This window comes from Paraburkholderia sp. MM5384-R2, from assembly GCF_014201025.1.
GTDB classification, from domain to species: Bacteria; Pseudomonadota; Gammaproteobacteria; order Burkholderiales; family Burkholderiaceae; genus Paraburkholderia; species Paraburkholderia tuberum.
Genome location: NZ_JACHDI010000004.1, coordinates 413,788 through 460,875, shown reverse-complemented (window position 1 = coordinate 460,875; position 47,088 = coordinate 413,788). Strand labels below are relative to the sequence as shown.

At 62.7% G+C, this 47,088-nt stretch carries 46 protein-coding genes and 2 pseudogenes; 19 read left to right on the top strand and 29 right to left on the bottom strand.

All coding sequences use genetic code 11. From position 1 onward, the window contains the following. Positions 1–38 precede the first annotated feature (38 nt). The 4 genes from HDG37_RS40300 to HDG37_RS10495 all read right to left on the bottom strand — a co-directional run bounded on the left by HDG37_RS40300 (position 39) and on the right by HDG37_RS10495 (position 2,477). A complete protein-coding gene (locus HDG37_RS40300; protein ID WP_184046712.1) occupies positions 39–530 on the bottom strand; it encodes a DUF6024 family protein in 492 nt (163 codons plus the stop codon). A 55-nt stretch (positions 531–585) separates the two neighbouring features. After that, positions 586–990 (bottom strand): NUDIX domain-containing protein, encoded by a 405-nt coding sequence (locus tag HDG37_RS10505; RefSeq protein ID WP_184046710.1) that lies wholly within the window; start codon positions 988–990, stop codon positions 586–588. Positions 991–1,071: 81 nt separating this feature from the next. Beyond that, complete coding sequence (locus HDG37_RS10500) at positions 1,072–1,773, bottom strand: hypothetical protein (RefSeq protein WP_184046708.1); 702 nt, start codon at positions 1,771–1,773, stop codon at positions 1,072–1,074. 47 nt (positions 1,774–1,820) lie between these two features. Then, the gene (locus HDG37_RS10495; RefSeq protein WP_184046706.1) at positions 1,821–2,477 is read right to left on the bottom strand and encodes a TIGR00730 family Rossman fold protein; all 657 of its coding nucleotides are present in this window, start codon (positions 2,475–2,477) and stop codon (positions 1,821–1,823) included. Positions 2,478–2,579: 102 nt separating this feature from the next. Between HDG37_RS10495 and HDG37_RS10490 the strand changes: the two genes are divergently transcribed. Beyond that, on the top strand, positions 2,580–3,491 hold the full coding sequence (locus tag HDG37_RS10490) for a LysR substrate-binding domain-containing protein (RefSeq protein WP_184046704.1): 912 nt from the start codon (positions 2,580–2,582) through the stop codon (positions 3,489–3,491). 138 nt (positions 3,492–3,629) lie between these two features. On the opposite strand, the gene HDG37_RS10485 is transcribed toward HDG37_RS10490, so the two are convergent. The 8 genes from HDG37_RS10485 to HDG37_RS10450 form a co-directional block, all read right to left on the bottom strand. Then, complete coding sequence (locus tag HDG37_RS10485; RefSeq protein WP_184046703.1) at positions 3,630–4,334, bottom strand: hypothetical protein; 705 nt, start codon at positions 4,332–4,334, stop codon at positions 3,630–3,632. Positions 4,335–4,633: 299 nt separating this feature from the next. After that, positions 4,634–5,539, bottom strand: a complete 906-nt coding sequence (locus tag HDG37_RS10480) for a cation diffusion facilitator family transporter (RefSeq protein WP_184046701.1) — start codon at positions 5,537–5,539, stop codon at positions 4,634–4,636. Between the two features lie 172 nt (positions 5,540–5,711). Further along, entirely contained in the window at positions 5,712–10,550 is a 4,839-nt protein-coding gene (locus HDG37_RS10475; RefSeq protein ID WP_184046699.1) for an NAD-glutamate dehydrogenase, read from the bottom strand. Positions 10,551–10,735: 185 nt separating this feature from the next. Next, positions 10,736–11,596 carry an alpha/beta fold hydrolase gene (locus HDG37_RS10470; RefSeq protein WP_184046697.1) on the bottom strand — a complete coding sequence of 287 codons (861 nt, stop codon included), beginning with the start codon at positions 11,594–11,596 and terminating at the stop codon, positions 10,736–10,738. Next, a complete protein-coding gene (locus tag HDG37_RS10465) occupies positions 11,593–12,627 on the bottom strand; it encodes a M14 family zinc carboxypeptidase (RefSeq protein WP_184046695.1) in 1,035 nt (344 codons plus the stop codon). The genes HDG37_RS10470 and HDG37_RS10465 overlap by 4 nt, the downstream gene beginning before the upstream one ends. Positions 12,628–12,985: 358 nt before the next feature. Next, positions 12,986–13,774 (bottom strand): hypothetical protein, encoded by a 789-nt coding sequence (locus HDG37_RS10460; protein WP_184046693.1) that lies wholly within the window; start codon positions 13,772–13,774, stop codon positions 12,986–12,988. A 10-nt stretch (positions 13,775–13,784) separates the two neighbouring features. After that, a complete protein-coding gene (locus HDG37_RS10455) occupies positions 13,785–14,453 on the bottom strand; it encodes a M35 family metallo-endopeptidase (RefSeq protein WP_184046691.1) in 669 nt (222 codons plus the stop codon). Positions 14,454–14,498: 45 nt separating this feature from the next. After that, positions 14,499–14,906: a hypothetical protein gene (locus tag HDG37_RS10450; protein WP_184046689.1), complete on the bottom strand. Its 408-nt coding sequence runs from the start codon at positions 14,904–14,906 to the stop codon at positions 14,499–14,501. A 607-nt stretch (positions 14,907–15,513) separates the two neighbouring features. Here HDG37_RS10450 and phnC point away from each other — a divergent pair. The 4 genes and pseudogenes from phnC to HDG37_RS10430 form a co-directional block, all read left to right on the top strand. Then, positions 15,514–16,398, top strand: coding sequence for a phosphonate ABC transporter ATP-binding protein (gene phnC, locus HDG37_RS10445; RefSeq protein WP_184046687.1), 885 nt, complete (start codon positions 15,514–15,516; stop codon positions 16,396–16,398). Between the two features lie 59 nt (positions 16,399–16,457). Next, the gene (phnD, locus tag HDG37_RS10440; protein WP_184046685.1) at positions 16,458–17,435 is read left to right on the top strand and encodes a phosphonate ABC transporter substrate-binding protein; all 978 of its coding nucleotides are present in this window, start codon (positions 16,458–16,460) and stop codon (positions 17,433–17,435) included. Continuing rightward, a complete protein-coding gene (phnE, locus tag HDG37_RS10435; RefSeq protein WP_184046683.1) occupies positions 17,432–18,271 on the top strand; it encodes a phosphonate ABC transporter, permease protein PhnE in 840 nt (279 codons plus the stop codon). The genes phnD and phnE overlap by 4 nt, the downstream gene beginning before the upstream one ends. Before the next feature lie 92 nt (positions 18,272–18,363). After that, positions 18,364–18,598, top strand: a pseudogene (locus tag HDG37_RS10430) (EamA family transporter); the annotation flags it as partial. Positions 18,599–18,777: 179 nt separating this feature from the next. On the opposite strand, the gene HDG37_RS10425 reads toward HDG37_RS10430, so the two are convergent. Then, complete coding sequence (locus HDG37_RS10425) at positions 18,778–19,122, bottom strand: DUF4148 domain-containing protein (protein WP_184046681.1); 345 nt, start codon at positions 19,120–19,122, stop codon at positions 18,778–18,780. 254 nt (positions 19,123–19,376) lie between these two features. Between HDG37_RS10425 and HDG37_RS10420 the strand changes: the two genes are divergently transcribed. Next, positions 19,377–19,904: a thioesterase family protein gene (locus HDG37_RS10420; RefSeq protein ID WP_184046679.1), complete on the top strand. Its 528-nt coding sequence runs from the start codon at positions 19,377–19,379 to the stop codon at positions 19,902–19,904. A 2-nt stretch (positions 19,905–19,906) separates the two neighbouring features. Continuing rightward, complete coding sequence (locus tag HDG37_RS10415; RefSeq protein ID WP_184046677.1) at positions 19,907–20,872, top strand: alpha/beta hydrolase; 966 nt, start codon at positions 19,907–19,909, stop codon at positions 20,870–20,872. A 41-nt stretch (positions 20,873–20,913) separates the two neighbouring features. Here HDG37_RS10415 and HDG37_RS10410 read toward each other — a convergent pair whose 3' ends face one another. After that, positions 20,914–21,876: a response regulator gene (locus tag HDG37_RS10410; RefSeq protein ID WP_184046675.1), complete on the bottom strand. Its 963-nt coding sequence runs from the start codon at positions 21,874–21,876 to the stop codon at positions 20,914–20,916. A gap of 587 nt (positions 21,877–22,463) precedes the next feature. Between HDG37_RS10410 and HDG37_RS10405 the strand changes: the two genes are divergently transcribed. Next, positions 22,464–23,246 (top strand): hypothetical protein, encoded by a 783-nt coding sequence (locus HDG37_RS10405; RefSeq protein WP_184046673.1) that lies wholly within the window; start codon positions 22,464–22,466, stop codon positions 23,244–23,246. A 12-nt stretch (positions 23,247–23,258) separates the two neighbouring features. Here HDG37_RS10405 and HDG37_RS10400 read toward each other — a convergent pair whose 3' ends face one another. Continuing rightward, positions 23,259–23,933: an HAD family hydrolase gene (locus HDG37_RS10400; RefSeq protein WP_184046671.1), complete on the bottom strand. Its 675-nt coding sequence runs from the start codon at positions 23,931–23,933 to the stop codon at positions 23,259–23,261. A gap of 259 nt (positions 23,934–24,192) precedes the next feature. After that, positions 24,193–25,074, bottom strand: coding sequence for a LysR family transcriptional regulator (locus HDG37_RS10395; RefSeq protein WP_184046669.1), 882 nt, complete (start codon positions 25,072–25,074; stop codon positions 24,193–24,195). A 120-nt stretch (positions 25,075–25,194) separates the two neighbouring features. Here HDG37_RS10395 and HDG37_RS10390 point away from each other — a divergent pair, with 120 nt between their 5' ends. Together HDG37_RS10390 and HDG37_RS10385 are read left to right on the top strand one after the other, a co-directional pair. Then, positions 25,195–25,947: a TerC family protein gene (locus HDG37_RS10390; protein WP_184046667.1), complete on the top strand. Its 753-nt coding sequence runs from the start codon at positions 25,195–25,197 to the stop codon at positions 25,945–25,947. Between the two features lie 7 nt (positions 25,948–25,954). Next, complete coding sequence (locus tag HDG37_RS10385; protein ID WP_184046746.1) at positions 25,955–26,215, top strand: zf-TFIIB domain-containing protein; 261 nt, start codon at positions 25,955–25,957, stop codon at positions 26,213–26,215. Between the two features lie 47 nt (positions 26,216–26,262). On the opposite strand, the gene HDG37_RS10380 is transcribed toward HDG37_RS10385, so the two are convergent. Genes HDG37_RS10380 through HDG37_RS10365 form a run of 4 tightly spaced genes read right to left on the bottom strand, consistent with a single transcriptional unit; the run spans position 26,263 to position 30,808 of the window. Continuing rightward, positions 26,263–26,895 carry a DUF2894 domain-containing protein gene (locus tag HDG37_RS10380; RefSeq protein WP_184046665.1) on the bottom strand — a complete coding sequence of 211 codons (633 nt, stop codon included), beginning with the start codon at positions 26,893–26,895 and terminating at the stop codon, positions 26,263–26,265. Then, positions 26,888–27,541, bottom strand: a complete 654-nt coding sequence (locus tag HDG37_RS10375; RefSeq protein ID WP_184046663.1) for an OmpA family protein — start codon at positions 27,539–27,541, stop codon at positions 26,888–26,890. The genes HDG37_RS10380 and HDG37_RS10375 overlap by 8 nt, the downstream gene beginning before the upstream one ends. After that, positions 27,538–29,895: a DUF802 domain-containing protein gene (locus tag HDG37_RS10370; protein ID WP_184046662.1), complete on the bottom strand. Its 2,358-nt coding sequence runs from the start codon at positions 29,893–29,895 to the stop codon at positions 27,538–27,540. Before HDG37_RS10370 ends, HDG37_RS10375 begins: the two co-directional genes overlap by 4 nt. A gap of 10 nt (positions 29,896–29,905) precedes the next feature. Next, entirely contained in the window at positions 29,906–30,808 is a 903-nt protein-coding gene (locus HDG37_RS10365; protein ID WP_184046660.1) for a DUF3348 domain-containing protein, read from the bottom strand. Between the two features lie 254 nt (positions 30,809–31,062). Between HDG37_RS10365 and HDG37_RS10360 the strand changes: the two genes are divergently transcribed. Then, on the top strand, positions 31,063–32,295 hold the full coding sequence (locus HDG37_RS10360; RefSeq protein WP_184046658.1) for an FAD-binding oxidoreductase: 1,233 nt from the start codon (positions 31,063–31,065) through the stop codon (positions 32,293–32,295). 176 nt (positions 32,296–32,471) lie between these two features. Here HDG37_RS10360 and mctP read toward each other — a convergent pair whose 3' ends face one another. Beyond that, complete coding sequence (mctP, locus tag HDG37_RS10355; protein WP_184007156.1) at positions 32,472–33,953, bottom strand: monocarboxylate uptake permease MctP; 1,482 nt, start codon at positions 33,951–33,953, stop codon at positions 32,472–32,474. Then, positions 33,950–34,147 carry a DUF3311 domain-containing protein gene (locus HDG37_RS10350; RefSeq protein ID WP_184046656.1) on the bottom strand — a complete coding sequence of 66 codons (198 nt, stop codon included), beginning with the start codon at positions 34,145–34,147 and terminating at the stop codon, positions 33,950–33,952. The genes mctP and HDG37_RS10350 overlap by 4 nt, the downstream gene beginning before the upstream one ends. 240 nt (positions 34,148–34,387) lie before the next feature. Between HDG37_RS10350 and HDG37_RS10345 the strand changes: the two genes are divergently transcribed. The 4 genes from HDG37_RS10345 to HDG37_RS10330 all read left to right on the top strand — a co-directional run bounded on the left by HDG37_RS10345 (position 34,388) and on the right by HDG37_RS10330 (position 37,377). Then, complete coding sequence (locus tag HDG37_RS10345) at positions 34,388–35,803, top strand: cache domain-containing protein (RefSeq protein WP_184046654.1); 1,416 nt, start codon at positions 34,388–34,390, stop codon at positions 35,801–35,803. Next, on the top strand, positions 35,800–36,453 hold the full coding sequence (locus tag HDG37_RS10340; RefSeq protein ID WP_184046652.1) for a response regulator transcription factor: 654 nt from the start codon (positions 35,800–35,802) through the stop codon (positions 36,451–36,453). Before HDG37_RS10345 ends, HDG37_RS10340 begins: the two co-directional genes overlap by 4 nt. Before the next feature lie 50 nt (positions 36,454–36,503). Further along, positions 36,504–37,046, top strand: a complete 543-nt coding sequence (locus HDG37_RS10335; RefSeq protein WP_184046650.1) for a hypothetical protein — start codon at positions 36,504–36,506, stop codon at positions 37,044–37,046. Between the two features lie 124 nt (positions 37,047–37,170). Beyond that, positions 37,171–37,377: a hypothetical protein gene (locus tag HDG37_RS10330; RefSeq protein ID WP_260334047.1), complete on the top strand. Its 207-nt coding sequence runs from the start codon at positions 37,171–37,173 to the stop codon at positions 37,375–37,377. Between the two features lie 33 nt (positions 37,378–37,410). Here the strand turns inward: HDG37_RS10330 and cls are convergent, their stop codons facing one another. The 4 genes from cls to HDG37_RS10310 form a co-directional block, all read right to left on the bottom strand. Continuing rightward, a complete protein-coding gene (gene cls / locus HDG37_RS10325) occupies positions 37,411–38,685 on the bottom strand; it encodes a cardiolipin synthase (protein WP_184046648.1) in 1,275 nt (424 codons plus the stop codon). A 151-nt stretch (positions 38,686–38,836) separates the two neighbouring features. After that, a complete protein-coding gene (locus tag HDG37_RS10320; protein ID WP_184046646.1) occupies positions 38,837–39,343 on the bottom strand; it encodes a hypothetical protein in 507 nt (168 codons plus the stop codon). Positions 39,344–39,365: 22 nt separating this feature from the next. Further along, positions 39,366–40,199 carry an H-NS family nucleoid-associated regulatory protein gene (locus HDG37_RS10315; RefSeq protein WP_184046644.1) on the bottom strand — a complete coding sequence of 278 codons (834 nt, stop codon included), beginning with the start codon at positions 40,197–40,199 and terminating at the stop codon, positions 39,366–39,368. 211 nt (positions 40,200–40,410) lie between these two features. Beyond that, positions 40,411–40,749 carry a hypothetical protein gene (locus HDG37_RS10310; protein ID WP_090807114.1) on the bottom strand — a complete coding sequence of 113 codons (339 nt, stop codon included), beginning with the start codon at positions 40,747–40,749 and terminating at the stop codon, positions 40,411–40,413. A gap of 413 nt (positions 40,750–41,162) precedes the next feature. Between HDG37_RS10310 and HDG37_RS10305 the strand changes: the two genes are divergently transcribed. After that, the gene (locus HDG37_RS10305) at positions 41,163–41,414 is read left to right on the top strand and encodes a hypothetical protein (RefSeq protein ID WP_184046642.1); all 252 of its coding nucleotides are present in this window, start codon (positions 41,163–41,165) and stop codon (positions 41,412–41,414) included. A gap of 53 nt (positions 41,415–41,467) precedes the next feature. Here HDG37_RS10305 and HDG37_RS10300 read toward each other — a convergent pair whose 3' ends face one another. The 3 genes from HDG37_RS10300 to HDG37_RS10290 form a co-directional block, all read right to left on the bottom strand. Then, positions 41,468–42,541 (bottom strand): DUF6765 family protein, encoded by a 1,074-nt coding sequence (locus tag HDG37_RS10300; protein ID WP_184046640.1) that lies wholly within the window; start codon positions 42,539–42,541, stop codon positions 41,468–41,470. A 275-nt stretch (positions 42,542–42,816) separates the two neighbouring features. After that, on the bottom strand, positions 42,817–43,278 hold the full coding sequence (locus HDG37_RS10295) for a DUF488 family protein (protein ID WP_184025218.1): 462 nt from the start codon (positions 43,276–43,278) through the stop codon (positions 42,817–42,819). A gap of 121 nt (positions 43,279–43,399) precedes the next feature. Then, positions 43,400–43,750 (bottom strand): FKBP-type peptidyl-prolyl cis-trans isomerase, encoded by a 351-nt coding sequence (locus HDG37_RS10290; RefSeq protein WP_184046744.1) that lies wholly within the window; start codon positions 43,748–43,750, stop codon positions 43,400–43,402. Between the two features lie 356 nt (positions 43,751–44,106). On the opposite strand from HDG37_RS10290, the pseudogene HDG37_RS10285 reads away from it, so the two are divergent. The 3 genes and pseudogenes from HDG37_RS10285 to HDG37_RS10275 all read left to right on the top strand — a co-directional run. Next, a pseudogene (locus HDG37_RS10285) lies at positions 44,107–46,007 on the top strand (helicase-related protein); the annotation flags it as partial. Beyond that, complete coding sequence (pdeM, locus tag HDG37_RS10280) at positions 46,004–46,666, top strand: ligase-associated DNA damage response endonuclease PdeM (protein ID WP_184046638.1); 663 nt, start codon at positions 46,004–46,006, stop codon at positions 46,664–46,666. The pseudogene HDG37_RS10285 and the gene pdeM, both read left to right, overlap by 4 nt. Before the next feature lie 219 nt (positions 46,667–46,885). Further along, a partial coding sequence (locus tag HDG37_RS10275; protein WP_184046636.1) for a hypothetical protein occupies positions 46,886–47,088 on the top strand: 203 nt, incomplete at its 3' end.

Below are 47,088 nucleotides of genomic sequence, written 5' to 3'. Positions count from 1 at the left end.
TATCTCACGATGTTCAAGGAGACGTTCTAACACTCATCCTATTTGATACTGAGACAAACAGCTCCCCTGAAATCCGAATACAGCGGGACGTAACAGGCGACGAACACATTGGCGGTTTCAAGCAAAACTGCGTGAAGGTTGGTCGCAAAGCTATGCGAGGCATCTACGATCTCCAGCAGCGATCCTGACGGATACAATCGGGACACTGTGCCAACATACGGTGCCACGTGCGTTGCAATCCAGGCATCGCACGCGTGATGCTTCCAGGATATCGGCTCGCGGAACAACTGTGCTATTGGCGCGTAGTGCGAGCCAGCTCGCAGACCGACTCGTCTCCCAGTCAACTCGAGCCATTGCTTGAGTGCCAGTAGGCCGTAGCGGACGGAAGGCACAAGGTGTATGGAGAACGCCTGCAAGTGATAGATTTCCGCTAGGCGGACGCGCAATTCGTCACGAAGCTGCTTGGTGTGGCGGAACAAATTTGCGGTCGCGTCAGGATGAAGAGTTGGTGCGATTGAGGCGCTGTCCATATCGGAGTCCAGAAAGCGGGCGCGATGCTTGTGGCAGTGCGTCTTTGATAGAGAGTCAGACGATCAGCCTTTTACTTGTCAGTAGAGGAATGATCGCATCGCGGAAGATAGAGCCAATCTTTAAATCCTGCCTTGCATTGTCGCTGCGATACCACATCAACTCATCGATTTCCATTCCGGCTCGCGGTTCCCCTTCGATCTCAACCAGATATACGTTCATTTCGATCGGCATGTCTTCAAATGTCGAGGTGCCGCTGAATTCGCCGAGATAGCTTTGCTTGCTGACTTCGATATTGAGCTCTTCGCGAATTTCACGACAAAGGCAGTCCAAACAAGATTCGCCGGACAGTGGTTTTCCGCCAGGAGAGATGAAGGTATCAGTTCCCTGCTTTCGAGTCAGGAGCAGCGACTTCTCGTGAATGATAGCCGCGGCGCATTTGACGATTTTGGCGCTATTCATATTGGGGCTTTCGAACGATAGGATAGCTTTGCCGGCAATTGGGTATGCTGCCTTGATGCAGTCATTGCCGGCAGCACCATGTTATGCCACTTGCTCAAGAAGTTCCGGCTGGAAAGACCGCAGTTCACCGCCTGACAAAAAGTCAACGATGTTCAAAGCCAGCGGCATTTTCTCTTGAAGATAGGCAAGAATGACTTCGTCCGACGGCGTAGTGAAGCTATCGCCGAAGATGCTGATACCCTCAAGTGATTTGGTTGATATTCCCACCTGCAGTAGCTTGTACTTTACGTCGTCCGCTGACTGGGCGAACTTATAAATCGGTGATCGGTATACGATGCCAAACTTTTTCATCATGTCGACGAAAAATTCCTTCGCAACGAGGCGCTGTTCAGGAAATTCGTTTTGATAGTTGGTGATCCCGTCATTGATGATCTCAATGCCGTTTCGGCGGCAAAAATCCGCAATATGGGCGTGAATAGCCAGCTTTTCACCGAGCAGAACAAGATTCTTTTGGTATTTGATAATGTCTGACTCGATGTTCTCGATGGCAATGGCGCGAAACGCTCCGCTGATGTCTTCCACAGTGTGATCAACCACCAGATCCCCAAAGCGACGCCGCAGTTCATCGACGCGGTGGGCAAGTACGCCGCGATGCAGTGAGCAGCCACTATTCGCCGAGTAGAGTCGCACGGGGATACCCTGCAACATCAGGTGACAAGCTGCGAGAGTGCTATCCCGTCCACCTGTAAACATAACCAGTTGTGTTGAAAACGTATTACGCATCGCGTTCCTTCCTTTTAAAGTGCGGTGAGACGTTGATACGATTACCCTCAGACTGTCGCGTGACCGGTCCGGACGAGACTGAGTGGTGTGATTGACGCATCCGGAATCGGGACACGTAGTTTCAAGTAATTGACGACGCTGTCCACATCGTCAAAAATCCTGATTTCATCGAGTTCCCCTGCGCTGATCAGGCCAGCCGATTCCAGATTTGTTCTCATCCAATCGATAAGTCCTCCCCAGAATTGCGAACCGACCAATACGACTGGCACGGGGTTAAGTTTCCTCGTTTGCTTTAGTGTCAAAATTTCAAATAGCTCATCGAGTGTGCCCATCCCACCCGGCATCGCAATAAATGCGCGAGAATATTTGCAGAAGGCAATTTTTCGAGTGAAGAAATTTTCGAATACAAGTGAGATATCTTGAAATTGAAAATCGGCCGACTCGAAAGGAAGCACGACATTGAATCCGATGGTACATGTTTTTCCAGTACGCGCACCTTCGTTGGCAGCCCGCATAATGCCGGGGCCTCCACCAGAAATTACGGTATAGCCCTCACTCGACAATCCGGAAGCAATTTGATGAGTGAGTCTAAATATTTCGTGGCCAGGTTTGATGCGCGCGCTGCCGAATATGCTTACCGCGGTGCCGACGCAATCCGAAAGCTGTTCGATACTCTCAAGCTCTCGCAAGATGGTTGCATGCATGGACTTGCTTATTTGTGAGAAGGATAGGACTTCGTAACGATGCAGATCGACAGTCTATCGGCTGGCAGCTGGACGGAGTAGCGAAATAGTTGCACAATCGGTGTGAATTTATTTCTACCCTTAATCATGCGCATCTTGCCTCCTCTCCGGGCCCTTCAAAGCTTCGAAGCCGTAGCCAATTACGAGAGCTTCACTCAAGCGGCAAATGATTTATGTATAACGCATAGTGCGATCAGTCATCAGATCCGTGCGCTCGAAACCTGGTTTGGAAAGGATATTTTCGTTCGCCACAGCGGTGGAGTTCGACTGACCAAAGACGGCGAGCGACTGAAGAGTGCATGCTCGGCCGCGCTTGCGCTGCTCGAAGACGAATGCGTTGGTATTCGTGATCAGAGGCCAGAACGCAAGCTCACGATTGGCTGTTCCGTCAGCTTTCTCGCTCACTGGCTTCTTCCCAGAATTGAGGAATTCTCAAGACGCGTACCGGAGGTGATACTGAATTTTCAGGCGCGAGGCGATGTTGCAGCATTGCTGAGGCGGGAAGTCGATGCCTTGATAGTCACCGATCGATTTCCGTCGTCGGCCATCACGGCGACCTGCCTGACGACAGATATGATAGGGCCGGTCTGCGCGCCCAACTGGCCGAATGTGCCCAGGTCGCCACGCGACATCGGCGGGATGCGCCTGCTGCACGCAAGGTCACGCATGAATGCATGGAGCGAGTGGAGCCGAACTGTCGGAGTGGCTGTCGATTCGTGTTGCGCTCAGGTATTGGACAGCTTGTCACTGACCATCGAAGCGGCAAGAAGCGGGGTGGGACTCGCGATCGCTCCGGAGTTATTGGTCCGGCGCGATCTGGCCGATGGCCGGCTCGTCGCACCCGTGGGGTTTGTGAGTGTGGAGCGGTCTACCTATCTTTACGTGCATGCGTCCCACTCGCAGGAAGACGATATTGCGAGCTTTCGCAGTTGGTTACTCGAAGAATGCCGTAAGGATCTTCCGCCTGGAGTTTAAAGCAGGGACGTAACGGCTAACAAAGTCGAACCCCGGTATGCGCTTCGGCTCGAAGACCCGCTGAGGTGCGTGACCTTCACCCCCGCTCTTCACGCATGTCGTTTCGCCTCATCCCGGCCTGCCTTTCACCCGCCACACTCACGGTCCAAGTTCATGCGCGCGCTGCTGTTCGCCTTGGGTCGGAAATAGCTTGACCCGCAACGCCTGAAGCTGCGCGTTGCGCTGCGCGGCGTCGAGACTCGCATCGTGAGTAATCTTTTGAGCGTCGTTCTGATAGCTCGAATACCGCTCGGCCCAATGCTGTCCTTCGTGGCTCCGTTCGCTGAAACTCGTCACCGCTTTTTGCAATGGCCCAAGCAGGTATTGGATGTGCAGTTCTTCGTCGCGGCTGTTTTGCCAATGTGGAACCGGATAACGCGGTTGCTGCGCGGACGCGGCTACCCCTTCCTGATCGGCCGCGCGTTGCCGCCATTCGTCGATTGCCTGCGTCAATTGCGAATCGTCGTTCTGATACCAGAACTGCTCGACCTGGCCGCCTAGCATCCGTTGCCGCAACTGATCACGCTGCTGACGCCACGTCGAGATACGGTTAATGTCGACGTTCGATGCATTCAGGCTCTGCGCATTCAGGTTCTGTGTGGCGAGCGTTTCGTCGTGCGCTTTCATATAGGCCACATAACGCTCGACTATCTGCACCGCTTCCTCCGAAGCCGGAGAACGGAGCCGGGTTCTCAGATACAGCTTCAGTTGATCCGCGCGGTCGTCGTCTGCCTGTTCGAGAAGAAAGAAGTCGATCAGTTCGCGCAACGTGTCGTTGCTGATCAGATGATGACTGTCCGTCATCGCCAGGCCATTGGCGATGGCTCGAATCGCCGGGCAAGATGCGCAACGAGTTATCGGTGTCGGCCGCGGGTGCGTGCACTGCGGCTGCCGCGGCCGCGTTGCTTTCGCTATCCGCGACGACGCTCGTCGCAGCCTGCGCTGCTGGCGCCGTGTGCCGCAAGTACAGCACGCCGGTCGACAGGCCCAGCGCCGCCGCGCAGATCACGCAAAGAGGTCCCAGCCATTTTTCGGGCCTGTCAAGCAACGAGATGTCGATTCGAGCGACGTGAACGCGTGCCCGTTATGAATGGAAGACATTTTTAATTGCGCGGCACATCCGGTTCGAAGAACACCCAGCGCACCTGAGGAAACGTGGCCTGCAGATCGGCCTCGATGACGTTGATCGCATCGACCATCGCGCGGCCGCTCGCGTAGTCGATCATTTCCGCCTGCACCGCCACCACCACGTGACGCCCCCACTGCAGCGTGATCAAGTTGATGATGCCGCGAATCTCGGGACGCGCGCGCAGATGCGCGTCGATGGCGCTGCGCACTTCCGGGCTCGCCGATTCGCCGACGAGCATCGACTTCACTTCACGCGCGACGAGCCACGCGATCGTCATCAGCAGAAGACCGATCCCCACCGAGCCGAGCGCGTCATACACGGGGCTGCCGGTCACCATCGTCGATAGCACCGCGACGAAGGCGATCGCGAGACCGAACAGCGCGGCGATATCTTCGCCGGCCACGACCAGCAGATCCGATTCGCGCGTCTCGCGAAACCAGTGCCACAGATTTTTATCCGGATGCGTCTTGCGAATCTCCTTGAGCGCGCCCCACAACGATAGCGATTCGAGCACCACCGACACACCGAGCACCGCCAACGCGACGAACGCATATTGCAACGGCTCGCGCGCAATCAGTCGATGCACGCCCTCATACACCGAAAACGCACCGCCGACAAAAAACAGCAGCAACGCAACCAGCAGCGAATAGAAGTTGATTTCGCGGCCGCTGCCCATCGGATGCAAAGGGCTCACCGGCTTGCGCGCTTCGCGCAGTCCGAATAGCAGCAGCAGTTGATTGCCGCAGTCGGCGGTGGAGTGAATCGCTTCGGCGAACATCGATCCGGAGCCGGTGAACGCCGCCGCGGCGAACTTGCAGACGGCGATGCCGAAGTTGGCGGCGAGTGCGTAGAAAATGGCTTTCGGCGATTCTTCTTTCATCTGCTGGCGGGGGTCGGTGAGTGGTCTGGGTATTGTTGGGTATTGCACGAGCGAAGTGATCGGCAAGTACTCGATATTATGGATGACAACGACACACCCGGTCGCAGGAAGCGGACCTGATGTGCCGTCGTGCCGCCAGTTCACCAGGCGTCCTTTGCACCATTCGTGCGGGTCACGCCCTCTCGAGCGCCGCCATCTCCCGTACGACAACCAGCAGCACCGAAAGACTCGCGCCGCCCGTCGCCCGCAGATCGGTCAGCAGACGCGTATAACGCTCGAGCTGTGCCGCGCGTTTGTCGCGCCACGCTTGCACCAGCGAATCGGGCGTCGATGCATCGGTCGCGCCGGCCAATGCGCTCGTGGTCAGCGCGCGCTTGAGCCGTGCGAGTTCGGCGAGCGCCGATGCGCGCGCGAGCATGTCCCAATGCGTCGGCGCCGGCAACGAGGCGGCGCGCTCGCTGATCCAGCTGTAATTCAGCAGCGTGCCGAGCGCGAAGTAGACGCCCGCGACCTGTTCGAGATTGCGCCCGCACGTCGACGCGACTTCGGCGATATCGAGCAGAGCGGCCGACACCTCGCCGCTCGCGATCCGCACCGCGAGATCGCTATCGACACCCGCATCGACGAACACCCGTTGCCGCTCCGACAACGCTTCGAGGTCCGCGCCAGGCAACAGCGCCGGCCATTGTGGCGCGAGACGCTGCGCGGCGTCGCGACAGCGCGCGAGCAGGCCGGTCACGTCGTCGCCGGCCGCGCCTGTTTGCAGATGCCGCAGGAACCACAGCGCCGAACGTTCGACGAGCCGCGCGACCTCCGCGAACATGCGTGCCTGCACGTCGTCGGGAACGCGGTTGTCGAGCGCGTCGATGCTGCGCCAGATCTGATCGAGATCGAACACGTCGCGCGCCATGATGCACGCGCGCACGATGTCGCCGGGCTGTGCATCGGTCTCCTCCATCAGCCGATGCACGAACTCGCAGCCGACGCGATTCACGAGCGCATTGGTCAGATGCGTCGCGAGGATTTCACGGCGCAGCGGATGGCGCTGCATCGGTTCGCGGAAACGCTGCTGCAGAGGTTTCGGAAAGTACTCGATCAACATATCGCTGACGAGCGGGTCTTCCGGCATCGACGATTCGAGCAGCGCGTCATAGAGCCACATCTTGCTGTACGCGAGCAGCACCGCGCGCTCGGGTGTCGTCAGTCCCTGCTTCGCGGCCGCGCGCTCGGCGATGTCCTCGTCGGTGGGCAGAAACTCGATCACGCGATTGAGCCGCCCCGCCTTCTCCAGATAGCGCATCAGGCGCGCTTCGGCATCGAGCAGCTCCACGCCGAAACGGCCTGCGATCGACAAAGCCTGGGTCTGATAGTAGTTGTCCGTCAGCACGAGCAGACCGACTTCATCGGTCATTTCGGCAAGCAACGCATTGCGCTGCTTCTCCGTCATCTCGCCGTCGGCGACGACGAGGCCCAGCAGAATCTTGATGTTGACCTCGTGATCCGAGCAATCGACACCGGCCGAATTATCGATCGCATCGGTATTGATGCGGCCGCCGCGCTGCGCGAACTCGATGCGCCCGAGTTGCGTCAAGCCGAGATTGCCGCCCTCGGCCACGACCTTGCAGCGCAGATCCGCGCCGTTCACGCGGATCGCGTCGTTCGCGCGATCGCCCGCCTGCTGATTGGTCTCGCGGCTCGCCTTCGCATAGGTGCCGATGCCGCCGTTGTAAAGCAGATCGACCGGCGCCTGCAGAATCACGCGCATCAGCTCGGCCGGCGAGAGCACCGCCGCGCTGATCCCGAGCGCCGCCTGCACCGCCGTCGATAGCGGAATCGTCTTCGCGCTGCGCGGGAACACGCCGCCGCCGGCCGAGATCAGCGACGGATCGTAATCGGCCCAGCTCGAACGGTCGAGCATGAAGAGCCGCGCGCGCTCCGCCATGCTCGCCGCGGGATCGGGAGTCGGATCGAGAAAGATATGGCGGTGATCGAACGCGGCGAGCAGCTTGATATGCGGCGACAGCAGCATGCCGTTGCCGAACACGTCGCCCGACATGTCGCCGACACCGACCACCGTGAAGTCCTCGCTCTGCGTGTCGACGCCGATTTCGCGGAAGTGCCGCTTGACCGACTCCCACGCGCCGCGCGCGGTGATGCCCATCTTCTTGTGGTCATAGCCGACCGAGCCGCCCGACGCGAACGCGTCGTCGAGCCAGAAACCGTATTCCTGCGAGATCGCATTCGCGTAGTCGGAAAACGTGGCCGTGCCCTTGTCGGCGGCGACGACCAGGTACGGGTCGTCGGAATCGTGGCGCACCACGTGAGGCGGTGGCACGACGTCGGTGCCCGCCAGATTGTCGGTCACGTCGAGCAAGCCGCGCAGGAAGGTCTGATAGCACGCGACGCCCTCGCGCATCCACGCATCGCGCTCGCTCTGCGGCGGCGGATTCTTGACGACGAAGCCGCCCTTCGAGCCGACCGGCACGATCACCACGTTCTTCACCATCTGCGCCTTCATCAGGCCGAGCACTTCGGTGCGGAAATCCTCGCGCCGATCAGACCAGCGCAGGCCGCCGCGCGCGACGCGCCCGCCTCGCAGATGGACGCCCTCGACGCGCGGCGAATAGACCCAGATCTCGAACATCGGTTTCGGCTCGGGCAAGCCGGGCACCTGGGCGGGATCGAACTTGAACGACAGATACGGCTTCGGTTGGCCCAGAGCGTCATGGCGGTAGTAGTTGGTGCGCTTGGTCGCCTTGATCACGCCGAGGAACTGCCGCAGGATGCGGTCTTCGTCGAGATTAGGCACCTGGTCGAGCGCGCTGTCGATCGTCTCCAGACAAGCGTTGACGCGGGCCTCGCGTACCGCGCCGAGCGCCGGATCGAAGCGCGCGATGAACAGGTCGACCAGCATGCGCGCAATCGCCGGATTGCCGGTCACCGCGCGTTCGATATACGCGTCGCTGAACGTCGAACCGACTTGCCGCAAGTACTTCGCGTAAGCGCGCAGAATCGTCACCTCGCGTGCATTGAGCTGCGCGCGCAGCACGAGGCGGTTGAAGTCGTCGCTTTCGATCGTGCCGGTCCACACCTGCTCGAACGCCTGTTCGAACAGATCCTTGACCCGCTCGATGTCGAACTCGGTATCGTCCGCGAGTTCGAGGCCGAAGTCGTGGATCCACGCGGGCATCGCACCGGGCGCCTCGATCAGATAAGGCCGCTCTTCGTCGACGCGCACGCCCAGATGTTCGAGCATCGGCAAGCTGCGCGACAGTGCGATCGGCAGCCCCGCGCGATACACCTTGAAACGGAACGCGCGCAGTCCCGATTCGATCGGCCTGTACAGGTTCATCGCGAGCCGCTCGCTGCCCTGCACGTGCTCGATCAGTTCGATATCGCGCACGGCCGTGCGCGCCGGATAGTCGTCGCGATAGCCGGCCGGGAACGAATCGGCGTAGTGCTGCAGCAATCGGTTGCCCTGCTCTTCTCCGTACGCGTCGAGCAATGCGTCGGCCAGATCGTCCTGCCAGCGTCGCGCGACCTGCACGAGGCGCGCTTCGAGCTCGCGCGTGTCGACGCTCGGCATGCCGCCCGCCTTGGCATGGACGACGAAATGAATTCGCGCGAGCGTCGACTCCGACAGCAGCGGCGTGAATTCGACGTTCTCACCATTGAATGCGTCGGCGAGCAGGTTCGCGACGCGCTGCCGCAGATCAGTGTTGTACTTGTCGCGCGACACGAACACGAGGCACGATACGAAGCGATCGAAGCGATCGCGCCGCACGAACAGCCGCGTGCGCTGATGCTCCTGCAAACGCAGCACGCCGAGGGCGGTGTCGTACAACTGGTCCTCGTCGGCCTGGAACAATTCGTCGCGCGGATAGGTCTCGAGCACCGTCACCAGCGATTTCGCCAGATGACCTTTCGGCAGGAATGCGGCGCGTCTGACGATATTTGCGCATTTGCGCCTCACGATCGGAATCTCCGCGGCCGACACGAAATAAGCGGTCGACGTATACAGGCCGATGAAGCGCCGCTCGCCCGTCACCTTGCCATCGGCGCCGCTCAGCTTGATGCCGACATAGTCGAGATAGCCGGGCCGGTGCACCGTGGCGCGCGAATTGGCCTTAGTCAGAAAGATCGGCGACGACCCGGAGATGATCTCCGCGGCCGCCGGCGGCAACGGCGTGACTTCCGCCGCGCCGCCCGGCTGCTGCGCATCGCGCAGAATGCCGAGACCGGAGCCCGCGACCGCCCGCAAACCGAAGCCGCCGTCGTGCTGCACCAGTTCGTAATCACGGTGGCCGAGGAACGTGAAATGATCGGCGACCATCCATTCGACGAACGCGCGCGCTTCGACGCCCTCGGGACCGGTTTCGCGCACCTTCATATCTTGAATGGTCTGCTTCGCGCGTTCGATGATCTTCGGCCAATCCTCGACCGCCGCGCGCACGTCGCCGAGCACGCGCGCGATGTCGTCGCGCAACGCGTCGAGTTTTGCGGCATCGCCACAACGATCGACCTCGAAATGGATGCACGAGGTCAGATGCGAGCGCGTATCGCCGGCTTCTTCGGCACCTTGGCTCACGCGCGCGATGCTGCCGTCCGGCGCGCGCCAGACCCGAAATACCGGATGGACGACCGAATGCAGCGCGAGCCGATGCCGGTTGACCGACATCGCGACCGAATCGACGAGAAACGGCATGTCGTCGTTGACGATTTCGATCACCGTGTGATCGGAATGCCAGCCATGCTGTTCGAGGATCGGGTTATACACGCGCAGCCGCTGCTCGCCCGGCACGAAGCGCTGCGCGGTCTGCCAGTGGGCCAGCGCCGCGCCGTACAGATCGGCGATCGAGCGGCTTTGCAGATCGCCCGCGTCGACGAAATCGTAGTAATGCCGCAGGAAGGGTTCGACGATATTGAAGGTCGGCTCCGGCAACCGCCCCCGCGCAAATTCGACAACATCGTTCAGCAGGTGTGTGACGGCTTCTTCGTTCTTTGCTTGCATGATCGACTCCCCTGGCTGGCGGCAATGGTGAGTATCGCGTGATTCGCAGGCAACGTCTGACTTGGAATTATGCGCCTGCCGTACGCGATACGGCCGTTTCGCGCAGTCAGGTAATACCCGCTGACCGGTCGTCGAGGAATCGCCAGGCTCTAGCATCGCTGCGGCGCGGCAACGCCGTGCGCGGCTCAACGCGCGGGCTTTGCGGGCGCCGGTGCGGGCACGGCCGCATCGCTATTCTCGGCGCGCTGGGTGAGCCACGCGCGAATCTGCGCGGCCGTCCACGCGGGATCGTCATGCGGTAGATCGTGGCCGGCCCACGGATGCTTGCGATGCGGCGCGCCCCACGCCGCCGCGAGCTTCGCCGAACAGACCGGGTTGACGAGCCCATCGGCTTCCGACGACAGAATCAGCAGTGCACACTCCGGCGCGGCGGGCGCCGCGCTAAAGCACGCGGCCGCCCACAATTGCCGCAGCGCATTCGCGCGGCTCACCGGCGCGCTGCGGCGAATCGCGGTCCAGGCAGCGAGATCCGCGCCCAAGGTGTGGAGGTTATTGCACGTGAGTCGATGGATGCCGCTCTCGGCATCGGCGGCATCGCTCCAATGCGCCGCGACGCCGAGCAGAGCAGGCCACGCCGACGGCCGCAGCCGCTCGAGCATGCGGCTGAATGGCCGCATGCTCGTATTGATCAGCACGAGCCGTTCGATCTCGCCGGGATGACGCTGTGCCCAGTGGGTCGCGACCATGCCGCCGAGCGACATCGCGAGCACGTTGTAGGGGCCCGGCACACCCGTTTCGAGCGCTGCCTGCCGCACGAATGCGACCATGCCCGCGACGCTCGCGGGCGCGCGCCGCCGCACGTATTCACCGTTGCCAGGCAGATCGAGCAGCAGCAAACGCAAGCCGGTCGTGCTCGTTGCGGCTGGGGTTGCATCGCGCAAGCGATCGCCCGAAATTTGACCCAGGGTTTCGCGCAACGCCGCCGGCAAGCGCCCCCAATGCCGCGTTTCCCGCGTCAGTCCGCGCAGCAGAATCCATGTGCTCATACGCGATCCGGCCCGTACCAGTGATCGAGCGCGCTTTGCAGCAACTGCTCGCGACGGTTGCCTTGCGGCAGCCAGCGCTGCGCCGAAAACGCCGCGCGCGCGAGGAAGTCGAACAGGTTCGCATGGCGCCGCAGCACGCGCGCGGTGCGATGCTCCATGACCGGGTTGAACATCCCCTGCCGCGAAAACAACTGCCGCGGGTTTTTCTTGATCCACAGCCACGAGCCGAGTTCGAGCGTCATCGGCAGAAAGACGTTCGGCGCCGGCGTGCGGTCATACGCGTAGTCCCACAGATCGCCGTGCAGCAGATACTGATGGCTTTGCGGCTCGAACGTGTAGCCGTGATGCGGATGCGCGTGTTCGAACATGCTCTTCAACACGTACATTTCGGGCAGATGCGGCATCTGCCGGCGGGTTCGGGCGTACGGAAACCAGATACTGTCGCTCCAGCCGTAGCCGGAATGGCAATCGAGCGCGATGCTCAACGGCCGCGCGGCGAGTTGCGTCTCGACGACTTGCAGCAGCGCGGCCGCCTCGACCTCCATCGGCTCGCCCGCGCGGCCGCGATACCAAGGCAACCACGCGCCGACGCGCTGGCCGCCCGCCAGCAGCGGCACGCGCGCGTCGGCGTCTTGCGGTGCGTTGCGCATCAGGTCGACGCCGCGCGGATTCGCGCGCGTCGCTGCCCACATGCCGCCGGGATTAACAATAGGGCAGAAATATAGCCTGATGGATTGCAATTGCCGGACCAGCAATTCGTCCCATTCGAGCCGCGCAAGTAGCGCCCGCATATAGTCGAGTACGAGTTGCGAGCCGATTCGCTCGAGTCCGTGAATGCCGCCAATAAAACCAATAGCGGGCGCGAGCGAATCGGATGAACCGATGCTCGCGGTGTAGACGGAAAAGCGCCGGCCGCGCACCTCCGTCTCGCAGATGACACGGATTTCGAAGCTCGCGCTGCCCTGGTCCAGGATCGACTTGAGGTCTTCGTATTCTTCGAAGCTATCAGGTAGGAAGCTTATAGCCGGCATGGAACGTCAATCGGAACGTTGGAGGGACGGAGTGCGGAACCCGGTGCGCCGCACCGCCCCTAATATATCCGTCTGCTGTGACAGTTGCGCAGTCCAACGTGGGCCGATGCACAGAGGCTCGCCATGCCCACGCGCGAGCGCGGGAAAAAACGGTAGTCGGGATGTAGCAAGTGCCGAGCCCATTACCGGTGTCTGACCATAACTCACCGCCAGTCGGAGAAGTGCGGGCGAATGACGAAGATTGCGGCTTTTTTACAAGTCGGGTGCGGCAGACAGAGGGCATTGCGGATTCCCGCCGAAGCGGGCGTCATTTCAGGCTATCACCTCGCGACAAAAGAAAGACTGACATAGTTGTCGATCAGTCATCGTCCCTCACGGGATACCGATCCGCATCGACCTGCATCTCGATCTTCGTGCGTTCGGGACCAAGCAACTGCATACGCTCGGTACGACCCTGATCGTCAGTCACCCCAATGTACTCCTGCACGCTGGTTGTCACGCGGTAACAAGTATCTGCTAGAGGTTTCCGATTGCCGGAGCCGTCGTTCCCGATCAGAGTCAACGATTTTTCTTCAGTTCGCGCGGTCCACACCTCAGTGTCGAGAATACGGACTTTCGTCGGCTCGCGATCGTCTCCACAAGTAAAGCGGTTGCTTCCGGGTGCTGGACCCGGTGTATCAGCCGTTACCGCATAGCTGGCGACTCCCTGTAGCTTTGGGCTATTACATAGGTTCTGACATCCCGAAGACGGACAGTTTGGAACGAACTTGACACCGATCTGCCATTTGTTATCTGGATCGACCTTGCCCCTGCTCAGTTCGATGACCCGTTCATAGACGTGTATTTTTTCCTTGTCCAAACCTAGTTGAACCAGGAACGCCATGACATTCTTTCCTCGCAAGGCAGCAAGCTCTTCTGGATTCCGCTCGGTTTCAAAAGCTGCCGCATCGACCTCTACGCTCGCGCCTTCCGTTGTCCAATCCCTTGCTGTCAGATAGTGGCGAGTCAGAGAAAGACGGTCACTATTGCCTACATCAGCAGTGTTAAGCGGCAATTGCATGTTGTCCTGAAGAAAGACTGAGCAGGCATGCGATTGCAACGATATCGCCACGGTGACTGAACCCAAAGCGCAACGAATAGATTTCATGTTCATATCGTTAGTGGAGTGCCAAAACGTACCAGGCAATACTGTCTGCGTTGGTTATTGCACGATAAGCGTGTTCGCGCGCCAACCACGTACAGGCTGTGTACCCATACCCTCCCGGATGATCCACGGAGCCAAATGTGTCTATGAAATGTGTGCATTCGTGAACAATCGTCAGTTGCATTGAAGACAATCTGGACGCAGATTTCTGAGGTAATGCGCAGAAATCCCGATTGATTGCAATGGTATGTGTAGCCGTATCGGGAGCGCATACGTGCGCAACCTGTCCGTCGAGATTTTTCCTACCAGGCACACAACCCGTAGCCCTGTCTTGCTGTGAATCGACACGTACGAAGTTTCTTGCGGTCAGCCCATTCATAACGGGTACAAGTGCCTTCAGGCCACTCATAAGTTTGGTACGGGTATCTTCGTCTGAACTTCCAAACCATTGTTTTACTCTCGTTTTAGCGGCGGCATGCCAGTTGGATAACTCCTGAACTCTGAGTTCGATCACCCTGACTGCATCGTCGCGCAACGTCAGCACAGCCTTTCTAAATTCGGCATCGCTCATGTTGTAGCAGATTGGCGGCCCGCTGATATCCACGGTAACTGTAACCATTGAATTTGGGTCTGCATTCGTAACTGCTGAATTGTGAACGGTTACGAATTCATAATCTGACATTGTGCTAATTCTCCGAAATTGAAAAATGAGGCTGTCGCTTTATCGCTATACAGCAGCGTCAATGGAAAGCTGTTGCGGGTTATCTGTCGGAGTGCGCTGCGTGCGCCCCTGAGAATCCGTTACGCCACTCGCAATGACCCTCGAACCAGCGCTCACCCGGTAACGCACACCCACCAGTCGCTTGCCCGTAGAGTCTCTGAGCGTGAACTGTTCATTGAACCGTTTAGGGGCACGCTCGCGACAGTTGCAAGCCCATGCGTAACCAAGGGCTTCGGCCATGTCGTAACCGTTTGAATACGACTTCAGCCTATCTAACGAAAACCATTCTCCGGTTTCGGCGTTCAGCGCCATTGCAGACGGCATTGGCGGGAAGTTTGAGTATATTGAATAGGTGACACGACAAAGCAGGCATTCTTCCTTGTCTCCGACACCATCCTCCTTCTGTTGTTCCATTTGACCTCTTCTGGTTTTTCCAGGAAACACTCGGCAAATTAATCATCCAAACGGGTTACGGTCAACACCTTTAATTTGAGATTAAAGAATTTTGACAAATATTTACGATGGTTCCGGGCATCTCATTTTCAGTGGACCTTTCCGGTCCGGCGGTTCAAAAAACGGCATTGAACCGTCTTTGCCGACTGCGATCGACGCCGGTCAGTGCTTCGTTGAGAAAGCGTTCATGGCCGTCAGTTTGTCGTTCGCGCCTTGCGCAGCGTCAGCGAGAAGCGCTGCCGCGTCCGCCTGTGTCAGCCGACGGTTGGGGAGCCCCTTGGCGTCAAGCGCAAACCCGGTGAACAGTTCCTGATCGCTACGATTGTCGCGTCGTACGTTGCATGCGAATCCTGTCATCCGTATGTCACTGTCCGTTCGCATCACTGACTTGGCGCTGACTTCGCAATGACTTCGTTTTGCCATCCTGACGACACATGACACAGCGGAAAACGCGACGCACAAAGATGTAGTCGTCTAGACGTTGCGATGCCTTCACTCAACCGTCACAGTCGCTTCCTAGAATGAGCCCACACCTGCCGGCAGTGGCCGGATGCGAGAGGGAATACAGATGGAAGCGATCCGTGAAGCTATTCGAATCGAGCGTTTGAGCAAGACGTTCGGTAACGGCCGCAAAGCGCTCGACGAAATCGATCTGCGCGTCGCGCCCGGTGAAATGGTCGCGCTGATCGGCGCGTCCGGCTCGGGAAAATCGACGTTGCTGCGGCATATCGCGGGCTTTACCGCGTCGGACGCGCAGCCGTCGCAAATCGAGATTCTCGGCCGGCCGATCCAGCAGAACGGCCGCATCGTGCGCGAGGTGCGCAACATTCGGCGCGACATCGGCTTCGTGTTCCAGCAGTTCAATCTGGTGAACCGGCTGTCGGTCGAAACCAACGTGTTGATCGGCGCGCTCGCGCGCCTGCCGTGGTGGCGGCGTCTCTCCGGCCGCTTCCCGCGCGCGGAACGCGCGCTGTCGCGGGCCGCGCTGCACGAGGTCGGGATCGGCGAATATGCGCGCGAGCGGGCCGCGAACCTGTCGGGCGGTCAACAGCAACGTGCGGCGCTCGCACGGGCGCTCGTGCAACGTGCGCAAATCGTGCTCGCCGACGAGCCGATTGCCTCGCTCGATCCCGAGTCGTCGCGCCGCGTGATGGACATGCTGCAAGCGCTGAACGTCGAGCACCGGATCACGGTGCTGGTGTCGCTGCATCAGGTCGACATCGCGCTGCAGTACTGCCCGCGCACGGTCGCGCTGCGTCGCGGCAAGGTGGTCTACGACGGCCCTTCCAGTGCGCTGACACCGGCGCTGCTAAAGAAACTCTACGGCGGCGATGCGCGCGAACTGCTCGACGACGCGACGCACGACGCAGACGAAACTCACGACGAGCCTGACGCCCCCGACACCGCCGCCGCGCGCTACGCGTTCGCGTTGAACGCCGCGCCGTCGAACTGAACCGCGCACGCTGTCGCGCGCTTTTGATTCTCTCCGTCCACTCAACCGGATCTCAACCGATGAAATTCCTGCGCTCCCTGATCACGCTCGCGGCCGGCGCTGCCGCTTTCGCCTGCATCGCCGCGGCCCACGCCGAGGACATCAACCTCGGGATCTTCTCGACCGATTCGTCGGCGGTGCTCAAGCAACGCTGGGAACCGCTGATCGATGACATGAAGAAACAGACCGGCCTGAACGTGAAGGCATTCTTCGCGACCGATTACGCGGGCATCATCGAAGGCATGCGCTTCAACAAGGTGCAGGTCGGCTATTTCGGCAACGCGTCGGCGATCGAAGCCGTCGATCGTTCGGGTGGCGAAGTATTCGCGAAAGCGCAGCACGCGAATGGCGACAGCGGCTACTACTCGCTGCTGATCACCAACGTGAACAGCCGCTTCAAGACGCTCGACGACGTGTTCAAGGACACGAAGAGCGTGACGCTCGGGTTCGGCGATCCGAACTCGACGTCGGGCACGCTGGTGCCTGGCTACTACCTGTTCGCGAAGAACAACACGCCGGTCAACACGTCGTTCAAGAGCGTGCTGCCGTCGAGCCACGAAGCGAATCTGCTGGCCGTCGTCAACAACAAGATCGACATCGCGACCAACAACAGCATGATGATGGAAACGCTCAAGCGCGAGCATCCGGACAAGTTCGCGCAGGTGCGCGTGCTGTGGACCTCGCCGCTGATTCCTTCGGACCCGCTCGTGTGGCGCAAGGATCTGCCGAAAGCGACGAAGGACAAGCTGCGCAAGTTCTTCCTGAACTACGCGAAAACCGATTTGCACGAAAAAGCGGTGATGGCCGGCATCACCGAGTACAGCGGCTTCGAGGCATCGTCGGATCGGCAACTGCTGCCGATTCGCGAGATCGTGCTGTTCCAGCAGAAGCAGAAGATCGAGAACGATGCACATCTGTCCGATAGCGACCGCAAGACGCAATTGGCCGCTCTCGACGCGAAGCTGAGCGCGCTCAGCAACGCACAGTCGAAGCAATGAACTCCGCCGATCTGAGCACGTCGCCCGCGCGCGCGAGCGAAGCGGCCGCCGCGCAGACGACGCAGGCGAAAGATCGTACCGGCAAGCGCAGCTGGTGGTCGTTGCTCGGCTGGATCGCGGTGCTCGCGGTACTCGGCGGCGCGTGGCACGGCGCCGACATGCGGCCGCTCGATCTGCTCAGCGACTCGGCCAACATGGGCCAGTTCGCCGCGGACTCCTTCCCACCCGACTTCACCGAGTGGCGCAGCTACGTGCACGAGATGTACGTGACGCTGGCGGTCGCGATCTGGGGTACCGCGCTCTCCCTCGTCTGCGCGGTGCCTTGCGGCCTGATGTCAGCGCACAATCTCGCGCCGCAGTGGGTCGTGCAGCCGATGCGCCGCCTGATGGACGCATGCCGCGCGATCAACGAAATGGTCTTCGCGATGCTGTTCATCGTCGCGGTCGGCCTCGGGCCGTTCGCCGGCGTGCTCGCGCTGTGGGTGCATACGACGGGCGTGCTCGCCAAACTGTTCGCAGAAGCGGTCGAGGCGATCGATCCGCGCCCGGCCGAAGGCGTGCGCGCAACCGGCGCGACGCGCCTCGACGAAATCGTCTATGCGGTGCTGCCGCAAGTGCTGCCGCTGTGGATCTCGTACGCGCTGTATCGCTTCGAGTCGAACGTGCGCTCGGCGATGGTGGTCGGCATGGTCGGCGCGGGCGGCATCGGCGTCGTGCTGTACGAAGCGATCCGCTCGTTCAACTATGCGCAGACGGCCGCGGTGATGATCATGGTGATCGTCGTCGTGACGGTGATCGATCTCGGCTCGGCGTGGCTGCGTGAACGGGTGATCTGAGGATGGCGCGCGTTCGCGCGCGCGGCAGTGAGCAGCCGGATTCGAAACGCCATTCCGGCCTTGTTGCTGCCGCTGCCGGCGCTGGCCGCGTGGCCGCGTGGCCGTATATCGTTGCGTCGGCAGTGCTCGAATGGGGCTTATCTGCTCGCGCTGATCCGCGCGTACAGAAGCGGCGATTTCGGTCAGGTGTATCCGATTGCGCGCGGTCTTTCGCCGATGCTCGTGTTCGTCGGCGCACTCGCATTCGCGGGCGAGGTGCTGAAGCCGCTCGCCGCGCCCTGCATCGCGCTCGTGTCGTGCGGCATCGTCTCGCTCGCCTTTCGGCGCTGACGAGCAGGTTGACGAAGCCGAAATCGTAGGTCGCGCCCGCACCGAGGATGCGCTGCTGGACTCACGACGAACGGTGAACCGAAGCCTCAGCCCGTGCTGTCGACCGCGCCGCTCGTCAGATTCGACGGTGTCGCGTTGCTGCACTTGGGAAGTGACGTTAGTTGTACACGCTGCAATCAACGCGTGTAATTCACCACCGGCACGGAATACGAAGTCGGCGCGAAATCGGTGCGGCCACTGCGCTGCGACGAGCCATTCGACGGCGCACCGTAGCCGCTATTCTGCGCAGCCTGGTTTTGCGCCGCGACCTTTGCTTCGGCCGCCCGGATATTGGCCGGATAGTCGATCACGTTCGCATTGGACGGATCATGACCGGCCTTTTCGAGCTGAATCAGTTCGGTGCGGACCTGGGCGCGCGCGAGCGGCTGATCGGCCGGATTCGACTGGGCAAACGCCGCGAGCGGCGCGGCAACGAGAGCGGCGATAGCCCCTGCTTCGATCAGCGACCTGATGGACTTCATGATTTCCAACCTCCCGAGATGGCTTCATGCGATTGCCGCGGAGCCTGGTGCGACCATCGGCCATCCGCAGCGGTTAAGGCAGTTTAGAAGCCGGTCGAGCCACGTAGTAAGCCCTGAACCATGAATTCACCGTTGCCATAGCGGCCACAATTCGAGGCCACCCCGTCCCGGCGCAGCCTCAACGCGATGCACTACACTGATAACGCCCAACGACGCGCCGCAGCCATCGCATTCGATCGAGGAGGTAGACGCTCATGTCGCATCCCGTTGCCCTGCCCTCTTACCGCGACGGCGTGCGCGCCGAATGGGTCGATTACAACGGCCACATGCGCGACGCGTTCTACCTGCTGATTTTCAGTCTTGCGGTCGACGGGCTGATCGATCTGATCGGCCTGCCCGATGCGGTGCGCAAAGAGCGGCATCGATCGATCTACACGCTCGAAGCGCATCTCAACTATCTGCATGAAATCAAACAAGGCACGCAGGTGCGTGTCGACATGCGCGTGCTCGGCTGCGACGCGAAACGTATTCACGTGTACTTCGAAATGTTTGCGCTGGACACGACGCAAGGCCAACGCACCGGCCCCGTCGCCGCGGGCGAGCAGATGCTGCTGCACGTCGATACCAGCGGAGCGCGCGGCGTTGCTTTCGATCCGGACGTCAAAGCGCGCGTACACGAACTCGCGCAAGCCCATGCGGCATTGCCGCCGGCGCGTTTCGCGGGACGTGTGATCGCTTTGCCATGCGCAGCGCAAACGGGAAACACTACTCAAACGGAGTGACCATGCTCGAGCCGGAAATCGCCGCCTTTATCGAACGAGCGAGCGCGCTCTATCCGTCGCATCACGCGGCGATGACGCCGCGCGAGCAGCGCGAGCTGTATGACCGCTACGCCGCGACGTTGACGCCGCCACTGCCCAGCGAACTCACCACACGGGACACAAGCTTTCGCACCGACGCGGGCCATGCGATCCCGCTACGGCTCTACCGGCGTCCAGCGAAGGCAAGCGAACACGGCACGATCCGCGGCACGGTGCTGTATTTTCATGGCGGCGGCTTCGTGCTCGGCTCGCTGAACAGTCATCAGATGGTGACGGCGCGCCTCGCCGCCGACACCGGCCTCGACGTGATCGCGGTCGACTACCGGCTCGCGCCTGAGCATCGTGCGCCGGCCGCGCACGACGACTGCCTCGAGATCACGCGTGCCGCGTTGAACCACCGCCTGCCGTTCGACCTCCCACAGCGCGCCGCATTGCAACTCGCGGGCGATAGCGCCGGCGGCACGCTCGCGGCAAGCGTCGCGCTACGCCTGCGTGACGAATGTGCGAGCGGGGTGCGCGGCATCGCGCTCGTCTATCCGATGCTCGGCACCGAGCCGCAATTGCCCGCGCGCGACACCGAGTCCGATGCGCCGATGCTGACGCTCGCGGACGTGCATAAGTTTCGCGACGCTTACTGGGGAAAAGGAGAGGAAGCCGATCCAACCCCCGGCCCCGCGTGGACGATCCCGCTCGCCGCAACCCGCTTCGACGGGCTGCCGCCGACGCTGGCCATCGGCGCCGAGCACGACCCCCTACGCGACGACGCGCGCGTGTTCGTCGAGCGAATTCGCGAAGCTGGTGGAGATGCCCGGCTGCTGGTCGGCACGGGGCTCGTGCACGGATGCTGGCGCGCGCTTGAAACAAGCCCCGGCGTGCAGGCCATGCACAGGGCTGTATGCGAATTTCTCCGCGAAAACGCACGCCATTAGCGCGGCGATATGCACCGCCGCGCCCGGCGCGTTATCGCGGCTCAGCGATGGCGGTCGCTGCGCCACTGCGCGAACGTGACGAGATCGAGGCCGACCTCGGCCGGCTCTATGCGGGTCCAGCCGAAGAACGCGTCGTCCCAGCCAGGAATGCTTTGGGGCGTCAGCGACCGGAACTTCATGCCGCCACGATATGCGAGGTCCGGCCAGAACAGCGGCATCACCTCGCGCGTGGCGAGCTGGCGCAGCAGGTCGGACGGGCCACCCTCGTCGGCGACGATCTCGCCCTGCGAGATCCAGTCGTTCTCGGCCCACGCGACGAACACGCTCGGGTTGCCCGCGGCGTCGAACATCAGGATCACGTTCTGCTCGGGCCGCCAGTAATACTCGACGATGCCCTGAGCGGCCACCACTTCGTCGATCACCTTGCGCGTGCGCGGATCGCAGTAGGTCATGCCGTTTTCGCCGAGCGCGAGCCAGCCCGACTCCGCGCAATGGCGGCTTTTGGCGTCCTTCAGGAAGTGCGTGAGGCGATTGGCCGAATCCGGGTCGGTCTTGCGCAGGTACAGGTCGACGATGCCGGCGTTGAAGGCCTTCACCGCGACGGTTTCATCCGCGACGCCGGTAAGCAACACCTTCGCGCAACGCAGGTGCGAGATCGACGACAAAAACTCGACGCCGCCGATGCCCGGCATGTCGTAGTCGACGACGACCGCCGCCACTTCTTCGAAGCGCGACGGCTGCGCGACGATGTCGCGCTCCGCCGAGGTCTCGACGAAGCGCTCGACGCCCGGTTCGCTCAGACACGCCGACGCTGCCGCGAATTCGAGCGAATTCTCGCGTGCGTGCTGGCGGATATAGCTGAGGGCCGCTTGCGGACGCGTGAAAAACAGGTTCGTGTAGGTGCCCGGGAAGAAACGGCGGAGCGCGTCGAGGTAGCTGTCGTTGTCGTCGACGAAAACCACTGTGGACGGATAAAAAACGGGAGGTCGAATAAAGTTGTTCATATCTTCACGTGTTTCTCACGCCGCCGCGAAGGCCCTCGACCGACCGGTCGGTCGATCTGACGTTTCGCCAAGCGACTGCCCAAGGAATGCCGGGCGATGCCTCGCCCGCGGGTCCGCATGATCAATGGGTTCTTGTCGCTACTACCGGTGACCGCCTGCCGTCGCTGTTCGCGCGTCTCGGGTGGCGCAGCCCGGCGCGGGCCTGCCGGCATGTGCGCTGCGAGCCAGTCGCTGCAAGTCGCTTTCACACGCCGGATAATCGAACCGTGGCTGCCGGTCGTCTGCAATGGTTCGTATAGTACAGGCTCCGCGCATTGGCGGCACAACTTAAATCGCATTCCTGCAGGCGCCAGCCGCGCAATTGCGGGGGACTAAATGGTCGAAAAAGAGAATCGCGGCACGCGGAAAAAATGTCCGCTTCCGTCGTGCCGGCGAATGGCTTTAGCGACAAGCGCGCGCCGTTCGTGCCAGGTCCGTTCGGACATCAATCATCGTGACGCGCCGCAATATGCCGACAAGAAGCGTCGATGTCGAAATGGTCGTTTATCATCAGTCAATCGCAGTTGCTTAATGGTTGTTGCTTAGATATGACGAATACCGGCAAGATGATGATAGTCGGGCTGCTCGTGGTCGATGCGGGCGTCGCCGGTTATCTGCTGTACCCCAGGGACGATCAGGCGCCGGCCGTGACCGGCGCGGTGACCCGCAGCGTCACCGGCGCGGTGGGATCGGAACCGCAGACCGATACGACGCGTGCCGCTGGCGCCAGCGTGAGCCCTGCGCAACCCGTGAGCCCGCCCGCGCCGCAATCGGCGCTGCCGCAGATGGAGTCGGCCACTCCGGCTCCGGGAGCCGCTCAGGCGCCTGCTGCGGCGCCCGCCCCCGCCCCGTCCCTGCCCGCCACAGCGGCCGCGCCCGTGCCGAGCGTCACGCCCCAGTCGAGCCAGACCGCGAGCGGCCGCATCGATAACGCAACGCCGCTCGCGGCCAATCCGGCCGCAGGCACGCACGCCCCCTCGAAGTCGCAGTCGTACGCACAGGAAAAAGCTCAACCGAGGCCGCAGTACGGGCCGCGCATCGACCAGACCCATGCCCGCCGGCGCGACGACACGCACCCGAATGGCGCCAACCCGGTCGCCGCGATGCTGACGGACCAACTGGTCAAGGAATCGGCGAAACCCGACCCGTCGCTGCCGATGCCGTCCGGCGTCACCGTGCCGTTGCAGTCTGCCAATCCCCCGGGGGCCGGCGCGGGTAGCGGCCGCGGCACGAATCCGGTCGCGTCCGCGATGACCGATCGGCTCGTCCGCGAATCGTCGAAGCTGGGACCGACGCAGCCCGCCGCGGAGCCGCCCATCATCAAACCCTGAGCGACGCGGGGCTCACGGCCGCGACGCCACCTCGTCGAGGTGCGCGAGCAGATCGGCCGGATCGTCGTAGACGCGCAACGCCCCCGCGCGCTCCAGTTCCTCGGTGCCATAGCCACCCGACAGCAGGCCGACACCGAGCGAGCGGCAGCGGCGGGCCGCAAGCATGTCCCAGATGCTGTCGCCGACCACGACCGTGTGCTCGATCGACACGCCGAGCCGCTCGGCCGCGGCGAGGAACAGGTCGGGATCGGGCTTCGCGTATTTGACGTCGTCGCGCGTGACGACGACCGCCTTTGCCGGATCGACGCCGAGCGCCGCCAGATTCAGCGCGGCGGTTTCCATCCGCCCGCTCGTCGCGACGGCCCACGGCGTGCCGGCCTGGGTCAGCGCGTCGAGCAGTTCGCGCGCGCCCGGCAGCGGACGGACCTGGGCGCGCATCCGCTGATAGGCGGCCGCATGCGCATGCCGCAGCCGTTCGGCGCGTTCGACGCTGATCTCGCCGTGTGTCTCACGCAGCAACTGGTCCGTGAACAGCCCACCGCTCATGCCGATCTTGCGATGGATACGCCAGACGGACAGCGGGATACCTTCGCTGTCGAGCGCCTCTTTCCACGCCAGCACGTGCTGATAGACGCTGTCGACGAGCGTGCCGTCGAGGTCGAAAAGAAAGGATGTCTGGATGCGCATGCCGGCCTCCTGTGATGATGGGTTCAATCACTATGCCATGTGTCGATGAAACGGCCAGGGCGGCTCGTCGCCCTTGACGACGCTCACGGGCTCTACACGATGTGCGCAAATTCCCACACAGATGGGCGCGTATTTGCCCCGATTTCGCTTTACCACGGTCTCACGTTCGAGACGATGTACTCGTTCAGCAAAGGCCGGCAACTTCGCGAACAACCGCTCGTACGGCTTCGGCCTTTCGTACGCGACAGTGCGATGCCCCTCACGACTGCGCCGCCGCGATCACCTGCGACGCGAGCGCATGATGCTGGCCGCGTCGCGAGCGGATTGCGTGAATCTCCTCGATCACGCCGTCCGCGCGGCCGAGCCAGCGCAAGCCCCTCAATAACGTGAGATCTTCGGCGCCGAGCTCGGCGAGCGGAAACACGCCGAGCCCGCGCGCCGCGAACACCGTCATCAACGCGCTGTCCTCGAATTCGCCGACGACGCGCGGCCTGATTCCCTGAGACTCGAACCATCGGTCGAGCCGCGCGCGCAGCGCGCCGTGACGGGTCGGCAGCAGCACGGGCAGGTCAGCGAGACAGAGCGGAAAGCCGTCGCGCGCCGACTTGCGCACGACCTGCGCGGGCCCGTACCAGTCGACCGGCGAGCCCGCGACGCGCTGGCTCAGCACGCGCAGATCCGCGCCGTGCGGCGCCGGCTGACAGGCGAGCACCAGATCGAGCCGATGCAGCGCAAGCTCCGACAACAGCTGCGCGGGCTCCCCCTCGTGACACAGCAGCCTGAGCGACGGCGTGGCCAGCACCGGCGCGAGCAACGCATGCGCGGCGAGCTTCGAAATCCCATCCGACAGCCCAACCGCAAGCCGCACCGAGTCCGCGCCGCTCGCTTCGCGCATCTCGTCGAGCAACGCCTCGCCCAGCTGGAAGATTTGCTCCGCGCGATCGAACGCCTGCTCGCCGGCCTCGGTCATCGCGACGCCGCGCCCGGCCGGCTTCAACAGCTGGCGCCCAAGCGCTTTTTCGAGCTCGCGCACCTGCGCGCTGATCGTTTGCACGGCCATGTCGAGCCGCGCGGCCGCTCGCGCAAAGCCGCCCTCCTTCACGACGATCCAGAAGTAGTACAGGTGACGATAGTTGAGCATGCTAATCCGATACTTCGAAAAATCCGAAACGTCGTTCAGGTTATCACTGGTTCATTCGAACCGCGAATAGGCCCATGATGGCGGTTCCGCCGCTCGCGGCGCACTCGATTCCGCCACCTCATGGACTCCCTGTTCGCACTCGTTGCCGATCCCGCCGCGTGGGCCGCGCTCGTCACGCTGATCGTGATGGAGATCGTGCTCGGCATCGATAACCTGATCTTCATTTCGATCCTCAGCAACCGCTTGCCGGAAGCGCAACGCCCGCGCGCGCAGCGCATCGGGCTGCTGCTCGCGCTGGTGATGCGGCTGCTTCTGCTCAGCACCATTGCGTGGATCACGAAGCTGACCGCGGTCGCGTTCACGCTGTTCAATCATGGCTTTTCGTGGCGCGATCTGATCCTCGTCGGCGGCGGCCTGTTCCTCGTGTGGAAGGCGACCACCGAAATCCGTCAGCACATGATCCCCGATGACGAACTCGCCGCGAAAACCAGCTCGACCGTGCAGTTGACCGTGGCGGCCGCGATCGGCCAGATCATCCTGCTCGACCTCGTGTTTTCCGTCGACAGCATCATCACCGCGGTCGGCATGACCGAGCACCTGCCGATCATGTTCGTCGCGGTGATCGTGTCGATCATGGTGATGCTGTTCGCGGCGCAACCGCTCGCGCGCTTCATCGATCGCAATCCGACCATCGTGATGCTGGCGCTGAGCTTCCTGCTCGTGATCGGCATGACACTGATCGCCGATGGTTTCGGCTCGCACGTTCCGAAGGCGTATATCTATGCGGCGATGGCGTTTTCCGCGTTCGTCGAGGCGATGAACATGCTCGCGCGGCGCGCGAAAACGAAACGTCTGGCAAGCAGCGAGGAGTGATGCCGTGATGAAATGCCCAGTCTGCAAAACGACCGATCTGCTGATGACCGAGCGCCGCTCGATCGAAATCGATTACTGTCCGGACTGCCGAGGCGTATGGCTCGATCGCGGCGAACTGGACAAGTTGATTGCGCAGGATGACGGCGACGGCTCGCGGCGCGGCGAGCGTGCCCTGGAAAGCGGGCGGCAGCGTTACGAGGAGCGTCGCGACGAACATCGCGGGTATCAAAAGAAGCGCTCGATTTTCGATGTGTTCGACTTCGACTGAACGCTTCGGCGGCTTGGCGCACGCAAATTCCAACCGCCGTTAGCGCATCAGCGCGCCTTCTTGCGAGCGCCCTTGCCGGTCGTCGCGGCGCGCGGCGCTTCCTTCTCGAGCGGTGCGCCGCCGTTCATCTGCTCGAGCCACGACAGCGTATCGACATACGACAGAAACTGCTTCAGATATTCCGGCGACAGCTCGCGCATCAACGACAGCGCGCGATGTACGAGGCTGCTCGAATTGAGCGGCCCCGCGTTGCCTGGCACCTGCGCGAGCGACTGGCGCAACTGCTTTTCGGTGCGCAGTTTGGACCAGACTTCGCGGAAGTAGTCGACTGCGGGCAGATCGGGATAGGCGGCAGCGTGCGGAGCATCGGCGCGCGCGTGGTGGCGGGCGAGGCGTTCGATCAGCGCCGCGAGCGTGGCGTCGTTGGCCGCATTGGCTTCACCGGACGTGGCTTGCGACGCGCTCTCGTCCGCAGCGGCACGCTCGAGCTCGGCCGTATATTCGGCCAGCAGTCCTGCCAGTCGTTGCTCGAGCACTCGTCGCGGCTCGCCGCTGTGCTGTGCCGCGCGCCGCGTAAGCGCGTCGAGCAGATGAAAGCGCACCGGATCGAGCCGAGCCGCGCCGCTCGCGCGCCATGCATCGAGCCTCGCGCGCGCCGCGTGGATCGCGTCGTCAAGCACCGGACTTCTCCGCTGCCGCCGCACTCGACGGCCGCGGCACCGGCGCGATTTCGACGCGGCGGTTTTTCGCGCGGCCGGGTTCGTCGGCATTCGAACTGACCGGCTGCTCCGAGCCGAACGCCGCCGCAAACACCGTCGACGCCGGCACGCCCTCGTCGATCAGCGTGCGCGTGACCGTCAACGCGCGCTGCGCCGACAGCTCCCAGTTATCGGCGAAGCGTCGATTGCCTTCGCGCAGGCGTTGATCGTCGGTGAAGCCGCTGACCATCAGGATCTGATCGCTCGCGCGCAGATACGCGGACAGCGGCCCGGCGAGACTCTTCAGCAGCGCGCGACCCTCGGGCTGCAGCTGGGCGGAATTCAGCGCGAACAGCACGTTGCCGCTAATGCCGATGCGCCCATTGACGAGCGTCACGCGCCCCGCCGCGAGCGGTCCCGCGAGTGCCTGTTCGAGCGTCTTGCGGCGCTGCGTTTCAGCCTGGCGCTGCTTGACCTCCTGCTCGAGCTTGCTCGACAGTTCGAGCTGCACGCCGATCACGCTGACCAGAATCAGCACGAACGCGCCGACCAGCACCGACATCAGATCGCCGAACGCGGCCCAGATCGGCGCGGAGGTTTCCACGCCGCCGTCGATGTCCTCGCTCATACCGCGTCGGCTCCGGCGGTCGCGCGCTGCGCGGCCAGCAACTGCAGGTCTTCGACGATCTGCTTCTGCGACAACACGCTGAGGTCGACCACGTCACGCGCCTGCGCGACGTAGTAGGCGAGCTGTTCGTCGCTGCGCGCGAGCGATTTGTCGAGCGCTGCTTCGATGCGTTCGAGATGTGCGACGAGCTTGTCGTTCGCTTCGCCGAACGTGTGCACGGCCGCGCCGAATGCTTCGCCGAGGCTCGCGACTTCGACCGCGCTGCCGGTGACCTGCGCGGCGACCGTGCCGAGCTTGCCGGTCTCGTGCTCGAGGTGTTCGGTGAAGCGATTGCCGACGCGTTCGAGCAGACCCGCCGACGTCAAGACCAAGGCATCGACGGCCGTGCGTTGCTCGGTCGACGCGTGGTTGACTGCGTCGAGCAGCGTCTCCAGCGTGGCGAGCAGACGACTGCGCTCTTCGAGCATCGCGGTGTCGCGGACCATGCTGTCGGAGAGCTTCTGGCGCAGCTCCGCGACGACTTCGGCAGCGGCCTTCGGCGCTTCGGACGCCGCTTGCACTAGGCGCTCGATTTCGGCGATCGTCGCACTGGCATGCGTTTGCGTCTGCGCGGAGATATCGCGTGCGGTTTGCGCGAGTGCGTCGCAGATTTGCTGCTGACGGATCGCGGTTTGCGAACCTGTTTGCTGCCATTGTTCGTCGAGCTTTGCGGTCATCGCGGCGAGCGCTGCGGTCCATGCCGCGAAGCGCTGTTCGTCGCGCGCGGCGAGTTCGGCTTGCAGGTTTGTCGCCGCCTTCGGTGCTTCAGCCGCGGCTTGAACCAGTCGATCGATTTCCGCGATCGTCGCGCTGGCATGCGTTTGCGTCTGCATGGAGATATCGCGTGCCGTTTGCGCAAGCGCGTCGCAGATCTGCTGCTGATGGCTGGCGGCTTGCGCACCCCTGTGCTGCCATTGTTCGCTGAGCTTCGCACCCATCGCGTCGAGCGCCTCGGCCCACGCGCCCAAACGCTGCTCGTCGCGCGCGCTCAGTTCGGTCTGCAAGTTCGCATGCGAGCTACCGACCGCGCTCAGCAACGCCGCGGCATGCTGCTCGAACGTCGCGGCGGCGCGCGCCAACGCCTGTTCGTTGTTGGCGGCGAGTTTGTCGCCCGCGCTTTGCTGCTGAGCCAACGCGTCGCCCCAGGCCCGCGACATGCCGCTCGCCGTCGCTTCGAGCCGCGCGGACACGCCGTCGAGCAGCGCGAGCGAGCGCTGTTCGAACGCTTCGGCAACGCGTTCGACCGAAGCGCGCTGTTGCGCGGCCAACTCGTCGCTCGCCTGCCGATGTCCGGCGAGCGCGCTGTGGCAAATCTCGGCGACGTTCGCGCTGGTCGCCGCGAAGCCGCTCGACATGCCGTCGAGCTGGCGCTGCACGGCCTGGGTGACCGCGTCGTGCAACGCGGCGGTCTCGCGCGAGAGGCCGGCCATCGTCGCTTCGACGACCGGCTGCAGGGCCTTGCCGGCGGCCTGCGCGCTGCCGGCCACGCTGTCCTTCAGCGACTGCTCGATCACACCGGCGAGCCGCAGATAGGCGGCTTCGGTGCGGCCGTAAAACGCGTCGAGGCTCGCGATCTGCCGCTCGTTCGACGCGGCGCTCTGCTGTTCGAGCGCGCTCATCATCGTCTGCAGACGCTCGACCAGCAGCGGCGTCGCTTCGGCCTGGCGTTGCAGCAGCCGGAAGCTTTCTTCGCGCTGATGGCTCTGCGAGTAGACGCGCAAAGTCGTCGCGATCTTCGCGTCGAGCTGTTGCGCCGCTTCAAGCCGCTCGCGGCGGGACAGCGCGGACAGCAGCCCGAGCATCGCGGACGTCGCGACACCCGCGATCGACGTGCCGAACGCGAAGCCCAGCCCCTTGACCGGCGCGGCCAGCGATGCGCGGATCGCCTGCAGGTCGCTCGCGCTCTCCAGCGCAAGGCCGGTGCCGCGCAGCGTCATCACCATGCCGAGCAGCGTGCCGAGCATGCCGAGCAGCACCAGCAGACCGACCAGATACGGCGTCAGCGCGGGTCCCGGCAACGCGACGCGCTCGCCTTCGACGCGCAGCCGCACGCTATTGCGCAGACTCGGATGGACAGCTTCGAGAAACGCGCCGAGGCTCGGCGGTGGCCCGGACAACGCGGCGAGCGCGCCTGTCAGCGTGGCGGTCGCCTGACCATAGCGGCGCAATTCGAGCGCGCCTAGCACGTAGAAGACGCCGATCAGCAGCGTGACGACGAACGCGAGCGGATTGGAAACGGCATAACCGACGGCGATCCAGCACGCCGCGGAGAGCCCCGCGAGAAATACAACGAGATCGATACGATATCTGGACATGGGGTCCCAGTTAGCAGGCGCGAAGAGCCGCGAGCAGCCCTTCGACCGGTTGAAAACGAACCTCCAGCTCGGCCAGCAAAACGCTCTGCATGTCCTTGCGGAAGACGTCGAGCCACGCCTCGGACGCGAGCGGCACGGCAGCGTTGCCGCCATCGGTCGACCTGGCGAGCCGCGTGGCTGCGGTGCTTGCTTTGACGTGAGCCAAGGCTGCCTCCAGTTGCATGGCTGCAGCGCCGGCTCCGACTTCGGCCGACTGCTGCCGCGTGGGATCGCCATCTGCGGCAACTTCGGCCGCTGCTTCCGCCTCCGCCAACCTCCGCTTCTCACCCTCGCGCAAGCGCTCGAAGTGCCCGCCGAGCAACCCGGGCACCGCGCCGAGCAAACTCCGCTCGCGCTCGCCGAGCGCACGCTCCATCACCGCATCGACGACCGCGAGCCGCGCGAGCGACGGCGCCTGCGTCGCCAGCAGCGCGCGCAGCCGGCCACGCAACGTGCCGATCGCCGTTTCCATCGAATGCTGAAGCGCGAGATAGCGCTGTCGGAACACCGCGTAGTCGGCCTGCGTGTCGACCGCCACGCGCGGCGCCGACATCCGGGCGGACGACGGCGACGGGCCACGCCGCCGTGAGCCGGCGAGCACGCTATCGCTCGCGATTGCGCTCACCAGCGAGCGGCGCACGCGCGTGCACTCTTCCTCTTCCGCACGGCCGAACGCGCGCGCGCCACCAGCGACGGACGGCGGCTTGCCATCCAGCGCCGACGACAACGCGATCGCGTCGGTCCAGCCGAGCCACTGGCTCAGCCGATCCGCCAGCGATTGTCGCGATTCGGCGACGTCGGCCTCGGCGAGACGGGCCAGTAAGCGAACGAGCGCAGGCCCAGTGAGGGCGCTGCGCTGAGGGGCTTGCAACATACCACCGGACGCAAAAAAGTCAGCAGTTTACACGCTGACGCCAGCGAGTCCGAAGTCGCCCGCTCGATCGTGCGTCGAAAGACACGGTTTTGCCCGATCGAACCTGGCATTCGGGCGTTTTCCCGAGCACGGCTTTTTTGCCAATAGCGAAGCGGACCTATCCCTGTATAAGATGAAAGCTGGCGCCTCGCTGCGCACTGGAACACGGCGGAGCGTCGACAACGCACAGAACACACGCAAGGCGGACAGGGAGCATGAAATTCGATACCGTGGTGCTCGGCGCCGGCATTGTCGGGGTGTGCGTCGCCGTGCATCTGCAGAAACGCGGCCGCGCGGTTGCGCTGATCGACCGTAAGCAGCCGGGCAACGAGACCTCGTTCGGCAACGCCGGGCTGATCCAGCGCGAAGGCGTCTATCCGTACGCGTTTCCGCGCGGGCTCGGCACCCTGCTGCGCTACGCGCGCAACCAGTCGCCCGACGTGCGCTATCACGCCGACGCGATGCTGCAGGTTGCGCCGTTCCTGTGGCGCTACTGGCGCAACTCGCATCCGGCGAAGCACGCGGAAATCGCGAAATCGTACGCGACGCTGATCGAGCATTGCGTCAGCGAACATCGCGCGCTTGCCGCGGACGCCAGTGCCAGTGCGCTGCTGCGGCCGATCGGCTGGATCAAGGTGTTTCGCCATGCCGCCGCGCGCGACGCCGAAACCACCCTCGCCGAACAGTGGCATCGCGAGTACGGCGTCGAGTTCGAAACGCTCGACGCGCCGCGCCTGCAACAGCTCGAACCCGATCTCGACAAGCGTCTGCAAGGCGGGCTGCGCTATCCGCAATCCGATTCGGTCAGCGATCCGAACGCGCTCGTCACCGCATACGCACGATACTTCGAAGCGCTCGGCGGACGGTTCTTCATCGGCGATGCCGATACGCTGCGTGAAGGCTGGCAGGTCGAGACGCGGGACGGGGCGATCACGGCCGAGTCGGCGGTGATCGCGCTCGGACCGTGGTCGGATCGCGCGAGCACGCGGCTCGGGTATCGGCTGCCGCTCGCGGTCAAGCGCGGCTATCACATGCACTACGCGCCGCGTCGGAGCGCGCGGCTGAACCATCCGATTCTCGACGTCGAACACGGCTATGTGCTCGCCCCGATGGCGCGCGGCATCCGTTTGACCACGGGCGCCGAAATCGCGCGCCCCGAGGCGGCCAAGACGCCGGTGCAACTCGACGCGGTCGAGCCGATCGCGCGCACGCTGTTTCCGCTCGGCGAACGTCTGGATGCCGAACCGTGGATGGGACGCCGCCCCTGCACGCCGGACATGATGCCGATCATCGGGCCCGCGACGAAACATCAGGGACTGTGGTTCGCGTTCGGCCATGCGCATCATGGTCTGACGCTCGGACCGGTGACGGGGCGGCTGATCGCCGAGATGATGACCGGCGAGCAGACGCTGGTCGATCCGCGGCCGTTTCGAGTCGAGCGGTTTTAGCCGGATGGTCTGAGGCCTGCTCGAAATCTCCGCCTTCATCGCGCAATTATCGTCATCTCACGCTATAGCCACCCTCAAGGCACGCCTCCAACCAAGCCGCAAGCCGTCGCAGCAACAAAAAAACGCCGCGGACCAACAGCTCCGCGGCGTTCTTCATCGAGCAGGACAACCGTCGATCAGGCCGTCACGGCAGCCCGTCGCGGCGACACTGCCGACACCGCGAAGCTCACGACGATATTCGCGACGAGCGCGATCAGGCCGATATACAGCGGATAGTTCTCGTGGCCGAAATGCAGGCCATACACCGGCTTGAGCCCTTGCGAAATCGCGAGGCCCGTGCCGAGCACGATACCGACGAGCCAGCCGACGAACAGACCCGGCGTGTTCAGACGGCGCGTGTACAGCGTGAACACGATGGCCGGGAAAATTTGCAGAATCCACACGCCGCCGAGCAGTTGCAGATCGATCGCATACTGCGTCGGCAGAAACACGATGAACAGCAGCGCCCCGAACTTGACGACCAGCGAAACGATCTTCGCATTGGCTGCCTCGGCCGCGGGCGAGATGTTCGGCGACACCAGCGGACGCCACAGATTACGCGTGAACAGATTCGCCGCGCCGATCGACATGATCGCGGCCGGCACCAGCGCGCTGATCGCAATCGCGGCAGCCGCGAAACCGACGAACCACGACGGGAACAGTGTGCCGAACAGGGTCGGCACCACGTCGCTTGCCGACTTCACGTTCACGCCAGCGGCGATCGCCATATAGCCGAGCAGCGCGATCAGGCCGAGCAGCACCGTGTACGCAGGCAGGAAGATCGCGTTCTTGCGCACCGTCTTTGCCGACGCCGACGACAGCACCGCCGTCATCGTATGCGGATACATGAACGCGGCGAGCGCCGAGCCGAGCGCGAGCGATGCGAACGCCGTGTACTGATTCGGCTTCAGCAGGATACCGGTCGCGCCGCCCTTCGCCTGGAAGTGCGCATCGGCCAGTGCGAACACGTGCCCATAGCCGCCGAGCTTCACCGGAATCAGCCATACCGCCGCGATCACGACGATATAGATCATGATGTCCTTGACGAACGCGATCATCGCCGGCGCGCGCAGGCCGCTTGCATACGTATAGAGCGCCAGGATCACGAACGCGACGATCAACGGCAATTCGCCGCTGACGCCGAGCCCCTTGATCACGACCTGCATGCCCACCAGTTGCAGCGCGATATACGGCATCGTCGCGACGATGCCGGTCAGCGCGATGGCCGCCGGGAACCACTTGCCGCCGTACTCGCCGTGCACGTAGTCGGCCGCGGTGATGTGGTTCTTCGCATGCGCAACCTTCCACAGCTTCGGCATCACTGCGAACACGAACGGATAAACGATGATCGTGTACGGCAGCGCGAAGAAGCCATACGCGCCTACCGAATAAACGAGCGCGGGCACCGCGATCACCGTATAGGCGGTATAGAAATCGCCGCCGACGAGGAACCACGAAATGACCGTGCCGAACTGCCGTCCGCCGAGACCCCACTCGTGCAGTTGCGTCAGATCGCCGCGTTTCCAGCGCGCGGCAAAAAAGCCGATCACCGTGACGAGCACGAAGAACGCGATGAAGACCGTCATCGCAACCGGGTTCACAGGATTCAGATCGCTCATTTGAGACCTCGATACACGATGTAAATCAGCAGCGAGGTCAACGGCACCCACAGAAACTGATACCAGTAGAAGAACGGAAAGCCCGCGAGCGGCGGATGCGCATCGTTATAGAACGGCAGCCACAGCAGCGCGATATAAGGGATCAGCAAAATGAGCCAGAGCCATGAACGGCCGGCCGAGGGGGAGGTCTCCACGAACGTCTCCTGAGTATTATCGACAGCGCGCGCGATGGCTCGTGGCCCGACGCGCGGATGCCCGGTTGCCTGAGGTCAGGCGGAAAATCGGGGAACGTCGCACACTCAACCGCCAGGCCTCGCGCGGCGCGGTATGCGACGGGCATGTAGTATTCGCCTTCGCGCGCTTGCTTTCAAGCGCGCAACTACGTAAGCCGTCTACGTAATATTACGTAGCCCGTCGACTGGCTTTTTTCAACGATGAAACTCAAAGCAAAGATAGTGCTGCTCGCGATCGTGCCCTTTCTGGCGGCGATCGCCAGCATCGAGACGGGCGTGCGCCGCGAAGCGACCGCACTCGCCGAGCGGCAGCACGCGACCACGCAAGCCGCGTACATGGCGAGTAAGGAGATCGAGCTCAAGCACTACGTCGAACTCGCGACGACTGCGATCGCGCCGCTCTACGAGGCCGGCGGCGACAACGCACGCGACGACGCGCTGCTGCGCACGCGTGCGCTCGCAGTGCTCGAAAAGATGAATTTCGGCGAGGACGGCTACTTCTTCGTGTACGACCTGCACGGCCGCACGCTGATGCATCCGCGCGAGCCGGATCTGGTGGGTCGGGATCTGTGGTCGTTGCGCGATAGCCATGGCGCGCCGACGATCCAGCAGCTACTCGCCGCGGCCGCGCGCGGCGGCGGCTATGTGCGCTATCTGTGGCATCGGCCGTCGACCGGCAAGGAGGAGTCGAAACTCGGCTATGTGGTGCCGCTCGAACGCTGGGGCTGGATGCTCGGCACCGGCATCTATCTCGACGACGTCGACACGACGCTCGCGCACATCGACGAGGAGGCCGCGGCCAATATCGATCGCACGATGAAGTGGATCGACGCGATCGCGGTGGCTGGCCTCGCGGTCATTGCGCTGTGCGCACTCGTGCTGAACGTGACCGAATATCGCAGTGCCGACGCGAAGCTGAAGCGGCTCGCGCAGCAGGTCGTCGAGTCGCAGGAAAACGAGCGAGCGCGCCTGTCGCGCGAATTGCACGACGGCATCAGCCAAATGATGGTGTCCGTGAAGCTGCTGCTCGAATCGGCGCTCGCGCGGCTCGAACGCGGCGACGCGCGCGTGCCCGCCGCCGAGGCCGCATTGTCCACCGGACTCACGCGGCTCGGCGATACGCTGCGCGAAGTCCGGCGCATTTCTCATGCGCTGCGTCCGTCGATGCTCGACGATCTCGGTGTCGCGGCCGCCCTCGAACAACTGACGCGCGAACTCGGCGACGAGTCCGGCATCGCGATCGGCTTCACGCAGATCGCGCATACGCATGCCGCCACGTTGCCCGACACGGTCAACACCGTGCTGTTTCGCATCGCCCAGGAAGCGCTGACGAACATCGTGCGGCATGCGCAGGCGTCGAGCGCGGCGCTTTCGCTCGAGGTTTCGCGCGATGCGGTCACGCTGACGATCTCCGACAACGGCCGCGGCTTCGACGTGACCGAAGCATTCGTCGGCGGACGTGAAGGTGTCGGCCTGCGCAACATGCGCGAACGGCTCGAAGCGCTCGGCGGCACGCTGTCGCTGAACTCGCAGCCGGGGCACACCGTCGTCGCCGCGCGCGTGCCGCTGCCCACGACGCATGCAACGGTGCCGTCCCTGCAGGAACTCTCATCATGAACGACACGACCTCTCCTTCCATCGCGCGTCTACTGCTCGTCGACGATCATCCGCTCGTGCGCGACGGTCTGCGCGCACGGCTCGAAGCAGTGCGCCACTTCGAAGTGGTCGGCGAAGCGGGCGACGCGCAGCAAGCGCTCGCGCTGGCCGAACGACAGGCGCCGCATCTGGCGCTGATGGATGTCGGCATGAAAAGCGGCATGAACGGCATTGCGTTGGCGGGCCTCTTTCACGAGCGCTTTCCGGCGATTCGTGTGCTGATGCTGTCGATGCACGACAACCTCGAATACGTGACGCAGGCGGTGCGCGCGGGCGCGAGCGGCTACGTTCTGAAGGATTCGCCGGCGCTCGAAATCATTCAGGCGATCGGCGCGGTACTCGACGGCAAGACGTTCTTTAGCGCGGAGATCGGTGCTCGACTGATCCAGGCGTCGGCGACGCAATCGCCGGTCGAACGCTTGACGCCGCGCGAGCGCGACATTCTCGATGCGCTTGCCGAGGGACTGTCGAGCAAGCAGATCGCGCAGCGCAACGATCTATCGGTGCGAACCGTGGAGACGCATCGGCTGAATCTGAAGCGCAAGCTCGATATCGAAGGGCAGGCCGAGTTGATCAAGTTCGCGGTCGAGAACCGGCGCAACAAGCGTTGAGGTTCGCGGGCGCGCGATAATGAGCGGTCCACACCTGGAGCGACCACGGCATGAAGCGCGTGTTCGAACTGAGTCTTGCCGGTCTGATGATTTGCGTGGCCACGGCTCGCGTTTATGGCGAACCGGCGCGCGTGAATCGCGGCCACGATCCATTCCTGCAGATATCCAAAGCGATCGCCGATTGCCCAACTCCGCTTGGCCCATTCGAAACCGAAAAGGAATGGCTCGACGATAGCCATTACAGAATCGAACGCGGCAATAGCTGCTGGATCGAAGGCCGTTGCCGTTTGCCGAACGCGTATCTGTACGACGCGGAAATCGCCGGGAGCGTGCAACGGCGTCTCGCGAATCTGAACGTCGCGACGCACTGGCGCGAGCAATCGACGCTATGGCTCACGCTGCAACGCCGCTTTATCTACGTCGAAGGCTGCGTCGCGCCGGGCTTCGACAAAAAGACTTTCCTCACCGAACTCGCCAAAACGGCGGACGTCGAGCGCGTGATCGACAACACGATCACCGATCCTCACGCCGCGCAGTTGCCTTACCGCACCCAGGCGGACCCGGACAAGCCCGTGCTCGAGCCGGGCAATTAGCGCGGTACTCTCGGCTACTCCGACATCCACGCGTTCGGCGGCGAATTCAACCCGCCCAATCTCGATGCGCTGGTGCAATATCCTCGCGCTGCCGCGAGCGGTGCATCGACTATATCGACACCAGTTGGCGTTGATCGAACGCAGCATCGCGCAAGCGCTCACACGACGCCGGCTCGACGATCGTCCAGTCACGCAACAACTGCGCGGCTTTGCCAATGCGTATCAACACGCAAACGCGCGCCTCGTCGATGTGGCTGCCGTTGAACGCCGCAACGGCAAGCGAGCAGTGCGCCCCAACGTAGAGGCGTATCTGAGCAGCGCCGTTCGCTGATCCGTCGGCGCTTCGTCTCGTTCGCACCGGCATTCAAAGCTGCGTGTCCAGTAGCCGCACGAATTTTTCGACGACCTTCTCGGTGAACGAACGCCGTGTCCATGCTTCGAGCGTGATGCGCTTCGACTTCGCGATGTCGTCGTCGAACGCGGCGGTCTGCTGCGTGGCGAAATCGCGGTCGTAGATGTTCAGGTTCGCTTCGTCGTTCAGCTTGAACGAGCGGCTATCGAAGTTCGTCGAGCCGACCGACACCATATACTCGTCGACTACCAGCAACTTGCAATGGAACATGGTTGGTTGGTACTCGTAGATCTCGACGCCCGCTTTCAGTAGATCGCCCCAACACGCACGCGACGCTTCGCGCACCGTGTGCGTGTCGATGCGTTTGCCCGGCGTGACGATCTGTACTTTCACGCCGCGTTTCGCGGCTTCGACGATCGCGTTGATGGTGAGCTTGTCGGGCACGAAGTACGCGCTCGCAAGCTGCAAACTGCGCGTGGCGGCGGTGATGGCCATCAGATACATCAACTGCATGTCGTCACTGCCGCCCGACGGCGAACTGCTGAACATATGCGCGAGACCCTGGCCCGCTCCTTTCGGCTCGGCATCGATGTGCGGAAAATACTCGGGACCGTGCAATACGCTGCTGGTCGCCTTGATCCAGTTGTCCATGAACACGGCCTGCATATGGCCGACCACCGGACCCGTCACGCGAAAATGCGTATCGCGCCAATGCTTTTCGTCCTGCGCATTGCCAGTCCACTCCGGCGCTATGCCGACCCCGCCGGTAAAACCGATCCGGCCGTCGATCACCAATAGTTTGCGGTGCGTTCGGTCGTTCATGCGACCGAGTCCGGTCCAATGCGGCTTGTGATACTTGACCACTTCGGCGCCGGCCTCCCGCAGCAGTTGCAGATAGCGCCGATCCATTTTCGACGAACCGACCCAGTCGAGCAGTACATGCACGGCGACACCTTCGCGCGCCTTATCGGCAAGCGCACGCGCAATCTGTCCGCCGATCTCGCCAGACCAGTAAATGAACGTTTCAAATGTGATGGTTTCGCGCGCCGACCGAATGCCCTCGAGCATCGACGGAAAGATCTGGTCGCCGTTGAGCAGCATCTCGAAGCGATTACCCGGCACCACGGGTGGACCGAGCAATAAACCCACCGAACGAAGGAATTGCGGATCTTCGCTCTTATAAAGCCGCTCGATTCTGTGTTCTATTTTCTTCTCGCCGCTCGACAGATTGGCGATCAGGAGAACGATCACGAGCGTGACGAACGCGGTAATAGAAATGGTCAGCATGCGTGGCCTCGATGGCAGGCGGCGGGTCACGGCATACGAGTCCCGCATCCGGCGGGGGAATGCCGCACTCGTGCCTGGCTTTCACTATCAGCACGTCATGCACGGCGCGTGCCCGGCTCAGGACCGCGCCTTGCTTTCCGGTTCCAATGCTTTATCTGACCAATGCAAACGCCTCGCGGCTTGCGATTTCGCCCGCGCCGAATACGCCGATGACCGTATAGTCCGACGCCACGCATTCGAACGTCGATGCCTGAAACGTAATGACGAAATGCCGCCGCGCCGGTGCCTCGGGAGCAATGGCGACGGAGTCTGTCGCCACGGCGGCAATCTCGGCGCACAACGACGAATTGACGACTTCATGTACCGCGCAGCCGACGAGACCTTGGCCCGCGAGCGGATGAATGGCGCGATCGTCATCGCCCGGCGGCCCGAGACGGTGAAAGATGGCGTCGGCGAACAGCACCGCGCAAAAAGGATCGTCGTCGGGATCGAATGGCCCGAACCGTTCAAAGTCCGACTCCGCGATCGGATAAGTGAGGATCACGCGGCGATCGCTGGCGACGATGAATGGTTCGGCAGCATCGGCTGCCGGATGAGGAGCGGAGTCCAGCAGGAAGACCTGATCTTCCTGCCGGGGTGCATCGAACGTGCTAACCATCTACTTCACGACTCCACGGCTATTACGCGCTTGCTTGCGTCTCTGGCGTTTGGGGAGCCACCGCGACAGGTGCGGCCGTACTCTTTGCAGCAGCCTTGCGCGCCGGTGCTTTTCTTGCCGCCTTCACAACGCTTTTGCGGCCGGCGGTCTTCTTCACCGCGGCTTTCCGGCTTGCCGGAGTGGCCTTTTTGGCTGCGGTCTTTTTCACGGCCGTCTTGCGCGTTGCTTTTTTCGCCGCGGTCTTCTTGCCTACCGCACTCGCGGTCGCTTTCGCCTGGCTGCTCTTTGCCGCCGTTTTCGCCGCTTTCGGAGCGGTAGCCATGCTCGCGCCATCGATCAGGAATTTGCTGCGGTCCTTGACGGCCGCGAGCCATGCCGGCGCCGGACCGCGGCCGCTCCAGGTCGCGCCGGTTTTCGGATTCAGGTACTTCGGCGGCTGGGCGCCTTTCGGCTGCCCTTTGCCGCCCTTCGCGGCGGGAGCAGCCGCGGACTTGCCTGCGCTCGCAGCGTCGATCAGGAACGCCGTGCGGTCCTTCACGCCGGCGATCCAGCCAGGCGCGCGGCCGTGCCCCGTCCAGGTCGCGCCGGTTTTGTGGTCGCGATACTTCGCCGGGGTTGCCGACCTGGCGGCTTTGCTCGCGCCCGCAGGTCTTCCGCGACCCGCCGGATTGCCATTCAGACCTCGCGCGGCACGTCGTGCCTTCGCCTGTGCTTCGATATCGGCAGTCGTGAGACCGTGCTTGAGCATCAATTCGCGAATCTGGTCGACCGCGGCTTGTGCTTTTCTGGCAATGAGAACGTCAGCTTGCTCCTGGAGCTTCTTAAGCTTGGCTTGGATTTGCTCTAACGAAGGCATTTGATTGCTCCTTATGTGGTAATCGTCGAACTATGCCATGAATGACGGAAGAAAGGCAGTGTATTGACCTATCCCGAGCTTCAATACATCGATACGAGCGCCGATGCGGCGTTCAAATAACGAAGCTTTCAGGTTTTCTACCGGGTCATCGAAGCTTTCTTCCTTTTCCTTCCCTCCTGATTCTTCTTTTTCATTTCGGTTCCACCACCACTCAGATAGGTGTAAAAACGACGACCTGGCGATCGGCAATGTACCTCACACTCCGTATGAAGCGGTAGTGTTGACCGTCCGCCGTTATCCGGTTCAGGCCCAGGCGGGTCAGTACCAGCATTTCATCTGCCTGGAAAGCGTCGACGACGCCGGAATCCGTTAAATCCTCCAATGCCCCGGATGGATTTCCGACATAAACGCTGCGCGCCTGCTTGCCGATCCGCATCACGACCACGCTTTTTCCCTCGTCGAGCGCCAATTCGAGAAAGCTCGCGAGCGTGCGCAATGACTCCGGCGTGCAAGTCCTGGTCTGATAGATCGCTGCATTCGATGGCGTCATTTGTGTTTCCCCGTCATCCGCATCGGCGACAGAAAGGGGCGCCGCCGTGCTTTCTGGCATTAGTCGCTTCTACTATAGCCAGGCCTTTGGATATTCAAAGGAGAGTAGTCCACTTTTTATTTGAAAACGGTCTTTTTTCGTAGCCCGCTATAGCGAACGGATTCAAGCATGCGCGAAACGCCACTGACGACGCGTGCAAAGACGCGGCCCCGGCTCCGGTAACGTGCCGTTACCGATCTTGCAGCACCTGTTGCTCCTGTACCGGCCAAGTCCATTTACACTTCGTATCCGTGCCCAGCGGCGGACGTATGGCCAATAGAGAGTCCTTTGTCAGCCGCCATGCTCGCGGCGGCTATTGAAATGGACGCCGGGCCAGCCTGATTCCAATCCACTCAAACACGATGGTACTTGCAATGAAAGCTGGTTTTATTCGGACCGCCCTCGGGGCAATGGCAGTCTCGTTGGCAATGGCCGGCACCGCGAACGCGGCCGGTTGCCTGAAAGGAGCGGTAGTGGGCGGCGTCGCCGGGCACTACGCGGGACATCATGCGGTGGTCGGCGCGGTCGGCGGCTGTATCGTCGGACGGCATATGGCCAAAAAGCACGCCGAAGAACAGCAGGTGGCGACTCAGGCTGCGCCGCATCAGCAAGCCCGAATGCAGTGACTGGAGAATACGGGCGCCACCGCAAACGTTCGCACGCGCCCTGCTCCGATCACTTAGGCAATGCGTAATCCGCGCGCGGGCAAGATCTCCTGAGTGGTCACGAAACGGTGCTGTTTGACCGCGTCGTGAAAGAGCCGGTAGTCGCTCTTCTCGAAGGCGGTCGTCCACTCCGGTCTGTCCCCGGTGTCGTCATCGCACAACAAACCGGTGGCCAGGTACTTCCACGATCCTTGTCCTTTGGCGATATAGCCGGGCACGGGTTCTTTCAAACCTGGAATACGGCCTGCATTCACCCATTCGCAAACGGTTCTCAAACGCAGGTTGTCGTCGGGTTCGCGGTTCGTATCGAGCAGCCGGGTCAGTGCGTCTTTAACGTCGTCCGGCATGCCTGGATGGTTTTCGAAATCTTCGCGTCCGGCCAGATAAGCTCGCACGACACGACAACTCATGTCCGCCGCCTGCACGAAATCCGGCAAATTATGTCGTGAGATGAAGCGATTGCGGCCGTCGATGTAATGCCAGCGCGCCCATGGCTGGTCGGGATAATGCAACGCGGCGCCATGGCCAACCGGCAACGCGATCGTCAGAACGTCCTCCTCGACATGCTCGATCAGATGCGCGACCGCTAGTTCGAGGCTCGCGAGCCAGCCTTTGCGCGTGCAATCCTGTGCCTCGAGAAGATGCACGCGATTCCACGGGCTTTCGATGCCCGCGAATCCCTGGTGCGCCCACGTATCGACATAGGTATGAAGCGTCACGCCGAGCCGGTGCAACGCGGTCTCCGAATCGCGCTGCCGGATCGCGCGCCGCACGACTTCGCGCGCAACTTCACTGTCGGGCCGGCAAACCGCCTTTTCCTCGAGACTTTCACCCTCGCCAGCCGGCAGAAAATGGAACGGCGTCCACACGAGCCGGTTCTGGTCGTTCTCGGTATTGGCGTAATCGAATAACTTGTGCGCGGTCGCGAATCGCTCGAATGTCTCGCCGCCTTTGAACCGCAGTATTCCGCTCGTCGTCGCGTCGTCGACATATTGGCAGGCATGCGCGATGGTTTGCGCATCGCCGGCCGTCATGCCGCCGACGCGCGCGGCAATGTAGACCACGCCGTAATGAAAGTCGATGTTCATGGCAAGCGCTCCTGGCGCGCATAATCACGGCCGGCTCGTGGCCGGCGATAGGGCGAGACGAATAGAGGGAGCTGCGCGTGAGTAGATAGTAGACGAGCGAGCGGCACACGCATTGAAAAAACTGCGCACTGGACGCGCTTTTCCACGTTTCGCGCCACGCAACCATTCGGGCTACTGAAGGAAACGCGGGCGCGGCCGGCGAGATGTAACCTGCCGGCACGGAAAGCCGCCGGCCAATGAGGCGGAAAAACGTAACCTGGCCCGATCGGCGCCGGTCAGGTCAAATGTGTAACGGAAAGACGACTATTCCAGTGCTGGTTCAGATACTCGAGCGCAAACATCCGGTGGCAATGATGTGGTAAATGTTCACTGCAAAGCAGGCAACCCGATTCGAATAGCGCGATATCCAGATTACTCTCCACGCGGCGGCGCGCGATGAGGTCGAAATATTCCTCCCGAAAGTTCTCCCAGCTCAATTGCTTGCCCTGGTAGCGTTTGAGCAGGTCCGGCTCGGGAGCCAGTTCCGGTATTTCCACGTACGCCGCATTGCACAACTGGTCGAGAAAGTAAGGCAGATCTTGTTTTTTCGCAAAGCCCGCGAGTTGCGACGTGTTGTTGAGGCGAACGTCGAGCACCGTGCGCACATGGGCGTCCTTCAGCAAACTGAAGAATTTCTGGGCGCTCTTGCCGGTAAAACCAATGCTGGCCACCTGCACGCTACTTTTGTCACGTTTCATGGTGAATCCCCTGGCAGGCCATTCGGCGCCCATAAAAAAGCCTCGCTGCGATTGGCGCAGCGAGGCTCGGGTGTCAGTGCATCCTCGGGTGTCAGTGCATCTTTAGCGCCGTTCGCGTGCTTTATTTGACAATGTCGACCAGTTCGACTTCGAAGGTCAGATCGGTATTCGGCGGAATCGGGCCGGCGCCGCGATCGCCGTATGCGGTCGCCGCCGGGCACGTGAGTCGCGCCTTGCCGCCGACTTTCATCTTCTGCACGCCTTGCGTCCAGCACGGAATCACGCGATTGAGCGGGAACGTGGCCGGCCCGCCATGCTTGGCCGAGCTATCGAATTCGGTGCCGTTGGGCAGCGTGCCGCGATAGTTGACCTTTACCACGTCGGTCGCGGACGGTTGCGGGCCCGTGCCTTGCGTCAGATGTTCGACGATGACGCCGGACGGCAGCTTCTCCGTGGTCGGCGCGGCAGCCATCGCGGTCGAGGACAGAACGGCTGCGGCCAGCAAAGCAACGAGTGATTTCAAAGCGAATCTCCAGTGGGGTAGTCCGTTTGATTGTAACGGATCGGGTGTCGGCCGAGGCTCCCACATATTGCCCGATGCCGCGGGTCGTTGCGCGCCCATCAGGAACCTCGCTGAACCGTCGCGCGACCCCGCGGTCCGCATGAACGTCCGGCGCGAGTCGCCGGCAAGCGAATCCGCCACACTCGTTGAGAGCGCTTTCGATGACCGAGCCGGCCCATTCCGACGACCCCGCTTGCGATCCCTGCGCAGCGCCAGCCCCCTCCGACGACCGCGTTCGCGCGCCAAGGCCGCTCCGGATTCACCTGACGACGCGCGCCGATGCGCGCGAAGTACTGGCTCAGGTTCGGCTCGTGATCGTCGACGAATGGCGTGAATTGCTCGGCAACAAACGCGGCATGCGGACCCAACTCGCGCTCGCGCGTCTCACCCATTGACGGCCCGGCTTGCAGGTGTAGGGGCTGTCGGCGACGCTCGGCAATCTGTCGTTCGCGACCGAGGTACTGCTCGCGCCGGTCGCGACGCCGCGCGTCAGCGTGCACGGCGCGCTGCCGAAAGCACTGATCGTCGACACGATCATTCCCGACACGATCGTGCGCTTTCCGTGGGGCGATCATATGGGCATGCGGCAGGTCGAGGCGATCGCGCGCGCGATCGACGAAGCACGCACGTCGCTCGTCTTCACGAACACGCGCTCGCAATGCGAGGTGTGGTACCAGGCGCTGCTCGAGGCGCGCCCCGAGTGGGCCGAGTGATCGCGCTTCATCACGGCTCGCTCGATCAGCAGGTACGCGAGTGGGTCGAACGTGGGTTGAAGAACGGCTTGCTAAAGGTTGTCGTGTGTACGTCTAATCTCGACCTCGGCGTCGATTTTCTGCCGGTGGAACGCGTGTTCCAGATCGGCTCGCCAAAAGGCGGTGCGCGCTTGATGCAGCGCGCGGGCCGCTCGGGACATGCGCCCGGTTTGCCGTCTCGCGTGACGATCGTGCCGACGCATGCGCTCGAATTGATCGAAGCGGCGGCCGCGCGTGAAGCCGTCGACAAGCGGCAGATCGAAAGCCGCGATACGCCGCAAAAGCCGTTCGACGTGCTGGTTCAGCACCTCGTCACCGTTGCGATCGGCGGTGGCTTCGACGCGCTCGAGCTGTACGATGAACTTCTGCATACCTATGCATATCGTGATCTGACGCAGCAGGAGTTCGACTGGACGCTGGGTTTCGTCGAAGGCGGCGGCGCGACGCTGCGCGCATATCCCGACTACCATCGCGTCGCGCGCGATAGCGACGGTCTGTACCGCGTCCCGCGCAACGATCTCTCGCGCGCCGGCATCGCAACAACATCGGCACGATCGTCGCGAATGGCACGTTGAACGTTGCGTATCTATCGGGCGGGCGCATTGGTGCAATCGAGGAATCGTTCATTTCGCGGCTCAAGCCCGGCGATGTGTTCACGTTCGGCGGCCGCGCGCTCGAACTGATCCGCGTTCAGGACATGACGGCGTGGGTGCGGCGCGCGAGCTCATCGCGTGGCGCGGCCGCTGCTCGAATTGCAGCAGAGGTGGTCGGCGTTGCCCGAGCCGGGCGTACTCGTCGTCGAGCTGCTCAAATCGCGCGAGGGTCACCACTTCTTCTGCTATCCGTTCGCGGGGCGCACCGCGCATATCGGACTTGGCGCTCTGCTCGCGTGGCGAGTCGCGCGCGACAAGCCCCGCACGTTTTCGATTTCGATGAACGACTACGGTTTCGAATTGCTGTGCGCGCAGGCTTTCGATTGGGCCGCGCAATTACAGAATGGCCTGCTTTCACCTGACGAACCCGATCACGACATTCTTGCGAGCCTCAATTCGTCCGAACTCTCCTTGCGACGGTTTCGCGAGATTGCACGAGTGTCGGGACTCGTGTTTCAGGCGCATCCGGGACAGCAGAAAAGCGCGCGGCAATGGCAGGCATCGAGCGGGCTTTTCTACGAGATCTTTCGTCAGCACGATCGCGGCAATCTGCTGCCGGGCCAGGCCAATACCGAAGTACTGCTGCAGGAACTCGACGTGCGGCGCATTCGTTTTGCGCTCGAACGAATGAACGCGAACCGCGTCGTGCTCACGCGGCCCAAGAAGCCGACGCCGTTCGCGTTTCCGTTGATCGTCGGACGCCTGCGCGAAAAAGTCAGCACCGAGAAGCTGGCCGAGCTCGAACGGGCGGCGCAACGATGAAGCCGACCTCGCTCGCGATCGACGTCGGCGGACGACCTCTCGTGCTGTCGAGCTTGCGCGCGTGTTTCGATCCGGCGCTGCGCGCGCTTTTTATCGCCGATGCGCATTTCGGCAAGGATGCGGTGTTTCGCGCGCGCGGCATTCCAGTGCCGACTGGTTCGACCGCGGAGAATCTGCTGCGGATCGAACGTCTGATCACCGAGTTGGAGCCGGCGACGCTGGTGTTTGTCGGCGATCTGCTGCATGCGCGCGAGTCGCTGTCGACGCTCACGCTCGATGCGTTGCATGCGTGCCGCGCGCGGCATGCGTCGAGGCGCGTGGTGCTCGTCGAGGGCAATCACGATCGGCATGCCGGTGCGTTGCCGCTTACGTTGGATGTCGAGTCCGTGCGCGAGCCGTGGCATATCGGGGCCCGGGCGCTGTGCCATCACCCGCATGCGGTCGATCACGCGTATGTGCTCGCGGGGCATGTGCATCCGGTCTTTCGGATCGCGACGCGGACCGATTCAGTGCGCGTGCCGTGCTTTCGCTTTGGGATCGATCGGGGGGTGCTGCCGGCGTTCGGTAGTTTTACCGGAGGCGCGCGTGAGACGGGGCGCGTTCTGGGGGAGAGGGTTTTTCTGGTGGTACAGCAGAGAGTGATCGAGTTGAGGAGTTGAGTGGACGGCGGGGGCCGTCCACTTTGTTGCCTGGTTGGTTTTTTGTTTGCGGATTGGTTGGCCGGTTCGCTGGCTGGGTTTTTTGCTGGCTCTTTCGCTGCAAACTCCCCGCGGCGCGCGAGCGCGGTCGGTGTGGAGGCCGGACGGCGCCGGCCTCCGCCCTTGGGAGCCCCGCAAGTTTCGCGGGACTCCTGCCACTGGTTAGTGGTTGCCGCCGCCGTGGCCACCATTGCCGGAGCCACCGCCGCCGTAGCCGCCACCGTGGCCGCCGCTGCCTTGACCACCGCCGTTGCCGCCGTTGCCGCCACGGCCACCGTGGCCTCCGTTGCCGGAGCCGCCGTTGCCCTGGCCACCGCCGCCTTCACCGCCATGGCCGCCGTGTCCGGAGCCGCCGTTGCCCTGGCCGCCACCGCCTTCACCGC

Coding starts and splice junctions, on each gene's coding strand:
- HDG37_RS10375 (WP_184046663.1), bottom strand. CDS start 27,541: ATGAGCGAGGACATCGACGGCGGCGTGGAAACCTCCGCGCCGATCTGG.
- phnE (WP_184046683.1), top strand. CDS start 17,432: ATGAACTCCGCCGATCTGAGCACGTCGCCCGCGCGCGCGAGCGAAGCG.
- HDG37_RS10405 (WP_184046673.1), top strand. CDS start 22,464: ATGACGAATACCGGCAAGATGATGATAGTCGGGCTGCTCGTGGTCGAT.
- HDG37_RS10370 (WP_184046662.1), bottom strand. CDS start 29,895: ATGTCCAGATATCGTATCGATCTCGTTGTATTTCTCGCGGGGCTCTCC.
- HDG37_RS10475 (WP_184046699.1), bottom strand. CDS start 10,550: ATGCAAGCAAAGAACGAAGAAGCCGTCACACACCTGCTGAACGATGTT.
- phnD (WP_184046685.1), top strand. CDS start 16,458: ATGAAATTCCTGCGCTCCCTGATCACGCTCGCGGCCGGCGCTGCCGCT.
- HDG37_RS10420 (WP_184046679.1), top strand. CDS start 19,377: ATGTCGCATCCCGTTGCCCTGCCCTCTTACCGCGACGGCGTGCGCGCC.
- HDG37_RS10300 (WP_184046640.1), bottom strand. CDS start 42,541: ATGAACATCGACTTTCATTACGGCGTGGTCTACATTGCCGCGCGCGTC.
- HDG37_RS10465 (WP_184046695.1), bottom strand. CDS start 12,627: ATGCCGGCTATAAGCTTCCTACCTGATAGCTTCGAAGAATACGAAGAC.
- HDG37_RS10460 (WP_184046693.1), bottom strand. CDS start 13,774: ATGAAATCTATTCGTTGCGCTTTGGGTTCAGTCACCGTGGCGATATCG.
- HDG37_RS10310 (WP_090807114.1), bottom strand. CDS start 40,749: ATGACGCCATCGAATGCAGCGATCTATCAGACCAGGACTTGCACGCCG.
- HDG37_RS10450 (WP_184046689.1), bottom strand. CDS start 14,906: ATGGAACAACAGAAGGAGGATGGTGTCGGAGACAAGGAAGAATGCCTG.
- HDG37_RS10425 (WP_184046681.1), bottom strand. CDS start 19,122: ATGAAGTCCATCAGGTCGCTGATCGAAGCAGGGGCTATCGCCGCTCTC.
- HDG37_RS10480 (WP_184046701.1), bottom strand. CDS start 5,539: ATGAAAGAAGAATCGCCGAAAGCCATTTTCTACGCACTCGCCGCCAAC.
- HDG37_RS10340 (WP_184046652.1), top strand. CDS start 35,800: ATGAACGACACGACCTCTCCTTCCATCGCGCGTCTACTGCTCGTCGAC.
- HDG37_RS10400 (WP_184046671.1), bottom strand. CDS start 23,933: ATGCGCATCCAGACATCCTTTCTTTTCGACCTCGACGGCACGCTCGTC.
- HDG37_RS10415 (WP_184046677.1), top strand. CDS start 19,907: ATGCTCGAGCCGGAAATCGCCGCCTTTATCGAACGAGCGAGCGCGCTC.
- HDG37_RS10290 (WP_184046744.1), bottom strand. CDS start 43,750: ATGGCTGCCGCGCCGACCACGGAGAAGCTGCCGTCCGGCGTCATCGTC.
- HDG37_RS10485 (WP_184046703.1), bottom strand. CDS start 4,334: ATGACGGACAGTCATCATCTGATCAGCAACGACACGTTGCGCGAACTG.
- HDG37_RS10315 (WP_184046644.1), bottom strand. CDS start 40,199: ATGCCTTCGTTAGAGCAAATCCAAGCCAAGCTTAAGAAGCTCCAGGAG.
- HDG37_RS10345 (WP_184046654.1), top strand. CDS start 34,388: ATGAAACTCAAAGCAAAGATAGTGCTGCTCGCGATCGTGCCCTTTCTG.
- HDG37_RS10455 (WP_184046691.1), bottom strand. CDS start 14,453: ATGTCAGATTATGAATTCGTAACCGTTCACAATTCAGCAGTTACGAAT.
- HDG37_RS10365 (WP_184046660.1), bottom strand. CDS start 30,808: ATGTTGCAAGCCCCTCAGCGCAGCGCCCTCACTGGGCCTGCGCTCGTT.
- HDG37_RS10470 (WP_184046697.1), bottom strand. CDS start 11,596: ATGAGCACATGGATTCTGCTGCGCGGACTGACGCGGGAAACGCGGCAT.
- HDG37_RS10360 (WP_184046658.1), top strand. CDS start 31,063: ATGAAATTCGATACCGTGGTGCTCGGCGCCGGCATTGTCGGGGTGTGC.
- HDG37_RS10410 (WP_184046675.1), bottom strand. CDS start 21,876: ATGAACAACTTTATTCGACCTCCCGTTTTTTATCCGTCCACAGTGGTT.
- HDG37_RS10395 (WP_184046669.1), bottom strand. CDS start 25,074: ATGCTCAACTATCGTCACCTGTACTACTTCTGGATCGTCGTGAAGGAG.
- HDG37_RS10385 (WP_184046746.1), top strand. CDS start 25,955: ATGAAATGCCCAGTCTGCAAAACGACCGATCTGCTGATGACCGAGCGC.
- HDG37_RS10495 (WP_184046706.1), bottom strand. CDS start 2,477: ATGCATGCAACCATCTTGCGAGAGCTTGAGAGTATCGAACAGCTTTCG.
- pdeM (WP_184046638.1), top strand. CDS start 46,004: ATGAAGCCGACCTCGCTCGCGATCGACGTCGGCGGACGACCTCTCGTG.
- HDG37_RS10500 (WP_184046708.1), bottom strand. CDS start 1,773: ATGCGTAATACGTTTTCAACACAACTGGTTATGTTTACAGGTGGACGG.
- HDG37_RS10505 (WP_184046710.1), bottom strand. CDS start 990: ATGAATAGCGCCAAAATCGTCAAATGCGCCGCGGCTATCATTCACGAG.
- cls (WP_184046648.1), bottom strand. CDS start 38,685: ATGCTGACCATTTCTATTACCGCGTTCGTCACGCTCGTGATCGTTCTC.
- mctP (WP_184007156.1), bottom strand. CDS start 33,953: ATGAGCGATCTGAATCCTGTGAACCCGGTTGCGATGACGGTCTTCATC.
- HDG37_RS10305 (WP_184046642.1), top strand. CDS start 41,163: ATGAAAGCTGGTTTTATTCGGACCGCCCTCGGGGCAATGGCAGTCTCG.
- HDG37_RS10295 (WP_184025218.1), bottom strand. CDS start 43,278: ATGAAACGTGACAAAAGTAGCGTGCAGGTGGCCAGCATTGGTTTTACC.
- HDG37_RS10320 (WP_184046646.1), bottom strand. CDS start 39,343: ATGGTTAGCACGTTCGATGCACCCCGGCAGGAAGATCAGGTCTTCCTG.
- HDG37_RS10390 (WP_184046667.1), top strand. CDS start 25,195: ATGGACTCCCTGTTCGCACTCGTTGCCGATCCCGCCGCGTGGGCCGCG.
- HDG37_RS10335 (WP_184046650.1), top strand. CDS start 36,504: ATGAAGCGCGTGTTCGAACTGAGTCTTGCCGGTCTGATGATTTGCGTG.
- HDG37_RS40300 (WP_184046712.1), bottom strand. CDS start 530: ATGGACAGCGCCTCAATCGCACCAACTCTTCATCCTGACGCGACCGCA.
- phnC (WP_184046687.1), top strand. CDS start 15,514: ATGGAAGCGATCCGTGAAGCTATTCGAATCGAGCGTTTGAGCAAGACG.